Origin of the sequence: Streptomyces geranii, from assembly GCF_002954775.1 — a bacterium.
Classification (GTDB): Bacteria; Actinomycetota; Actinomycetes; order Streptomycetales; family Streptomycetaceae; genus Streptomyces; species Streptomyces geranii.
Genome location: NZ_PJME01000006.1, coordinates 114,160 through 171,081, shown reverse-complemented (window position 1 = coordinate 171,081; position 56,922 = coordinate 114,160). Strand labels below are relative to the sequence as shown.

General features: G+C 70.8%; 54 protein-coding genes (2 of these 54 cut by a window edge). 37 read left to right on the top strand and 17 right to left on the bottom strand.

Annotated elements, in window-relative coordinates:
• Both CW359_RS11460 and CW359_RS11455 read left to right on the top strand, forming a co-directional pair.
• Window positions 1-18, top strand: partial view of a GNAT family N-acetyltransferase gene (locus CW359_RS11460; RefSeq protein WP_105969755.1) — the end only. 327 nt of this gene lie to the left of the window's left edge; the window shows 18 of its 345 coding nt (coding positions 328-345); its start codon lies off the left edge, out of view; it ends in the stop codon at window positions 16-18.
• Between the two features lie 29 nt (window positions 19-47).
• Window positions 48-686, top strand: a complete 639-nt coding sequence (locus tag CW359_RS11455) for an aspartate/glutamate racemase family protein (RefSeq protein WP_105969754.1) — start codon at window positions 48-50, stop codon at window positions 684-686.
• 366 nt (window positions 687-1,052) lie between these two features.
• Here CW359_RS11455 and gndA read toward each other — a convergent pair whose 3' ends face one another.
• The gene (gndA, locus tag CW359_RS11450) at window positions 1,053-2,492 is read right to left on the bottom strand and encodes an NADP-dependent phosphogluconate dehydrogenase (protein WP_105969753.1); all 1,440 of its coding nucleotides are present in this window, start codon (window positions 2,490-2,492) and stop codon (window positions 1,053-1,055) included.
• A gap of 338 nt (window positions 2,493-2,830) precedes the next feature.
• On the opposite strand from gndA, the gene CW359_RS11445 reads away from it, so the two are divergent.
• Window positions 2,831-4,015, top strand: coding sequence for a transglycosylase family protein (locus CW359_RS11445; RefSeq protein WP_105969752.1), 1,185 nt, complete (start codon window positions 2,831-2,833; stop codon window positions 4,013-4,015).
• 18 nt (window positions 4,016-4,033) lie between these two features.
• Here the strand turns inward: CW359_RS11445 and CW359_RS11440 are convergent, their stop codons facing one another.
• Complete coding sequence (locus tag CW359_RS11440; protein WP_198655182.1) at window positions 4,034-5,197, bottom strand: DMT family transporter; 1,164 nt, start codon at window positions 5,195-5,197, stop codon at window positions 4,034-4,036.
• 227 nt (window positions 5,198-5,424) lie between these two features.
• Between CW359_RS11440 and CW359_RS11435 the strand changes: the two genes are divergently transcribed.
• The 6 genes from CW359_RS11435 (at window position 5,425) to CW359_RS11410 (ending at window position 14,337) form a co-directional block, all read left to right on the top strand.
• Complete coding sequence (locus CW359_RS11435; protein WP_105969750.1) at window positions 5,425-6,159, top strand: IucA/IucC family C-terminal-domain containing protein; 735 nt, start codon at window positions 5,425-5,427, stop codon at window positions 6,157-6,159.
• 37 nt (window positions 6,160-6,196) lie between these two features.
• Window positions 6,197-7,366 carry a glycogen synthase gene (gene glgA, locus CW359_RS11430; protein ID WP_105969749.1) on the top strand — a complete coding sequence of 390 codons (1,170 nt, stop codon included), beginning with the start codon at window positions 6,197-6,199 and terminating at the stop codon, window positions 7,364-7,366.
• Between the two features lie 53 nt (window positions 7,367-7,419).
• The gene (gene glgC, locus CW359_RS11425; protein WP_105969748.1) at window positions 7,420-8,640 is read left to right on the top strand and encodes a glucose-1-phosphate adenylyltransferase; all 1,221 of its coding nucleotides are present in this window, start codon (window positions 7,420-7,422) and stop codon (window positions 8,638-8,640) included.
• A gap of 160 nt (window positions 8,641-8,800) precedes the next feature.
• Entirely contained in the window at window positions 8,801-11,161 is a 2,361-nt protein-coding gene (locus tag CW359_RS11420; protein ID WP_232838357.1) for a GH92 family glycosyl hydrolase, read from the top strand.
• Window positions 11,162-11,350: 189 nt separating this feature from the next.
• The gene (locus CW359_RS11415; protein ID WP_105969747.1) at window positions 11,351-12,697 is read left to right on the top strand and encodes a wax ester/triacylglycerol synthase family O-acyltransferase; all 1,347 of its coding nucleotides are present in this window, start codon (window positions 11,351-11,353) and stop codon (window positions 12,695-12,697) included.
• 128 nt (window positions 12,698-12,825) lie between these two features.
• Window positions 12,826-14,337 (top strand): SDR family NAD(P)-dependent oxidoreductase, encoded by a 1,512-nt coding sequence (locus CW359_RS11410; protein ID WP_105969746.1) that lies wholly within the window; start codon window positions 12,826-12,828, stop codon window positions 14,335-14,337.
• 59 nt (window positions 14,338-14,396) lie between these two features.
• Here the strand turns inward: CW359_RS11410 and CW359_RS11405 are convergent, their stop codons facing one another.
• Both CW359_RS11405 and CW359_RS11400 read right to left on the bottom strand, forming a co-directional pair.
• Window positions 14,397-15,158, bottom strand: coding sequence for an SDR family oxidoreductase (locus tag CW359_RS11405; RefSeq protein WP_105969745.1), 762 nt, complete (start codon window positions 15,156-15,158; stop codon window positions 14,397-14,399).
• A gap of 75 nt (window positions 15,159-15,233) precedes the next feature.
• Window positions 15,234-15,683, bottom strand: coding sequence for a hypothetical protein (locus CW359_RS11400; protein ID WP_105969744.1), 450 nt, complete (start codon window positions 15,681-15,683; stop codon window positions 15,234-15,236).
• 440 nt (window positions 15,684-16,123) lie between these two features.
• Between CW359_RS11400 and CW359_RS45805 the strand changes: the two genes are divergently transcribed.
• Window positions 16,124-16,297 (top strand): hypothetical protein, encoded by a 174-nt coding sequence (locus CW359_RS45805; RefSeq protein ID WP_198655181.1) that lies wholly within the window; start codon window positions 16,124-16,126, stop codon window positions 16,295-16,297.
• Between the two features lie 60 nt (window positions 16,298-16,357).
• Entirely contained in the window at window positions 16,358-16,858 is a 501-nt protein-coding gene (locus tag CW359_RS11395) for a GNAT family N-acetyltransferase (protein WP_105969926.1), read from the top strand.
• A 28-nt stretch (window positions 16,859-16,886) separates the two neighbouring features.
• Here CW359_RS11395 and CW359_RS11390 read toward each other — a convergent pair whose 3' ends face one another.
• On the bottom strand, window positions 16,887-18,230 hold the full coding sequence (locus tag CW359_RS11390) for an amidase (protein ID WP_105969743.1): 1,344 nt from the start codon (window positions 18,228-18,230) through the stop codon (window positions 16,887-16,889).
• A 297-nt stretch (window positions 18,231-18,527) separates the two neighbouring features.
• Between CW359_RS11390 and CW359_RS11385 the strand changes: the two genes are divergently transcribed.
• Together CW359_RS11385 and CW359_RS11380 are read left to right on the top strand one after the other, a co-directional pair.
• Window positions 18,528-20,375 (top strand): family 20 glycosylhydrolase, encoded by a 1,848-nt coding sequence (locus CW359_RS11385; protein WP_105969742.1) that lies wholly within the window; start codon window positions 18,528-18,530, stop codon window positions 20,373-20,375.
• Window positions 20,376-20,428: 53 nt separating this feature from the next.
• Complete coding sequence (locus tag CW359_RS11380; RefSeq protein WP_105969741.1) at window positions 20,429-21,988, top strand: alpha-L-fucosidase; 1,560 nt, start codon at window positions 20,429-20,431, stop codon at window positions 21,986-21,988.
• A gap of 110 nt (window positions 21,989-22,098) precedes the next feature.
• Here CW359_RS11380 and CW359_RS11375 read toward each other — a convergent pair whose 3' ends face one another.
• Entirely contained in the window at window positions 22,099-22,830 is a 732-nt protein-coding gene (locus tag CW359_RS11375; RefSeq protein WP_198655180.1) for a FadR/GntR family transcriptional regulator, read from the bottom strand.
• Between the two features lie 164 nt (window positions 22,831-22,994).
• Here CW359_RS11375 and CW359_RS11370 point away from each other — a divergent pair, with 164 nt between their 5' ends.
• From CW359_RS11370 to CW359_RS11335, 8 genes are all read left to right on the top strand, one after another.
• The gene (locus CW359_RS11370) at window positions 22,995-24,077 is read left to right on the top strand and encodes a sugar ABC transporter substrate-binding protein (protein WP_105969740.1); all 1,083 of its coding nucleotides are present in this window, start codon (window positions 22,995-22,997) and stop codon (window positions 24,075-24,077) included.
• A complete protein-coding gene (locus CW359_RS11365) occupies window positions 24,074-25,600 on the top strand; it encodes a sugar ABC transporter ATP-binding protein (protein WP_105969739.1) in 1,527 nt (508 codons plus the stop codon). The genes CW359_RS11370 and CW359_RS11365 overlap by 4 nt, the downstream gene beginning before the upstream one ends.
• Complete coding sequence (locus CW359_RS11360) at window positions 25,593-26,618, top strand: ABC transporter permease (protein ID WP_105969738.1); 1,026 nt, start codon at window positions 25,593-25,595, stop codon at window positions 26,616-26,618. The genes CW359_RS11365 and CW359_RS11360 overlap by 8 nt, the downstream gene beginning before the upstream one ends.
• Before the next feature lie 90 nt (window positions 26,619-26,708).
• Complete coding sequence (locus CW359_RS11355) at window positions 26,709-28,049, top strand: L-fuconate dehydratase (protein ID WP_105969737.1); 1,341 nt, start codon at window positions 26,709-26,711, stop codon at window positions 28,047-28,049.
• Window positions 28,046-28,801: an SDR family NAD(P)-dependent oxidoreductase gene (locus CW359_RS11350; RefSeq protein WP_105969736.1), complete on the top strand. Its 756-nt coding sequence runs from the start codon at window positions 28,046-28,048 to the stop codon at window positions 28,799-28,801. Before CW359_RS11355 ends, CW359_RS11350 begins: the two co-directional genes overlap by 4 nt.
• Window positions 28,798-29,778, top strand: a complete 981-nt coding sequence (locus CW359_RS11345) for an aldo/keto reductase (protein ID WP_105969735.1) — start codon at window positions 28,798-28,800, stop codon at window positions 29,776-29,778. The genes CW359_RS11350 and CW359_RS11345 overlap by 4 nt, the downstream gene beginning before the upstream one ends.
• On the top strand, window positions 29,775-30,089 hold the full coding sequence (locus CW359_RS11340; protein ID WP_105969734.1) for an L-rhamnose mutarotase: 315 nt from the start codon (window positions 29,775-29,777) through the stop codon (window positions 30,087-30,089). Before CW359_RS11345 ends, CW359_RS11340 begins: the two co-directional genes overlap by 4 nt.
• A complete protein-coding gene (locus CW359_RS11335) occupies window positions 30,086-30,922 on the top strand; it encodes an amidohydrolase family protein (RefSeq protein WP_105969733.1) in 837 nt (278 codons plus the stop codon). The genes CW359_RS11340 and CW359_RS11335 overlap by 4 nt, the downstream gene beginning before the upstream one ends.
• On the opposite strand, the gene CW359_RS11330 is transcribed toward CW359_RS11335, so the two are convergent.
• Entirely contained in the window at window positions 30,910-32,337 is a 1,428-nt protein-coding gene (locus CW359_RS11330; protein ID WP_105969732.1) for a lipase maturation factor family protein, read from the bottom strand. The genes CW359_RS11335 and CW359_RS11330 overlap by 13 nt on opposite strands.
• 96 nt (window positions 32,338-32,433) lie before the next feature.
• Between CW359_RS11330 and CW359_RS11325 the strand changes: the two genes are divergently transcribed.
• The 3 genes from CW359_RS11325 (at window position 32,434) to CW359_RS11315 (ending at window position 35,744) form a co-directional block, all read left to right on the top strand.
• Window positions 32,434-32,697, top strand: coding sequence for a hypothetical protein (locus CW359_RS11325; RefSeq protein WP_105969731.1), 264 nt, complete (start codon window positions 32,434-32,436; stop codon window positions 32,695-32,697).
• Window positions 32,698-32,761: 64 nt separating this feature from the next.
• Window positions 32,762-34,849 carry a SpoIIE family protein phosphatase gene (locus tag CW359_RS11320; protein ID WP_105969730.1) on the top strand — a complete coding sequence of 696 codons (2,088 nt, stop codon included), beginning with the start codon at window positions 32,762-32,764 and terminating at the stop codon, window positions 34,847-34,849.
• A gap of 31 nt (window positions 34,850-34,880) precedes the next feature.
• Window positions 34,881-35,744, top strand: a complete 864-nt coding sequence (locus tag CW359_RS11315) for an Fpg/Nei family DNA glycosylase (protein ID WP_105969729.1) — start codon at window positions 34,881-34,883, stop codon at window positions 35,742-35,744.
• A 78-nt stretch (window positions 35,745-35,822) separates the two neighbouring features.
• On the opposite strand, the gene CW359_RS11310 is transcribed toward CW359_RS11315, so the two are convergent.
• From CW359_RS11310 to CW359_RS11295, 4 genes are all read right to left on the bottom strand, one after another.
• The gene (locus tag CW359_RS11310; protein WP_105969728.1) at window positions 35,823-36,476 is read right to left on the bottom strand and encodes a zf-HC2 domain-containing protein; all 654 of its coding nucleotides are present in this window, start codon (window positions 36,474-36,476) and stop codon (window positions 35,823-35,825) included.
• A gap of 139 nt (window positions 36,477-36,615) precedes the next feature.
• Entirely contained in the window at window positions 36,616-37,131 is a 516-nt protein-coding gene (locus tag CW359_RS11305) for a hypothetical protein (protein ID WP_105969727.1), read from the bottom strand.
• A gap of 146 nt (window positions 37,132-37,277) precedes the next feature.
• Window positions 37,278-37,826: a sigma-70 family RNA polymerase sigma factor gene (locus tag CW359_RS11300; protein WP_105969726.1), complete on the bottom strand. Its 549-nt coding sequence runs from the start codon at window positions 37,824-37,826 to the stop codon at window positions 37,278-37,280.
• Between the two features lie 151 nt (window positions 37,827-37,977).
• Window positions 37,978-38,454 (bottom strand): universal stress protein, encoded by a 477-nt coding sequence (locus CW359_RS11295; protein WP_105969725.1) that lies wholly within the window; start codon window positions 38,452-38,454, stop codon window positions 37,978-37,980.
• A gap of 143 nt (window positions 38,455-38,597) precedes the next feature.
• Here CW359_RS11295 and CW359_RS11290 point away from each other — a divergent pair, with 143 nt between their 5' ends.
• The gene (locus CW359_RS11290) at window positions 38,598-39,434 is read left to right on the top strand and encodes a polysaccharide deacetylase family protein (RefSeq protein WP_105969724.1); all 837 of its coding nucleotides are present in this window, start codon (window positions 38,598-38,600) and stop codon (window positions 39,432-39,434) included.
• A 53-nt stretch (window positions 39,435-39,487) separates the two neighbouring features.
• Here CW359_RS11290 and CW359_RS11285 read toward each other — a convergent pair whose 3' ends face one another.
• Window positions 39,488-40,150 (bottom strand): class F sortase, encoded by a 663-nt coding sequence (locus CW359_RS11285; protein ID WP_105969723.1) that lies wholly within the window; start codon window positions 40,148-40,150, stop codon window positions 39,488-39,490.
• Between the two features lie 342 nt (window positions 40,151-40,492).
• Here CW359_RS11285 and CW359_RS11280 point away from each other — a divergent pair, with 342 nt between their 5' ends.
• Window positions 40,493-40,981, top strand: a complete 489-nt coding sequence (locus tag CW359_RS11280) for a hypothetical protein (RefSeq protein ID WP_105969722.1) — start codon at window positions 40,493-40,495, stop codon at window positions 40,979-40,981.
• Between the two features lie 81 nt (window positions 40,982-41,062).
• On the opposite strand, the gene CW359_RS11275 is transcribed toward CW359_RS11280, so the two are convergent.
• The 3 genes from CW359_RS11275 to CW359_RS45190 all read right to left on the bottom strand — a co-directional run bounded on the left by CW359_RS11275 (window position 41,063) and on the right by CW359_RS45190 (window position 43,358).
• A complete protein-coding gene (locus CW359_RS11275) occupies window positions 41,063-41,584 on the bottom strand; it encodes a hypothetical protein (RefSeq protein ID WP_105969721.1) in 522 nt (173 codons plus the stop codon).
• Window positions 41,585-41,819: 235 nt separating this feature from the next.
• Window positions 41,820-42,584, bottom strand: a complete 765-nt coding sequence (locus tag CW359_RS11270; protein WP_198655179.1) for a bestrophin-like domain — start codon at window positions 42,582-42,584, stop codon at window positions 41,820-41,822.
• A gap of 18 nt (window positions 42,585-42,602) precedes the next feature.
• Complete coding sequence (locus tag CW359_RS45190; protein ID WP_157968521.1) at window positions 42,603-43,358, bottom strand: hypothetical protein; 756 nt, start codon at window positions 43,356-43,358, stop codon at window positions 42,603-42,605.
• Between the two features lie 275 nt (window positions 43,359-43,633).
• Here CW359_RS45190 and CW359_RS11260 point away from each other — a divergent pair, with 275 nt between their 5' ends.
• The 3 genes from CW359_RS11260 to CW359_RS11250 all read left to right on the top strand — a co-directional run bounded on the left by CW359_RS11260 (window position 43,634) and on the right by CW359_RS11250 (window position 47,953).
• Window positions 43,634-44,620 (top strand): SCO0930 family lipoprotein, encoded by a 987-nt coding sequence (locus tag CW359_RS11260; protein ID WP_105969719.1) that lies wholly within the window; start codon window positions 43,634-43,636, stop codon window positions 44,618-44,620.
• 379 nt (window positions 44,621-44,999) lie between these two features.
• Window positions 45,000-45,812, top strand: a complete 813-nt coding sequence (locus tag CW359_RS11255; protein ID WP_105969718.1) for an SAM-dependent methyltransferase — start codon at window positions 45,000-45,002, stop codon at window positions 45,810-45,812.
• The gene (locus tag CW359_RS11250; RefSeq protein WP_105969717.1) at window positions 45,809-47,953 is read left to right on the top strand and encodes a putative bifunctional diguanylate cyclase/phosphodiesterase; all 2,145 of its coding nucleotides are present in this window, start codon (window positions 45,809-45,811) and stop codon (window positions 47,951-47,953) included. The genes CW359_RS11255 and CW359_RS11250 overlap by 4 nt, the downstream gene beginning before the upstream one ends.
• A 103-nt stretch (window positions 47,954-48,056) precedes the next feature.
• On the opposite strand, the gene CW359_RS11245 is transcribed toward CW359_RS11250, so the two are convergent.
• The gene (locus tag CW359_RS11245) at window positions 48,057-48,941 is read right to left on the bottom strand and encodes a LysR family transcriptional regulator (RefSeq protein WP_105969923.1); all 885 of its coding nucleotides are present in this window, start codon (window positions 48,939-48,941) and stop codon (window positions 48,057-48,059) included.
• Between the two features lie 131 nt (window positions 48,942-49,072).
• Between CW359_RS11245 and CW359_RS11240 the strand changes: the two genes are divergently transcribed.
• From CW359_RS11240 to CW359_RS11220, 5 genes are all read left to right on the top strand, one after another.
• Window positions 49,073-49,744 carry a succinate dehydrogenase gene (locus CW359_RS11240; protein ID WP_105969716.1) on the top strand — a complete coding sequence of 224 codons (672 nt, stop codon included), beginning with the start codon at window positions 49,073-49,075 and terminating at the stop codon, window positions 49,742-49,744.
• A gap of 1 nt (window position 49,745) precedes the next feature.
• Window positions 49,746-51,692, top strand: coding sequence for a fumarate reductase/succinate dehydrogenase flavoprotein subunit (locus CW359_RS11235; protein WP_105969715.1), 1,947 nt, complete (start codon window positions 49,746-49,748; stop codon window positions 51,690-51,692).
• Window positions 51,689-52,438 carry a succinate dehydrogenase/fumarate reductase iron-sulfur subunit gene (locus CW359_RS11230; RefSeq protein ID WP_105969714.1) on the top strand — a complete coding sequence of 250 codons (750 nt, stop codon included), beginning with the start codon at window positions 51,689-51,691 and terminating at the stop codon, window positions 52,436-52,438. Before CW359_RS11235 ends, CW359_RS11230 begins: the two co-directional genes overlap by 4 nt.
• Before the next feature lie 219 nt (window positions 52,439-52,657).
• Window positions 52,658-53,431, top strand: coding sequence for a GNAT family N-acetyltransferase (locus CW359_RS11225; RefSeq protein ID WP_105969713.1), 774 nt, complete (start codon window positions 52,658-52,660; stop codon window positions 53,429-53,431).
• A complete protein-coding gene (locus CW359_RS11220; protein ID WP_105969712.1) occupies window positions 53,431-54,219 on the top strand; it encodes a lysophospholipid acyltransferase family protein in 789 nt (262 codons plus the stop codon). Before CW359_RS11225 ends, CW359_RS11220 begins: the two co-directional genes overlap by 1 nt.
• A gap of 129 nt (window positions 54,220-54,348) precedes the next feature.
• Here CW359_RS11220 and CW359_RS11215 read toward each other — a convergent pair whose 3' ends face one another.
• A complete protein-coding gene (locus CW359_RS11215) occupies window positions 54,349-55,374 on the bottom strand; it encodes an LLM class flavin-dependent oxidoreductase (protein WP_105969711.1) in 1,026 nt (341 codons plus the stop codon).
• Window positions 55,375-55,474: 100 nt separating this feature from the next.
• Here CW359_RS11215 and CW359_RS11210 point away from each other — a divergent pair, with 100 nt between their 5' ends.
• The 3 genes in view from CW359_RS11210 to CW359_RS11200 are tightly spaced (at most 57 nt apart) and all read left to right on the top strand, a layout consistent with a single transcriptional unit that may run on beyond the window.
• On the top strand, window positions 55,475-56,005 hold the full coding sequence (locus CW359_RS11210; RefSeq protein WP_105969922.1) for a DinB family protein: 531 nt from the start codon (window positions 55,475-55,477) through the stop codon (window positions 56,003-56,005).
• Window positions 56,006-56,062: 57 nt separating this feature from the next.
• Entirely contained in the window at window positions 56,063-56,548 is a 486-nt protein-coding gene (locus CW359_RS11205) for a cation:proton antiporter regulatory subunit (protein WP_105969710.1), read from the top strand.
• A 7-nt stretch (window positions 56,549-56,555) separates the two neighbouring features.
• Window positions 56,556-56,922, top strand: the start of a protein-coding gene (locus CW359_RS11200) for a cation:proton antiporter (RefSeq protein WP_105969709.1). The gene runs 866 nt beyond the window's last position; the window shows 367 of its 1,233 coding nt (coding positions 1-367); its start codon is at window positions 56,556-56,558; its stop codon lies off the right edge, out of view.

Genomic DNA, 56,922 nt, shown 5'->3' with positions numbered 1-56,922 from the left:
AACCCCGGCCGCTTCTGACCTCCAGCGCTCCGCGAAGGGGACGTACCGTGCTCGCCCTGCTCCACACCTCGCCCCTGCACATCCCGGTCTTCGACGCCCTGCGCGACGAGGACCACCAGGGTCTCGAACTCGCCCACCACGTCCACGAGGACCTGCTGACCAGGGCCCGCGCGGAGGGCCCCGATGCGGTGGTCGGCGACGTACGGGCCGCGCTGGTGGCCGCCGTCGCCCACGGCGCCGGTGCCGTGCTCTGCACCTGCTCCTCCGTCGGAGGGGTCGCGGAGGCCCTCGCCGAGGAGGTCGGGGTGCCCGTGCTGCGGGTCGACCGCCCGATGGCCGCCGCCGCGGTGGCGGCAGGGCCGAGGGTGGTCGTCGTGGCGACCTCGGAGAGCACGTTCGGGCCGACGGTCGCTCTCGTCGAGGAGGAGGCGAGCCGCGCCGGGCTCCCCGCCGACGTACGGACACTGCTCGTGCACGGCGCCTGGGCCCTCTTCGAGGCGGGCGACACGGAGGCCTACGTCCGTGCGGTGGCCGCCGCCGTCGACTCGATCCCCGACGACAGCGCCGACGCGATCGTCCTCGCCCAGGCCTCCATGACCCCGGCCCAGCGCCTGACGACGACCTCGGTACGGGTGCTGTCCAGCCCCCGCCCTGGCCTGACGGCAGCCGTGACCCACCTGGAGTGAGTGGGGGCGCGCCCGTCGGGTACGCGGGGAGTGAGTCCAGAACCGACGCATCGACTGGTTGGAGGACACCGTGACACACCCGAACCCGAACCCGAGCCCTCACCCCGTACCACCGCCCCCCACCCCCTTCCCGGACCCGGCCCCCATCCCACAGCCCCCGGGCCCCGAACCGACACCCACCCCTGAACCGGGCCCACCGCTGTCCTGACCCCGGAAACACCAGGTGGGCGGTCGGAAGATCCAGACCGCCCACCATCACGCGCCCCAAAGGGGCGCGGGGCTGTGTCGATCAGCGGCTCCGCCGCGGGGCGCGACCAGCCCCCGCTGCCCCGCAGCCAGAGAACTACCCAACCCGAGGAGCGACCCTCAGTCGGTGACCTCGGACCGGTCCCCACCCCACAGCGTGTGGAACGACCCCTCCCGGTCGGTACGCCGATACGTGTGCGCCCCGAAGAAGTCCCGCTGCCCCTGCGTGAGCGCCGCAGGCAACCGCTCCGCACGCAGCGCGTCGTAGTACGCCAGCGCCGCCGAGAAGCCCGGCGTCGGGACGCCCTGTCGCGTCGCCGCGACCAGCACCTCGCGCCAGTCGTCCTGCGCCCCCGCGATCTCCCGCGCGAACGTCTCGTCGGACAGCAGGCTCGGCAGGTCGGCCCGTGCGTCGTACGCGGCGCGGATGCGGTCGAGGAACGCCGCCCGGATGATGCAGCCGCCACGCCAGAGCGCGGACACCGCACCCAGGTCGATGTTCCAGTCGTACTCGGCGCCGCCCGCCGCGATCTCGTGGAAGCCCTGCGTGTACGACACGATCTTCGACGCGTACAGCGCCTGCTCGACACGGTCGGCGAAGGCCGCCGCCTCCGACTCGCCCAGCGGCGTCGCCGTCGGGCCCGCCAGACCGCGCGAGGCCTCGCGCAGCGCCGCGTGGCCGGACAGGGAGCGGGCGAAGACCGCCTCGGCGATGCCCGAGACCGGGACGCCCAGGTCGAGGGCGATCTGCACGGTCCAGCGGCCGGTGCCCTTCTGCTCGGCCTGGTCGACCACCACGTCGACGAAGGGCTTGCCCGTCGCCGCGTCCACGTGCGACAGCACCTCGGCGGTGATCTCGATCAGGTAGGAGTCGAGGCGGCCCGTGTTCCAGGTGCGGAAGATGTCCGCGATCTGGGCGGGGGAGTACCCGGCGACATCGCGCAGCAGCTGGTACGCCTCGCCGATCAGCTGCATGTCGGCGTACTCGATGCCGTTGTGCACCATCTTCACGAAGTGACCGGCGCCGTCCGGACCCACGTGGGACACGCAGGGGGTGCCGTCCTCCGCCTTCGCGGAGATCTTCTCCAGCATCGGGCCGAGGGAGTCGTACGACTCGGCCGGGCCGCCCGGCATGATGCTCGGGCCGAGCAGCGCGCCCTCCTCGCCGCCCGAGACGCCCATGCCGACGAAGTGGATGCCCTGCTCGCGCAGGTCGCGCTCGCGGCGCCGGGTGTCCGCGAAGTGGGCGTTGCCGCCGTCGATGATCATGTCGCCGGGCTCCAGGAGCGGGGCGAACTCCTGGATCACCGCGTCGGTGGGCTCACCGGCCTTCACCATGACGACCAGGCGGCGCGGGCGCTCCAGCGCCTCCACGAACTCCTTGGCGGTGTCGGCCGCGATGAAGTCGCCCTCGGTCCCGAACTCCTCGACCAGAGCGTGCGTACGCGCCGCCGTCCGGTTGTGCAGCGCGACCGTGTAGCCGTTGCGCGCGAAGTTGCGGGCGAGGTTGCGGCCCATCACCGCGAGTCCCGTGACGCCGATCTGGGCTGAGTTGCTCATGCGGATGGCTCCTAGTGGGTCCTGGAAAACGGTGGTGCCGGCAGGTCCTGGAAGCGGTGGTGCGGTTCGTACCCGCTCGCCAGTATTGCCCTTCGGGCCATCCTGACGTGCCGGTACGCCGACCGCACATCCGGGTCCGCCGTTCCTGCGTACGCCAATACGCACCAGAACCCCCAGCTGCCTCAGCGTTCGCGCAACAGACCCGTATTCCTGGCCGATCGGGTTTCGCCCCCGGCGAACTTCGGCCGCACAGAGGCTGATTTGCCGTCTTGTCATGGCCTGTTCCCAGCGCTTACTTTTGCGACTCCTGGCATAGGTGAGGGTGAGGGGGCTCTTCCATGGCCGTACGCGGCAAGCATCGCCGGTACCAGCCGAATCGGATCAACCGGGCCTCTCTGACCGTCACCGCGGGCAGCGCCGGTATCGCGCTGCCGCTCGTCGGCGCGGGAACCGCGGACGCCGCGGACGTGGCGACCTGGAACAAGGTCGCCGCCTGCGAGTCGACCAACGACTGGAACATCAACACCGGCAACGGCTATTACGGCGGGCTGCAGTTCAGCCAGTCCACCTGGGAGGCCTACGGCGGCACGGCCTACGCGGGGCGTGCGGATCTGGCCACCAAGGACCAGCAGATCGCCGTGGCCGAGAAGGTGCTCAAGGGGCAGGGCCCCGGCGCCTGGCCCGTCTGCTCGGTCCGCGCGGGCCTCACGCGCGGCGGCGACACCCCCGACATCAACCCGTCGGGCACCTCGGAACGCAAGTCCCAGCGGACCGTCCGTGACGTCAAGCCGCAGACCACGCCCCAGTCCCAGGCGGGCACCGCCGAGATGTACACCGTCGTACGCGGCGACACCCTCTCCGGCATCGCCGACGAACGCGAGGTCCGCGGCGGCTGGCAGCGCCTCTACGCCGCCAACCGCACGACGGTCGGGACCGATCCGGACCTGATCGTCCCCGGCCAGCGCCTGAACCTCCGTACGAAGGCCGCTCCCGCCGCTCCCGCCACCGCCGAGCCCGCGCGCAAGTCCACGGCCAAGCCCAAACCCAAGTCCGAGCCGCAGCAGGCCCCTTCGCGTGCCGTCGAGAAGGTCACCGCGACCAAGGCGCCCACGACCACCAGCACGCTCAGCGCGCCGGTCGGCGCCGCGACCGGGACGCCGTACCACAAGGCGGGTTCCTCCTGGTCGAAGGGCTACCACACCGGCGTCGACTTCCCGGTGCCCACCGGCACCTCCGTGAAGGCGGTCGGGGCGGGCGAGGTCGTCGAGGCGGGCTGGGGCGGGTCGTTCGGGTACCAGGTGGTGATCCGGCACGCCGACGGCCGCTACTCGCAGTACGCCCACCTCTCGGCGATCTCCGTGCGGTCGGGCCAGTCCGTGGCGGTCGGGCAGCGCATCGGGCGCTCCGGGTCCACGGGCAACAGCACGGGCCCGCATCTGCACTTCGAGGTGCGGACGGGGCCCGGCTTCGGTACCGACATCGACCCGGTGGCCTATCTCCGGGCCGGCGGCGTCAGGATCTGACGGGATCCGGTCCGGCGCTCAGGATTTGACCCTCGTACGGTGCCGGTCGAGCGCGCGTATCGGGATCGGCACGTACGGGACGCCGTAGAACGGCCCGAAGTGCAGGGGCGGGCCCTCGTCGGGCGCGTCCGGCGGCGGCGTCGTCAGCGCCGCCGCGTTGGCCGGCACCGGCACGGGGATCTCCTGGATCTCCTCGTTCACCCTCGCCGCTTCCTCGGCCCCGGCCCCGGTCGCCGCTGCCTGCTCCGGTCCTGCGACCGCCGCAGCAGCGGAAACAGCGGGTGATGCGGGGGAAACAGCGGCAGCAGGGGCAGGAAAGCCGGACGGCTGGGTCTGGGGGTGCGGGTGTGTGCTGTGCTGCAGCCGCTCCGTCGTCAGCAGGATCAGCCCGCCGGCCGCGACGACGCCGCAGCTCAGCGCGAGGATCGTGCCCGTCGTGCCGTAGCGGAAGGTTTCGCCGAACATCGTGATGCCGACCGCCGCGGCCACCACCGGGTTCACGACCGTCAGCGTCGCGAGCGGGGCCGCGAGGCCGCCGCCCCGGTAGGCCGCCTGGGAGAGCAGCAGACCGGAGACGCCGAGTACGGCGATCAGGGCCAGCGTGGGCAGGTCGGAGGCCGTGAGGCCGCCGTTCCAGTCCACGGCGACCACCTTCGTGAACACCGACGACATACCGAAGGCGATTCCGGACGCGACGGCCAGCAGCGTGCTGCGCACCGCCGGGTGCCGGTGTGCCGCGCGGCCCGCCACCATCAGCGCCACCACGGCGGAGCCGGTGACCACCGCCAGCAGCACCCGCTCGGTCGTGCCCAGGGACTGCGCGTCGGACGCGCCGACCAGCGACAGCAGGCCCGCGAGCCCGAGCGTCGCCATGATCGCGCCCCGCCAGGCGGCGGCCCCCGCCTTCCGGCGTACGAACACGGCCGCCATCGGCAGCGCGAACACGATCGTCAGGGCGCCCATCGGCTGGACGACGCTCAGCGGCCCGAAGGCCAGCGCCACCACGTGCAGCACGCCGCCGAAGCCGTTCAGCGCCACGGCGGCCCACCAGACCGGCCTGCGCATCGGCGCGTAGGACTCGCCGTGTTCGGAGTCCGCGACCCGCTCCTGAAGGATCGCTCCGCCCGCGTAGGCGACAGCGGAGACGAGCGACAGCAGGATGGACAACGCGAGGGCGCTCATGAGCAACTCCTCTGCGTGCGGCGCGGGCCGGCGGCCCGACGCGGCGAACGGTCGGCTTCCATAGTCACTACGATCCCCCCTCGCGCGCGCCACCGCGTCGTACCAGAGCATTCATTGGGTCCTACTGCCGATGGAGTACGCCGGGCCGGACGTCCTCCCCAGGGTGGGTGACGCGGGGGTGGAGCCGCTGCTCCGAGCTACGGCCCGACCTGGTACTACTGCCTTTCGTGGACCTCGACCCCGATCTCGCGGCGCTCCGACCGCTCGGCGGCTTCTTCGTACTACGAACGGCCGGAGCCCCCACCGACCTGCCCCCGACGCTCGCCCAGGCGTACACAGATCACGATGAGAACGTTTACGCGGATTCCATAACTTTTCGTGTCCGAACGGTCGCGGACCGTCTCCGCATCGCTGAGCTGCGGGTTTCCGCGTCGATCGCCCAACAGGCACTCGCGGCCCGCCTGTGGTCCATCGCCCTGGGCTGCGCGGTTCGCTACGGCCAGGTCCCCGACCTGGACCCCCGCCTCCTCCTCTGGGACGCCGCCGCGAGCGCCCCCGACGACCTGTGGCTGACGGAGGTACGCCCCCGGCCCGCCGACGCGGCGACGGTCGCGGACATCGTCGTACGACGGCACCTGGAGCCCCTCACCGCCCTCCTGCACGCCCGCTACGGCGTCGCCGAGGGCCTGCTCTGGGGCAACGCGGGCTCCGCCCTCGCCGGCGCGGCCCGCGAGCTGGACCGGTGGGCGCGCGGAGCGGACCCGGGCGCCGGCGCACGCGCCCGTGCCCTCGCCGCCGAACTCTTCACCCACCCCCGTCTCGCCCCGACCGGAACCCTCACCGGAACCGCCTTCCGGCGGCGCAGCTGCTGCCTCTACTACCGGGTGCCCGGCGGCGGGATCTGCGGAGACTGCTGCTTCACCAGGGCCCCACGCTCTTCCCCGGAGGGCACATCTGGGTGACCATGTGGGAACCAACCGCCGAGACAGGGAGTTTTGGGTGCGTGTGGGCCTGCTGACCCGGGAGTACCCGCCGGATGTGTACGGCGGCGCGGGCGTCCATGTCGAGTTCCTGGCCCGCGAGTTGGGCGCCCTCACCGACCTGGAGGTGCACTGCTGGGGCGAGGGACGCGGCGTCGGAGTGATCCGCCACCGCCCCTGGTCCGCGCTGGACGGCGCCAACGACGCCCTGCGGACCTTCTCCACGGACCTCTCCATCGCCGCCGCCCTCGAAGGCCGCGAGCTGGTCCACTCCCACACCTGGTACGCCAACCTGGCCGGCCACTTCGCCAAGCTCCTGTACGGCATCCCGCACGTGATGACCGCGCACTCCCTGGAGCCCCTGCGCCCCTGGAAGGCCGAGCAGCTCGGCGGCGGCTACGCCCTGTCGAGCTGGGCCGAACGCACGGCGATCGAGGCCGCCGACGCGGTGATCGCCGTGTCCGGGGCGATGCGCGAGGACATCCTCGCCTGCTACCCGGCCCTCGACCCGGCCACCGTGCATGTCGTGCACAACGGCATCGACACCGCCCTGTACCGCCCCGACCACGGCACCGACGCCCTCGCCCGGATCGGCGTCGACCCGGACCGGCCCTTCGTCCTGTTCGTCGGCCGCATCACCCGGCAGAAGGGCGTCCCGCACCTGCTGCGCGCGGTGCGGGACATCGACCCGGCCGCCCAGGTAGTGCTGTGCGCGGGCGCCCCGGACACCCCGGAGATCGACCGGGAGTTCCGCGAACTCTTCCAGGAGCTGAGCGCCGTACGCGAAGGCGTCTTCTGGATCCCGCAGATGCTGCCGCGCCCGGACGTCATCCAGCTCCTCACCCACGCCGCAGTCTTCGTCTGCCCCTCGGTGTACGAGCCACTGGGTATCGTCAACCTGGAGGCGATGGCCTGCGGGACTCCCGTGGTGGCCTCCCGGGTCGGCGGCATCCCCGAGGTGGTCGACGACGGCAAGACCGGTGTGCTCGTCTCCCTGGACGAGGACCCGCGGGTCTTCGAGGCGGACCTCGCGCGCGCCCTGGACTCCGTACTCGGTGATCCGGACGGCGCCCGGCGGATGGGGGAGGCCGGACGGGAACGCGCGGTGGGCGAGTTCGGATGGGACGCGGTGGCCCGGCGTACCGTGCGGCTCTACGAGGAGATCCTCAAAACGGGTCAACAGGCTTAGCGCGACCGGCGTGCGGGCAAGGATCGTGCACAACCACGGTGAGGGGAGCGGCGATGCGTCGTGGTGGACCTTCTGTGCTCGGGATCGTACTGGCGGGCGGAGAGGGCAAGCGGCTGATGCCCCTGACCGCCGACCGGGCGAAACCGGCGGTCACCTTTGGCGGAACGTATCGCCTGGTGGACTTCGTCCTGTCCAATCTCGTCAACGCGGACATCCTGCGCATCTGCGTGCTCACGCAGTACAAGTCGCACTCGCTGGACCGGCACATCACCACCACCTGGCGGATGTCCAGTCTGCTCGGTAACTACGTCACGCCGGTCCCGGCCCAGCAGCGCCTCGGGCCGCGCTGGTTCCTGGGCAGCGCGGACGCCATCCTGCAGTCCCTCAACCTCGTGCACGACGAACAGCCCGACTACGTCGCCGTGTTCGGTGCCGACCACGTGTACCGCATGGACCCCCGCCAGATGCTCAACCAGCACATCGAGGGCGGCGCCGGGGTCACGGTCGCGGGCATCCGGGTGCCGCGCACCGAGTCGTCGGCCTTCGGGGTGATCACTCCAGGCACGGACAACCAGACCGTGCAGGGCTTCCTGGAGAAGCCCGCCGACCCGCCAGGCCTCGCCGACGACCCGGAGGCCGTGTTCGCCTCGATGGGCAACTACATCTTCACCACCAAGGCCCTGATCGAGGCCCTCCAGCGGGACGCCGAGGACGGCGACTCCGTGCACGACATGGGCGGTTCGATCCTGCCCGCGCTCACCGAGCGGGGCGAGGCCCAGCTGTACGACTTCAGCGAGAACCACGTGCCCGGCGAGACGACACGCGACCAGGGCTACTGGCGGGACGTCGGGACGCTCGACGCGTACTACGACGCCCACATGGACCTGATCGCCGAGCGCCCGGCCTTCAACCTCTACAACCGCAGCTGGCCCGTCTACACCCACTCCGGCCAGCTGTCGCCCGCCCGCTTCAACGCCGGCGGCATCGCCAGCGAGTCGATCATCAGCGCGGGGTGCCTGATCCGGGGCCAGGTCACGCGCTCGGTGCTCTCGCCCGGGGTCCTGGTCGACCCGGGGGCCGTCGTGCAGGGGTCGATCCTGCACGACAACGTGCGCATCGGACGGGGCGCGATCGTGCGCGGGGCCGTCCTCGACAAGAACGTCGAGGTCCCGCCGGGCGCGACGATCGGCGTCAACCCGGAGCGCGACGCCGAGCTGTACACCGTTTCCAAGGGCGGGGTGATCGGCCTCGGCAAGGGCCAGCGCGTGACGTAGACCGGCGTGCCCACGCCCCCGACGGCCCCGGTGAGCCCGTGCTCACCGGGGCCGTCGGTGCGTCCGGGCTCCGGCGAGTGAGCCGAACGGGCTGTTGCCGTGCGGCCCCGAGGTGACCGTGCCGGTCGGGGCGCGGATCGGGACGTCCGGCGAGGAACGGATGCGGGGCACGACCGCCATCCGGCCCGAGCCCACGGAGGACCTCCCTGTGAGATGGACGCTGCGCACCGCCGGGGCGGTGACGGCCGCCGCCCTGTTCGCCGGCGCCCTCGCCGCCCCGGCCGCCCAAGCCCGCGCCGAGCGGCTCACCGACCTCGTCAACCCGTTCATCGGCACCGAGAACGAGGGCAACACCTTCCCCGGCGCGACCGTGCCCTTCGGCATGGTCCAGCTGTCACCCGACACCGGGCACAAGACCGGCTACCGCCACTCCCAGACCCGCATCAGGGGCTTCTCCCTCGTCCACCTCTCGGGCGTCGGCTGCCGGATCGGCGGCGACCTGCCGGTCCTCCCGACGACCGGCGACATCACGAGCACCGACTACGCGACCTACGCCGCCGAGTACGGCCACGACCAGGAGCGCGCCGCTCCCGGCTACTACCGGGTCGGCCTCGAATCGGGCATCGACGCCGAACTGACGGCGACCCACCGCACCGGCGTCCAGCGCTACACCTTCCCGGCGACCACCAAGGCCAACGTCCTCCTCAACGCGGGCCAGTCCCTGCACACCAAGGTGGCGAACCGCGTCGAGATCCTCGACGACCGCACCGTCCGTACGACCATCACCGGCTCCGGCTTCTGCCGGGGCACCAAGCCGTACACCGTCCACACGATCACCCGCTTCGACCGCCCCTTCACGGCGTACGGCACCTGGGACGGCTCCACGGTCACCGACGGCTCCCGCACCGGAGCGGACGGCGCCTACGTCCGCTTCGACACGACCGACGGGGACCGCAGTGTCGAGGCGACCACCGCGCTGTCGTACGTCGACGCGGAGGGCGCGGCGGGCAACCTGAGCGCCGAGGGCGGCCACTCCTTCGACGCCGTACGGGAGGCGGCCCGGGACCTCTGGGAGGCTCGCCTCGACGACGTCGCCGTGACCGGCGGCTCGGAGACCCTCCGGCGGACCTTCTACTCGTCTCTCTACCGCAGCTTCCTCGCCCCGAACATCGGCAGCGACGCCGACGGCCGCTACACCGGCTGGGACCTGAGGATCCACCGCGCACGGGACTTCACGTATTATCAGAACTGGTCCCTCTGGGACACCTACCGCACCCAGGCCCAACTCCTGTCGCTGCTCGCGCCCCGCGAGGCCCGGGACATGGCGCTCTCGGTGCTGAAGATCGACGAGGAGGGCGGCTGGCTCCCCAAGTGGGGCTACGGCACGGTCGAGACCAACATCATGACCGGCGACCCGGTCACTCCCTTCCTCACCCACGCCTACCAGCAGGGCCTCCTGCACGGCCACGAGGAGCGCGCCTACCGCGCCCTGAAGAAGAACGCCGACGGCGTGCCTCCCACCGCCCTGCCCATGCTCGGGCGCGAGGCGAACAAGGAGTACATCGCGAACGGCTTCGCGCCCTATGTGAAGGGCCGCCCGCGCACCAAGCTCGGCGACTCGGACTACCACTGGGGCGCCTCCGTCACCCTCGAATACGCCCTGTCCGACGCGATGCTGGCCCAGATGGCCCGCGACCTCGGCCACCGGGCTGACGCCGACCGCTACGCCCGCCGGGCACAGAGCTACCGAGCCGTCCTCGACCCCGCCACAGGGTTCTTCCGCCCCCGGGACGGCGCCGGAGCCTTCACCGGCGACCCCGATCCGGCCGTCGGCGAGGGCTTCCACGAGGGCACGGCCTGGCAGTACCAGTGGCTGGTCCCGCAGGACCTGCCCGGACTGGTGGACCTGCTCGGCGGCAGGGAGGCCGCCGACAAGCGGCTCGACGCCTTCTTCGCCTACGACCAGCTGAAGGCCGACCCGGCCCGGACGGCCCGCGAGGTGTGGGTGAACGGCCCGTACGCCTACTACAACGCGGACAAGTACAACCCCCAGAACGAGGTCGACCTCACCGCCCCCTACACCTATCTCTCCACGGGCCGGCCCTGGAAGACGACGGAGGTCGTGCACGCCGCCCTGACCCTCTACACGGACGGCCCGACCGGCATGACCGGCAACGACGACATGGGCACCATGTCCGCCTGGCACGTCCTGTCCGCGATCGGGATCTTCCCGGTACAGCCCGGCTACGACACCTGGGGCCTGTCCACCCCCGTCTTCGACCGGGTCGACCTCACCCTCGACCCCGACTACTACCCCCTCGGCGCCCTCACGGTGACGGCACCGGGTACGTCGGACAGCCGACGGTACGTCCAGTCGGTGGCCGTCGACGGGACTTCGTACAGCCGTACGTATGTGACGAGCGCGTTGCTACGGGGTGCGCGTGCGCTGGAGTTCACGGTCGGCCCGGAGCCGTCCGGGTGGGGTACGGAAGCGGAGGATGCGCCGCCCGCCCTGCGATAGCGGGCCGGTTGCGTCCCCGGAGCCTCCCGCGGGCAGTGACGTAACCTCATAAGTCACTTAAGTCCCGCTGCTCGCGGAGCAGCGGGACTTAATCCGTTGTTAACTGTGCGTAGCTTGATCGTACTTGACCGTAATCGGCCGCAGGCGATTGACTGCTGGCTCACCCGTAGTCGACGCGAGAGCGATCCCTTGACCTCTGAGACCTCGGACCTGCTCGCCCCCCTCGACCTGGCGTTCTGGAACATCGACTCCGACCTGCACCCCATGCACCTGGGCGCCCTCGGTGTCTTCTCCACCCACTCACCCGCCGCCGGAGCCCACGCGGCCGACCTCCTCGCCGCCCGCGCCGCCGCCGTACCCGGACTGCGCATGCGCATCCGCGACGTCTGGCAGCCGCTGCTCCCGCTGGCCTTCGGCGGCGCCACCCGCGAGACCGCCCCGGACTTCGACCCGCTCGACCACGTCCGGCTGCACGCCCCCACCGCCGACTTCCACGCCGAGGCCGGACGGCTCATGGAACGCTCGCTGCAGCGCGGCCGGCCGCCGTGGGAGGCACACGTCCTGCCCGGCGAGGACGGCACCTCCTTCGCCGTCCTCTTCAAGTTCCACCACGCCCTCGCCGACGGCCTGCGCGCCCTCACCCTTGCCGCCGGTGTCATGGACCCGCTCGACCTGCCGGCGCCGCGCCCGCGCCCCGAACCGCCGGCCACGGGCCTCTTCCCGGACGTGCGCAAGCTGCCCGGCCTGGTGCGCGGCGCCTTCTCCGACGTGGGCCGGGCCCTGGACATCGGCGCCTCCGTGGCCCGCTCCGGCCTGGGCACGCTGGGCGAGCGCTCCTCCGCCGCGCTCGTGGCCGAGCCGAGCGGCACCCGTCGTACCGCCGGAGTCCTCCTCGACCTCGACGACATCCACCGGGTGCGCAAGACGGCGGGCGGCACCGTCAACGACGTACTCATCGCCGTCGTCGCCGGAGCACTGCGGCGCTGGCTCGACGAGCGCGGCGACGGCAGCGAGGGGGTCGCGCCGCGTGCGCTCATCCCCGTCTCGAAACGGCGTCCGCGCACCGCGCACCCCCAGGGCAACCGGCTCTCCGGCTATCTGATGCGGCTGCCCGTCGACGATCCGGACCCGCTGCGGCGCCTCGACTCCGTACGCGGTGCCATGGACCGCAACAAGGACGCGGGCCCCGGGCGGGGTGCGGGCGCGGTGGCGCTGCTGGCCGACCATGTGCCGCCGCTCGGACACCGGCTCGGCGGACCGCTGGTCAAGCAGGCGGCCCGGCTGTGGTTCGACATCCTCGTCACCAGCGTGCCGCTGCCGAGCCTCGGGCTGCGGCTCGGTGGCAATCCGCTGGTCGAGGTCTACCCCTTCGCTCCCCTCGCCCAGGGACAGTCGCTGGCGGTCGCCATCTCGACGTATCGGGGGCACGTGCATTTCGGGCTTGTCGCGGACGCGGAAGCCGTGCCGGACCTCGACCGGTTCGCCGCCGCCGTCTCGGCGGAAGTGGCGGGGCTGGTCGCCGCCTGCGCCCTCTGAACGGCCCGCTGAGCAGGGGCATGATCGTCGCGGGTTTGGTGACTGGGGTCGGGCTTCCGTAAAATCGCCTGTTCGAGAGCGGGCGCGGTCAAGGCGCCGCGACGGCGACCCCAGGGAACGGCAGCGCGATGACGGTGACAGAGGACGGCCCGACGGCTGTGGACGGCCAGGAAGACGTGGACAACGTCTCCCACGGTCCCGGCATCGACCCCGAGCGCATGGCCGTCTGCCTCAGCGTGCTCGAAGAACTCGACAAACTGGACGTCGACCACCCCGACGCCATCGCCGTGCGCCGAGCCACCGCCGGTGTCTACCGCACGGTCAAGCAGCGCCGCAGGCAGGAGCGCCGGGCGTCCAAGACCGCCCACGACAAGGCGGTCACCGAGTCCACGGCGACCGGCTCCGCCCAGCGCATCGACGACGAGACCGAGGGCATCCTGCCGTCGTCGGTGACCGAGGCCGGGCAGATCGCGGGGATACTCCAGCGCCCCCGCTCCTGCTACACCTGCAAGACCCGGTACGTCGAGGTCGACTACTTCTACCACCAGCTCTGCCAGGACTGCGCCGCCCTCAACCGCTCCCGCCGCGACGCCCGCACCGACCTCACCGGCAAGCGCGCGCTGCTCACCGGCGGCCGGGCCAAGATCGGCATGTACATCGCGCTGCGGCTGCTGCGCGACGGCGCGCACACCACGATCACCACCCGGTTCCCCAAGGACGCCATCCGCCGCTTCAAGGCCATGGACGACTCGGCGGACTGGCTGCACCGCCTGGAGGTCGTCGGCACCGACCTGCGCGACCCGGCCCAGGTCGTCGCCCTCGCCGACCGGATCGCCGAGCAGGGCACCCTCGACATCCTGATCAACAACGCGACCCAGACGGTACGACGGCTGCCGTCCGCGTACGCCGCGCTCGTCGAGGCCGAGAGCGCTCCGCTGCCCGCCGGTGAGCTGCCCGCCCACCATGTCATCGGCGCGTTCAACTCCGGCGCGGTCGACGGACTTGCCGCGCTGCCCGTCGGCATCAGCGGCATCGACGCCCAGCAGGTCGCCGACCTCGCCCTGGTCGCGGGCAACGCCAGCGTCGCCCGGCACCTCGACGGGACCGCCATCGACGCGGGAGGTCTTGTCCCGGACGTCGTCGACACCAACACGTGGGTGCAGACGATCGAGCAGATCTCCCCGGTGGAGTTGCTGGAGACCCAGCTGTGCAACTACACGGCGCCGTTCATCCTGATCAGCAAGTTGCGTCCGGCGATGGCGGGGGCGGCGCGGGCGGCCGAGAGCGGGCGCGCGTATGTCGTCAACGTGTCGGCGATGGAGGGGGTGTTCGGGCGTGGGTACAAGGGTGCGGGGCATCCGAACACGAATGCGGCGAAGGCCGCGATGAACATGGTGACGCGGACCAGTGCGCAGGAGATGTTCCAGGCCGACGGGATTCTGATGACGTCGGTGGACACCGGGTGGATCACTGACGAGCGGCCTCATTACGACAAGCTGCGGCTGGCGGACGAGGGGTTCCATGCGCCGCTTGATCTTGTGGATGGGGCGGCTCGTGTATACGACCCGGTCGTGCGCGGGGAGGCGGGGGAGGACGTGTACGGGGTGTTTTTGAAGGACTATGCGCCAGGTAAGTGGTAGGTCGGGGTTGTGGGGCGGCTGCGGGCTCGTGGGGGCTTGTCGCGCAGTTCCCCGCGCCCCTAGGTAGGTGTCGGTCTCGCCGGTTTTACCCGTGTGCCGCCGTCTACCACCAGGTCTGTTCCTGTCACCCACTCTGCTGCGTCTGACGCCAGCCATAGGACTGCTTGGGCGATGTCATCGGGTTCGCCGATTCGGGCCAGGGGTAGGCCGGTTGCGATTTCCTGCTCTCCCGGTTCCCATACGAAACGGGCCATTTCCGTGCGGACCAGGCCGGGGGAGACCGAGTTGACGCGGACCTTCGGGGCCAGCTCGCCCGCCAGTTGTTGCGTGAGGTGGAGCAGGGCGGCCTTTGTCGTGCCGTAGGCGCCCACGTTGGGGCCCACGTGTGTGGCGCCCTCTGTGCAGATGTTGACGATCGTGCCGCCGTGTTCGCGCATCCAGGCTCGCCAGGCGTGTTGCGTCAGGCGTAGTGGTGCCTCGACGTTGACCGTGAACGCCTCGCGCCAGATGTCGGGGTCGGCGTCCATGAGCGGGCCGTAGGGCTGGTTCGTGGCCGCGTTGTTCACGACGATGTCTAGGCGGCCGAAGGTGTCGAGTGTGAACTCGGTCAACAGGGATAGGTGTGCGGGGTCGGCGACACTTCCCGCCAGGCCGATCCCGCCGAGTGTCTTGGCGGCCTGCGCAACCCCGGCCGGATCGCGGGCCGTTACGCACACCTGAGCCCCCGCCCGCACCAGCGCCTCCGCGACAGCCAGCCCGATGCCTCGCGTGCCCCCGGTGATCAGAGCGACCCGTCCGTCGAGTCCGTACGGTGACGTCATCCGCGTACCGTCTCATGACGGGTCGTCAGCCAACAGCCCTCGGGCGTACGGCGGTTCGCGGTGTCATTCGCGGGGTCAGTCGACGGCGCCCAGTCTGGAGTGCTGTTCCGCGAGCAGCTCAAGGAGCGTGCGCCAGTCCTCCAGTACGCCCGCGTCGACGCCGGGGGTGTGGGCCGCCTCGTCCGCCTGGCGCAGGGTGAGGGTGTCCGCGTCCGTGTGCGGGTCCCGGTCCGTGGCGTGCGGGCTGTCGTGTACGAGGCGGGCGACCCGTTCGCCGAGCAGGTGCCGTACCGCGTGTGCCGCCGTACGGGCGTGGCGGGTGGGGTCGCCGGGGGCGAGGAGTCGGCCTATGACGTGGACCAGGCCCGCGATCTGGAGTTCCTTGTCGGCGGGGCGACTTCGGCGCAGCAGGGCGGCCGTCTGGAGCGCGTGCTGGTGCAGGTCGACGGGGTCGGTGCCGTGCTCAGGGGTGCCCCGGCAGGCGTGCAGCAGATCCATCAGCTCCTCTATGCCGCGCAGCTCCATGCGTCAGTCCTCCCGAGTCCTACCGCGGGACCAGCCGTTGCCTTCTGGCAGCAGATCAGGGCCGGCTTGCGCGCGGGCCAACGGGAGCTGAACTGCCGGACGTGTTCCGGCAATGGCGTACACGGGTGCGTGGGTTGAGCCGTACGGGTGATGCTCAAACCGTGCTCCACGTCACAAACAACCCCAGATTATGGCCGAATGAACTCTGGGCGACGTGAGATCTTTACCCCTTGTTTTCACCCCATCGAGCGGGCTCGCGCTCATTTGGTTAATACTGGAGCGGACGGGCAGCACGACTGGGTTCCACCCACACCCACGGTCCGTCACCGGCGCCACCGCGTCCTGACTGCTCTTGACCCAGACCCGAGTGGATGTGGAGCGACCGGCGGCAGGCTGGTCCCGAATGTCCTGAGGGTGACCCGACACATAAGGAGTGCGCGGTGACACCGGAGAAGACGAATCTCGAACAAGGCCCAGAGGAACGCACGACGGCCCCCGTCGACCGGAGCGACCGGCTCGGCAGCCTCGACGTCTGGGCCAGGTCGGCCCCGATCCGTCTGGCGGGCTACGAGGACGACCTCGCCGAGCCGCACATCCTGCCCAGCGTCGACTGACGCCACGCAGGGACCCGTCGAGATCGACATCGGCATGGGCGTGCCAGACTCGCGCCCATGCTGATCATCAGGGAAGCCGCGGCCGGTGACTGGCCGCGGATCTGGCCGTTCTGGCACCGCATCGTCGCCGCCGCAGACACCTACACCTGGGACCCGGACACCTCCGAGGAAGCGGCCCGCGCCCTGTGGATGAGCCCGGCCAAGCGCGTGTACGTCGCAGAGGACCCCGCCGGAGCCGTGGTCGGCTCCGCCTTTCTCGCCCCCAACTACGGTGGTCCCGCCGCCCGGATCGCCAACGCCGGGTTCATGGTCGACCCCGACTGCGGAGGCCGTGGCATCGGCCGCGCCCTCGCCGAACACGTCCTGAGTGAGGCCGTGGTCCACGGCTATCGGGGCATGGTCTTCAACGCGGTCGTCGAGACCAACCCGGCGGTCAAGCTGTGGAGTTCGCTCGGCTTCACGATCCTCGGCACCGTCCCGGACGCCTTCGACCATCCCCGGGACGGCCGGGTGGGCCTGCACATCATGTACAAGGCCCTCGGCGACGAACCCGCTTCATGAGGACGTGAGGACATGAGGATCTGAGGAGCTAGTCGAGCGGAGCCGTCCGCTGCCAGGGGTGCAGCTCCTCCAACTGCTGGGCCACGTCAAGGAGTACGGCCTCCGAGCCCGGGCGGCCCACCAATTGGACGGCGCAGGGCGCACCCGAGGGCAGGCTGCCGAACGGTACGGCCATCGCCGGCCAGCCCGTCAGGTTCCACGGGGGCGTCATCGGCGAGTAGTTGGTGTTGGCGAGGACATTGCGCAGCCAGCCCCGCTCGTGCCAGGCCACGGCGGCGGGGGAGCGGCGGGCCAGCGCCGGAGTGAGCAGGACGTCGTGCTCGGCGAAGAACGGCTCCAGCCGGCGCCGCAGTTGCTCCTTGTGCTGACCGCGCTCGACGTAGCCGACGAACCGGCGTCCGACGGCCGCGTGCACCCGGGTGCGCCGGGTGAGCGCACTCCGGTCGAAGCCCTCGGAGTCCCGTGCCGTGCCCGCCGTCCAGTGGGTGAAGGAGGTGACGCCGATCGACAGCGGGTACGGCGGGTCGGCGGGCCGCACCTGGTGACCGGCGCCGTCGAGCAGGGCGGCGGCCTCGCGCGCCGCGGAGACGTACGGCCTGCTGATCGTGACGCCGGTGATGGGGCTGCGGACGGAGAGCGCGACCTTGCGGCCCGCGTGCGCGTCCGACCGTACGAACTCCGTGTCCGCGAGGACCGACAGCATCAGGCGGGCGTCCTCGACCGTCGTCGCCAGCGGGCCGTTCTCCGACATGCCGAACCAGTCGCCGTTGCCGATGCCCGCCGGGACCACCCCGAGGCCCGGCTTGATGGTGACGACACCGCAGTTGGCGGCGGGGATGCGCAGTGAGCCCATGCCGTCGTTGCCCAGCGCGATCGGCACCAGCCCCGCGCCGACGGCAGCCGCGCTGCCACCCGACGAACCGCCCGCCGTACGGGTGGTGTCCCACGGGTTGCGGGCCGTGCCGAGCGTGCCCTCGGTCGTCCCCCAGATGCACAGCTCGGGCACATTGGTGACCCCGACGACGATCGCGCCCGCCGCGCGGAGCCGGGCCACGGTGATGTGGTCGTGGTCGGCGGGGGTGTCCGGCGTCGCCGTGCTGCCGTGCCGGGTGGACTCGCCGCGTACGCCCAGGTTGTCCTTGACCGCGACGGGTACGCCCGCGAGCGGCAGGTCGGCCAGATCGGCGCGGGCGGCCACCTCGTCCGCCTCGGCCAGCGCCTCCTGGGCCCGCAGCCTGCGGAACGCTCCCACGCGGGCGTCCAGCAGTTCGATACGGGCAAGATGTTCGGCCACGACTTCACGGGGCGTCACGCGCTTCTCGCGTACGGCGGCGGCGATCTCGGTGGCGGTACGGCCGACCCAGCTGGTCACGGGGGCTCCTCGGGGTGGATGCAACACATGGTGCTACGCGTGAGGCGATGAGGCTACTCGTGAGTACAGGTGGCGTCGAGATCCGGTGCCGGGAGCCGGTGCCGGGGCCGGTGAGGTGTCGTGGACCTTGGACATTCGGCCTGGCTCTCTTGGACTTTTCGCGCGCCGGGGCATCCGGCTCCCGCCGCAGAGTCGCTGGTCATCCGATCACTGGCCGAACTCGCCTGGCTCCGGACCCCATTGACAGTGCCTGAGGTGCGCTCAATCATCACACCTCCGATGAATGGGAGCTTCCAGATGAGTACGTATCCAAGACGTCGGCTCCTGGGCGCGCTGGTCGCCCTTCTGCTGCTGGCCGCCCCGGTACCGGCCGTCGCGGGCACGGTGGCGGCGAGCATCCCGATCACCGTCCCCGCCCTCACCAACTGGACCCCGGAGCAGGGGAGTTATCAGTACGGCGGCTCCGCCCGGCTGGTCGCCGACAGCGCGCCCGAGCGCAGGGTCGCGGACACCCTCGCCGACGACCTGCGCGACGCGGGCCACGGCAACGTACCCGTGGTCAGTGCCGGCGCGCGTACCGGTGACATCGTTATCGACGTCCAGCCGGGCCGGGCCGCGCTGGGTGCCGAGGGGTACGAACTCCGGGCGGGCGCACGGCTGTCGGTGACCGGCGCGACCGAGCGCGGCGCCTTCTACGGCACCCGCACCCTCCTCCAACTCCTCGCCCAGGGCGACCGGATCCCCGCCGGTCGCACGGTCGACGTACCCCGGTACGCGGAGCGGGGCGTCGGCGTGTGCGCCTGCTACATCCACATCTCGACCGAGTGGCTGGAGAACCTCGTACGCGACATGGCGTACCACAAGCTCAACCAGCTGCTCCTGGAACTCAAGGTGAAGAGCGACGCCCATCCCGAGGCCAACACCTGGGGCTACTACACCAAGGACGAGATCCGGCGGCTCGTCGCCCTCGGCGACAAGTACCACGTCGAGATCATCCCGGAGATCAACTCCCCGGGCCACATGGACCCCTGGATCGAGAACCGCCCCGACCTCCAGCTCACCGACTCCGACGGCAACAAGCAGCCCAGCAGGCTCGACATCACCCAGCCCGCCGCCTTCGACTACTACACGAGCCTGATCGACGAGTACGCCCAGGTCTTCACCGGCGGCTCCTGGCACATGGGCGCCGACGAGTACATGCTCGGCTCCGACTTCGCCAAGTACCCCCAAGTCCTGCGCTACGCACGGGAGAAGTACGGGGCGAACGCCACCCCGCAGGACGCCTTCATCGACTTCGTCAACCGCGTCCAGACCTATGTGACGGCCAAGGGCAAGAAGCTGCGCATCTGGAACGACGGCCTCACCGGCGCCAACACCGTCCGGGTGACGGCGGGCACGACGGTCGAGCACTGGCTGAACGTGGCCGTGAAGCCGAGCCAAATCCTGGCCCAGGGCTACCCGTTGATGAACGCGGCCTACGCTCTGTACCTCGTCCGGGGCGGCTTCCACACCGACACCAAGGGCCTGTACGACCAGAGTTGGGACCCGCGCAGCTTCGAGGGCGAGAAGGTCACCTCCAGCCGGGGCATCACCGGCGCGAAGATCAGCCTCTGGCCCGACAACGGACGCGGCGAGACCGAGAACGAGGTCGCCGTCGACACCGACCCCGCACTACGGCACGTCGCCCAGGCCACCTGGGGCGACCCCCGTCCCGACGCCACCTACGCCCAGTTCACGGCGCGCGCGACCGCTGTCGGCCACGCACCCGGCTGGCGGGACCTGACCCGGGTACCGGTCGCGGACGGGACGTACACCTTCAGGTCGGGCGCCACCACCCTCACCGCCGACGTCAAGCGCACCCCCGACGGCTACGTCACCCTGCGGACCGGCGGCGGCTGCCTGGAGGTGCGCGGCGGAAAGCTCACGCTCAACACCCCGCTCCAGCCCGGCGTAGAGATCACGGCACAGACCTGCGATGCCGGAAACACCTTGCAGCGCTGGGAGTTGGCGCAGGCGTCCGGGGGCTTCACGCTCGTCAACGCGATCACGCGGATGGCGGTGCACGTGACCGGGGACGGACGGCTCGTGCAGTACCCGCCGGACCAACAGCCGCCCGCTGTCTGGCACTTGCCCGCCCTCCACTGAAAGTCCCCTGATACCTCGAACCCCTGACCACTGACCCGAGGAGCCCGTTCCCCATGACAGTCTCCAGACGTCTGTTCGTCACAGCCGCCGCCGCGCTGGTCGCCTCGCGCGGTACCTCCCTCGCTCTGGCCGCCCCGGCCCCGGCGGGGGCCCGGCTCGCGGAGGAGCCGAACTTCCGTATCCCCGTCAGCCCTACCGACTCCGCCGACGTCCTGGTCGCCAAGGCCTCCCAAGTCCGGCCCACCGCACGGCAGATCGCCTGGCAGCGGCTGGAGCGGACCGCGTTCCTGCACTTCGGGGTCAACACCTTCACCGGCCTCGAATGGGGCACCGGCGACGAGGACCCGAACGTCTTCCAGCCGACCGGCCTGGACACCGACCAGTGGGCACGGGCCCTGCGGGACGGCGGCTTCAAGCTCGCCATCCTCACCGTCAAGCACCACGACGGCTTCGTCCTCTATCCCTCCCGCTACACCGACCACTCGGTGGCGTCGAGCAGTTGGCGTGCCGGTCAGGGCGATGTGCTGCGCTCCTTCGCCGACTCCATGCGGCGGTACGGGCTGAAGGTCGGCGTGTACATCTCCCCGGCCGACGAGAACCAGTACCTCCACGGCGTCTACGCCAACGGCAGCCCGCGCGTCGAGCACACCATCCCGACTTCGGTCGAGGGCGACGAACGCCCCGACGGGCCGACGTTCACCCTCCCCGCCACCGACTACGGCGCCCACATGCTCGACCAACTCTACGAGGTCCTCACCGAGTACGGGCCGGTCGACGAGGTCTGGTTCGACGGTGCCCAGGGGCGCATCCCGCCGGACAAGGTCGAGAAGTACGACTGGGACAGCTGGTACACCCTGGTCCGCACGCTCGCCCCGGACGCCACGATCGCCGTGTCCGGCCCCGATGTCCGCTGGGTCGGCAACGAGGGCGGGCTGGCGCGCGAGAACGAGTGGAGCGTCGTGCCGGTCGCCGAGAAGGACTACGGCAGGACCGACTTCGCCCTCTCCTACGACGCGGCGGACATGGGCGGCCGGGACGCGCTGGTGGCAGCCCGTTCCGTCGCGGACTACGTGCAGTGGTGGCCGGCCGAGTGCGACGTGTCCATCAGGGACGGCTGGTTCTACCACGCGGACCAACAGCCCAAGTCGGTCGACCAGTTGACCGAGATCTACTTCGGCTCGGTCGGCCGCAACGCCGTACTGCTCCTGAACGTCCCACCGGACACCGACGGCCTCCTCGCCGCCTCCGATGTCACCCGCCTACGGGAGTTCCGCGAGCGGGTCGACCGCGAACTCCCGACCGACCTGACGACCGGCGCGACGGTCACCCGCACTCCGGGTGTCGTCACCGTCGACCTGGGCCGGGAACGCGAGGCGAACCGGATCCGCCTCGCGGAGGACATCCAGCACGGCCAGCAGGTCGAGGCCTTCGTCGTCGAGGCGTTCACCGGGGGCACCTGGACCCGGGTGACAACAGCGGGCACGATCGGCGCCAGCCGCATCCTGCGCCTGACGACCCCGGTCAGGGCAAGACGCTGGCGGGTGCGGGTGACCCGGACGAGGGCGGAGGCGAGGATCGCGGAGTTCGGCTTGTACAGGTCGACGGTGGCGTGACGACCTGACGGCGGGGCGCTGGGGGGGCGGGCGCGCAGCGCCCCCCTAGGGGCGCGGGGAACTGCGCGACCAGCCCCCACCGGGCCCGCAGACAACCACGACCCCTACAACTACAACGGCGGAGCATCCAGCTGCGCCCGCAACCACTGCTCGACTTCCCCCACATGCGCCGCAGCAGCGGCCCTCGCCGCCTCCGGATCATGCGCCACGAGCGCGCGGTGGATCGCCGCGTGCTCGCGGCGCGTCCGCGCGAACGCCCCCTCCTCCTGATACCCCCGCCACACCCGGGCCCGGAACGTCCGTGAGGAGAGCCCCTCCAGGATCGCCGCCATGGTGTCGTTCCCCGCCGCGGCGGCGATCTCGCGATGGAACGCGAGGTCGTGGGCCAGGATCTCCTCCGGATCATCGGTCGCGTTCATCGCCGTGAGGTGTTTCTCCACCTCCGCCAGCTGATCCGGCGTGATCCGTGCGGCGGCCAGTGCGGTCGCCGTCGACTCCAGGATGCGCCGGACCTCCAGCAGCTCCACCAGTCGCGGTCCCCGCGAGAGGTCCGCGACCACACCGAAGGTCTCCAGCAGGTCACCCGCCTCCAGCTGGGTGACGTAGATGCCCGAACCGTGCCGGGCCTCCAGTACGCCCATCACGGTGAGCGCCCGGATCGCCTCCCGCATCGAGCTGCGCGAGATGCCCAGCCGGGCGGCCAGATCGCGCTCGGTGGGCAGCCGCTGGCCGGGCTCCAGCCGGCCCTCGCCGATCATCGCCTTGATCTGCTCGATGGCCCGCTGCGTCACGGTGCCCTTCTGGGGGGCGGCCTCCCCGTTCCTGGCCGGGATCTCGTCCACGCCGTGTCCTCCTGTCGCAGGGTGCGCCGCAGTCTAACCAGCAGGTTGGTCGGACCACTACGGTCGGAATCGAGGAAAACTTGGCCTCAAAGGGTGTTCCAACCCGGAAGTGGTCTGATAAATATGCGGCATCCGCTCGATCACGCTCAATGAGGAGCCTCAAGATGCTCGACCGAACCGTGGGGAACCCGAAGAGACGGCGCAGGGCTCGGAGCCTCGGCGCGGTGGCTCTGGCCGCCTGTACCGGCCTGGTCCTCAGCGCCTGCGGCAGCACCAAGGACTCCGTCGCCTCGGGTGGCGGCGACGGCGACGGGACGGGCAAGGTCGGGGTGATCCTGCCGCTGCTGACCTCGCCGTTCTGGCAGTCGTACAACGACTACGTGCCGAAGATGGCCAAGAGCGAGGGAGTCGACGCGCTGAAGACCGTCAACTCCAACAGTGACCCCTCGCAGCAGATCACCGACATCAACAACCAGCTCAACCAGGGAGTGAAGGGGCTCGTCGTCGCGCCCCTCGACAGCGCCGCCATCGAGGCCGGCCTCGACCAGGCCGAACGCAAGGGCGTGCCGGTCGTCGCCGTCGACGTGGCGCCCGAGGCGGGCAAGGTCGCCATGGTCGTACGCGCCAACAACGTCGCGTACGGCGAGAAGGCCTGCGAGTACCTCGGGGAGCACATCACCTCGGGCAAGGTCGTGCAGATCATGGGCGACCTGGCGTCCGTGAACGGGCGGGACCGGTCGGAGGCGTTCCGGGCCTGTGTGAAGGAGAAGTTCCCCAAGCTCAAGGTGCTGGAGATACCGGCCAAGTGGGAGTCGGACACCGCCGCCTCCAAGCTGGACACCCTCCTGAACGCCAACCCGGACATCAAGGGCATCTACATGCAGGCCGGCGGCGTCTACCTCGCGCCCACCCTGCAGACCCTCAAGTCCAAGGGCATGCTGAAGAAGACCGGCGAGGCCGGGCACATCACGATCGTCTCGAACGACGGCATCCCGCAGGAGTTCGACGCCATCCGCAAGGGCGAGATCGACGCGACCGTCTCCCAGCCCGCCGACCTGTACGCCAAGTACGGCATGTACTACATCAAGGCGGCGATGGCGGGGAAGACCTTCGAGCCCGGCCCGACCGACCACGACTCCACGATCGTCAAGCTGCCCAGCGGCATCCTGGAGGACCAGCTGCCCGCTCCTCTGGTCACAAAGGAGAACGTCGACGACGCCGCGCTCTGGGGCAACACGGTCGGATGAGCAGCCAGCCACGGGAGAACCCGGACACCCCCCTCGTCCCGCTCGTCGAGGCGCGCGGCATCACCAAGCGGTACGGTCCCACCACCGCGCTCCAGGACGGTCGACTGACCGTCCTGGCAGGTGAGTCGCACGCCCTCGTCGGGCGCAACGGCGCCGGAAAGTCCACCCTGGTCACCATCCTCACCGGCCTCCAGGCGCCGGACGAGGGCACGGTCCGTTTCGACGGGCAGCCCGCGCCCCCGCTCGCCGACCGGGACGCCTGGCGCTCCAAGGTGGCCTGCGTCTATCAAAAGCCCACTGTCGTACCCGAGTTGACGGTCGCCGAGAACCTCTTCATCAACCGGCAGCCCACCGGCCGGGGCGGAGTCATCAGCTGGCGCCGACTGCGCACCGAGGCCGCCGAACTCCTCGACACCTGGGACGTCCACGTCGACCCTGAGGCCCGCACCGCCGACCTCAAGGTCGAGGACCGCCAAATGGTCGAGATCGCGCGGGCGTTGAGCTTCGGCGCCCGGTTCATCGTCCTCGACGAACCGACCGCCCAGCTCGACAGCCGGGAGATCGACCGCCTCTTCACCCGGATGCGCGCGCTCCAGGACTCGGGCGTCACCTTCCTGTTCATCTCGCACCACCTCCAGGAGGTGTACGAGGTCTGCCAGACGGTGACCGTCCTGCGGGACGCCCGCTGGATCACCACCGCCCCCGTCGCCGACCTCCCGCGCACGGCCCTGGTGGAGGCCATGGCGGGGGAGACCATCGCCGAACAGGCCTTCACCCCCAAGGGGGTTGAGCCCGGAGCGCCGGTGCTGCTGGCCGCCGAAGGGCTCACCTCACCGGCGTACGAGAACATCGACCTGACCGTCCGCCGCGGTGAGGTCGTCGGGCTCGCCGGGTCCAGTGGCAGCGGCAAGATCGAGCTGGCCGAGTCCTTCGCCGGGCTGCACACGCCCACCGGCGGAAGTGCTCAACTCGACGGCGGGCGGCTGCCGTTCGGGGACGTGCAGGCGGCGCTGACGGCGGGCGTCGCCTGTGTGCCGCGCGACCGGCACGAGCAGGGGCTGGTCTCCGGGATGACCGTCGGCGACAACGCCACCATGAGCGTCCTGCGCCGCCTCGGCCGGTACGGGTTCGTCTCCGGCGACCGCAAACGCGGCTTCGCCACCGCCCTCATCGAGCGTCTCGACATCCACACCGAGGGCCCCGACCAGCCCGTCTCCGACCTGTCCGGCGGCAACGCGCAGAAGGTCGTCATGGCCCGCGCCCTCGCCTCCGACCCCAAACTGCTCGTCCTCATCAACCCCACCGCGGGCGTCGACGTGAAGTCCAAGGAGTCCCTCCTCGCCCGTATGGACAGCGCCCGCGAGGACGGCACCGCGGTCCTGGTCGTCTCCGACGAACTCGACGACCTGCGGCGCTGCGACCGCGTACTCGTCCTCTTCCACGGCCGCGTCGTCGCCGAGCACCCGGCGGGCTGGCGCGACCACGAGCTGATCGCCTCCATAGAAGGAGTGGACCATGGCTGACACCAAGGCTCCGCCGCTCGCCCCCCTACGGGCCCCGGACCCGCGCTCGGCCAAGACCGTACTGCTCCGCCGGGCCCGCGAACTCGCCCTCGTACCAGCCCTGTTGCTGCTCATGGTGCTCGGTACGGTGGTCAACGACTCGTTCCTCACCGAGCGCAACCTGATCTCCATCCTCGGCGCGTCCGCCGCCCTCGCGATGGTCGTGCTCGCCGAGTCGCTCGTCCTCATCACCGGCAAGTTCGACCTCTCCCTGGAGTCGGTCGTCGGTATCGCCCCCGCAGTCGGCGCGTTGCTGGTGCTGCCGGTCGCGGCCTCCGGGTGGGGGACCGAATTCCCGGCCGTGGTCGCCCTGTTGGCGATCCTCGTCGCCGGTGGTCTGGTCGGCGCCTTCAACGGCATCCTCGTCGTCAAGTTCAAGCTCAACGCGTTCATCGTGACGCTCGCGATGCTGATCGTGCTGCGCGGACTGCTTGTCGGCGCGACCAAGGGCAAGACCCTCTTCGGCATGCCCGACTCCTTCTACTCGCTTGCCACCACCACCTTCCTGAGCGTGCCGATGTCGGTGTGGGTGGCGGGCGCCTGTTTCGCCGTCGCCGGGCTCGTGCTCAGGTACCACCGGGTCGGCCGTGCCCTGTACGCGATCGGCGGCAACGCGGACGCGGCGCGCGCCGCCGGTATCCGGGTCGAGCGGGTGATGCTCGGGGTGTTCGTCGTCGCCGGAGTGCTCGCCTCCGTCGGCGGGATCATGCAGACGGGGTACGTCGGGGCGATCAGCGCCAACCAGGGCAACAACATGATCTTCACCGTGTTCGCGGCGGCCGTCATCGGCGGCATCAGCCTCGACGGCGGCAAGGGCACGATGTTCGGCGCCCTGACCGGCGTACTCCTGCTGGGTGTCGTACAGAACCTGCTGACCCTCGCCCAGGTGCCGTCGTTCTGGATCCAGGCGATATATGGCGGAATCATCCTGGTCGCCCTCATGATCGCCCGCGTGACGACAGGACGTGCACAGGACTGATGCCCGAACCACCGACACCACCAGCCGCACTTCCGGCTTACCCCTGAGGTTCCCCCTGCGGAACCCCTGCCCCTGAACGAAAGGCATTCCGTGTCACCCACCCCCGGCCCCCCCGCCCGCGTCACCGCGGTCGACACCTACGACATCCGCTTCCCCACCTCGCGCGAGCTGGACGGCTCCGACGCGATGAATCCCGACCCCGACTACTCGGCGGCCTACGTCGTGCTGCGTACCGACGCGGTCGACGGGCACGGGTTCACCTTCACCATCGGGCGGGGCAACGAGGTCCAGGTCGCCGCGATCGACGCGCTGCGCGGGCATGTGGTCGGCCGGTCCGTCGACGAGCTGTGCGCGGACCCGGGCACCCTCAACCGCGACCTGATCGGCGACAGCCAGCTCCGCTGGCTCGGACCCGAGAAGGGCGTGATGCACATGGCGATCGGCGCCGTCGTCAACGCCGTGTGGGATCTTGCCGCCAAACGGGCAGGTCAGCCGCTGTGGCAGTTGCTCGCCGAGGCCGAGCCCGAGTGGCTCGTCCGGCAGGTCGACTTCCGGTACCTCACCGACGCGCTCACACCCGAGGAGGCCCTCGACCTGCTACGCCGGGGCCGGGTCGGCGCAGCCGAACGTACCGCCGACCTGCTGGCGAAGGGCTTCCCCGCCTACACCACCTCCGCCGGCTGGCTCGGCTACGACGACGAGAAGCTCACCCGGCTCGCCGCCCAGGCCGTCGCCGACGGGTTCACCCAGATCAAGCTCAAGGTCGGGGCGGACCTCGACGACGACGTACGCCGCTGCCGGGTCGCCCGGTCCGTCGTCGGGCCGGACATCCGGATGGCGATCGACGCCAACCAGCGCTGGGACGTCGACGAGGCGATCCGCTGGACCAAGGCGCTCGCCGAGTTCGACCCCTACTGGATCGAGGAGCCCACCAGCCCCGACGACATCCTCGGCCACGCGGCGATCCGCCGGGCCGTCGCCCCCGTCAAGGTCGCCACCGGCGAACACGTCCAGAACCGGGTCGTCTTCAAGCAGCTCCTCCAGGCCGACGCCCTCGACATCGTGCAGATCGACGCGGCCCGCGTCGGCGGCGTCAACGAGAACCTCGCCATCCTGCTGCTCGCCGCCAAGTTCGGCGTCCCCGTCTGCCCGCACGCGGGCGGCGTCGGCCTGTGCGAACTCGTCCAGCACCTGTCGATGTTCGACTACGTCGCCCTGGCCGGCACGACCGAGGACCGGGTCATCGAATACGTCGATCATCTGCACGGCCACTTCCTCGACCCCGTGGTGATCGGGCAAGGTCACTACCGGGCACCGACCGCGCCCGGCTTCTCCGCGACCATGCGGCCGGAGTCCATCGCGGAGTTCACGTTCCCCGGCGGCACCTTCTGGGCCGCCGACCTGGCGAAGGAGAAGGGGCAGGCCGCATGACCGACTTCGAGGGTCTCAAGGCGCTGGTCACGGGCGGCGCGTCCGGCATCGGCCGGGCCGCGGCAGAGCTGCTGGCGGCGCGCGGCGCAGAGGTCGCCGTCCTCGACCTGGACCCGTCGTCGGTCGAGAAGCCACTCGTCGGGTATCGGGCCGACGTCACCGACGACACCTCCGTACGGGAGGCCGTGGCCGCCGCCGTCGCCGAACTCGGCGGTCTCGACATCCTTGTCAACAACGCCGGGATCGGCGCCCAGGGCACCGTCGAGGACAACGACGACGACCAGTGGCACCGCGTCTTCGACGTCAACGTGGTCGGCATGGTGCGGGTGGCCCGTGCCGCGCTGCCGCATCTGCGGAACTCGGCGCACGCCGCCATCGTGAACACCTGCTCCATCGCCGCCACGGCCGGCCTGCCGCAGCGCGCCCTGTACAGCGCCACCAAGGGCGCCGTGTACTCGCTCACCCTCGCCATGGCCGCCGACCACCTCCGCGAGGGCGTCCGCGTGAACTGCGTCAACCCGGGCACCGCCGACACCCCGTGGGTCGGCCGCCTGCTCGACGCGGCCCCCGACCCCGCCGCCGAACGCGCCGCCCTGGAGGCCCGCCAGCCCTCCGGCCGCCTGGTCTCCGCCGCCGAAGTCGCGGGCGCCATCGCCTACTTGGCGAGCCCTCTGTCCGGCGCCACCACCGGCACCTCACTCGCCGTCGACGGCGGCATGCAGGGCCTGCGGCTGCGGCCGGTGGGCCAGTGAAGACGCTCGGCGGCAGCGGAGTCCCGGTCAGCGGCCTCGGCTTCGGCGGCGCAGTCATCGGCAACCTCTTCACCGAGGTGACCGACGAACAGGCGCACGCGGCAGTCACCGCCGCCTGGGAGAGCGGCATCCGCTACTTCGACACCGCCCCGCACTACGGCCTCGGCCTCGCCGAACGCCGACTGGGCCAGGCCCTGAGCACCCGCCCCCGCGCCGAGTTCACGGTCTCCACGAAGGTCGGACGCCGACTGGAACCCGCCCAGGACGGCGGCGACGACCTCGCCAACGGCTTCGCGGTCCCCGCCACCCTGCGCCGCGTCTGGGACTTCAGCGCCGACGGCGTACGCCGCTCCCTGGAGGCCAGCCTCGAACGCCTCGGCCTCGACCGGGTGGACGTCGTCTACCTCCACGACCCCGACGACCACGCCGAACAGGCCTTCCACGAGGGCTACCCGGCCCTGGAGAAGCTCCGCTCGGAGGGCGTGATCGGCGCGATCGGCGCCGGGATGAACCAGACGGAGATGCTCACCCGCTTCGTCCGCGACACGGACGTCGACGTGGTCCTGTGCGCGGGCCGCTACACCCTGCTCGACCAGAGCGCCCTCACCGACCTCCTGCCCGCCGCAGTCGAACGAGGCGTCTCCGTGGTGATCGGCGGCGCCTACAACTCCGGCCTCCTGGCGGACCCGAGGCCGGGAGCCACCTACAACTACGCCGACGCGCCGGACGACTTGCTGCAACGGGCCCTGCGCATACGGGAGACCGCCGAGCGGCACGGCATCACCCTCCGGGCCGCCGCCCTCGCCTTCTGCGCGGCCCACCCGGCAGTCGCCAGCGTGCTCGTGGGCGCCCGCTCGGTGGCCGAAGTCCAGGACGCAGCCGCCCAGTTCGCGACCCCGATACCTGACGCCTTCTGGCAGGAACTGCGCGACACCGGCCTCCTGAGCACCGAGGAACCGCCGGAGGTCCCGTCATGAGGGTCGCCCTGCACACCAAGGTCCGCGCCGACCGCGTCACCGAGTACGACGCCGCCCACCGCGAGGTCCCCGTCGAACTGACCGACGCGATCCGCGCCGCCGGAGCCACCTCCTGGACGATCTGGCGCAGCGGCACCGACCTCTTCCACGTCCTGGAGTGCGCGGACTACGCCCTCCTCCTTGCCGAGTTGGAGAAACTGCCGGTCAACGTCGCCTGGCAGGCCCGGATGGCCGAACTCCTCGACGTGGTGCACGACTACTCCACCGAGGGCGCGGAGTCGGGCCTGCCGGTCGTCTGGGAGCTGCCGTGACGATCGTGGACGCCCACCACCACCTCTGGGACCTCTCCGTCCGGGACCAGGACTGGATCGCCCAAGGCAGCCCACTGCGACGGGACTTCACCGTCGCGGACCTGGCACCCGAGGCCCGCGCGGCCGGCGTCGACCGCACGATCCTCGTCCAGACGATCACCGTCCCCGAGGAGACCCCGGAGTTCCTGGCCCTCGCGGCCGAGCACGAGCTGATCGCGGGCGTCGTCGGCTGGACCGACCTGACCCGCCCTGACATCGCCGACGAGCTGGCCCGACTCCGTGAACTCCCCGGCGGCGCCCACCTGAAGGGCATCCGCCACCAGGTCCAGGGCGAGCCCGACCCGGAGTGGCTGCTGCGCCCCGACGTACGCCGTGGCCTCGCCGCAGTCGCCGAGGCGGGCCTGGTGTACGACCTGGTCGTCCTCCCGCACCAGCTCCCCGCCTGCGTCAAGGCGGCCGAGTCGCTGCCCCGACTCACCTTCGTCCTGGACCACTTGGGCAAGCCGCCGATCGCCTCGGGCGCCCTGGAACCCTGGTCCTCGGACCTCCGCGCCCTGGCCGCACTCCCGAACACGGTCGCCAAACTCTCCGGCCTGGTCACCGAGGCCGACCACGCCACCTGGACGACCGCCGCCCTGCGCCCGTACGCCGACACTGCCCTGGACGCCTTCGGCCCCGCCCGCCTGATGTTCGGCTCGGACTGGCCGGTCTGCACACTCGCCGCCTCGTACGGCCAAGTCCTGTCCCTGGCAGCGGAGTTGACAGCCTCCCTCGACCCGGGCGAACGCGAGGAGGTCTTCGCGGGCACCGCGACCCGCGTCTACGGCCTCTGATCCGACCGGGCGGCCAGTCGCGTCGGCGGCATGAACTCCCGTACGTACACCCGCTCCCAGTACGCGCCCGTCGCCCGCAGCTCACGCCGGCTCGTGTACCGGTAGCGGAAGAGCCGGGCGCGGACGAAGCGCGGGGGCGCGTCCGGCGGGAACGGGGAGCTGCGGAGCAGCCGGAGCGTGTCGGGGTCGTTCTCCAGGAGCCGTTCCACCATCGCGCCGAACCACGAACCGGCGTACGCGGGCGACAGCGCGGCGAACCACATCATCCAGTCGAGCCGGAGATGGTACGGCGCGAACTGCCGTGGCCGGCGCCCTGGTTGACCCGGCTTGCCCTTGAACTCGTACTCCCGCCAGTCGGAGTCCGGACGCGGTACGACGTTGGCCGTGCCTTCGACGATCACCTCGTACCGGACCCGGCTGACGCTGCCGAACGCGCCGTAGGTGTTGACCAGATGGAGCGGGTCGTAGGAGCGGTTCATGACCTGGTGGCGCGAGAGCAGGTTGCGGACGGGACGGTAGCTGAGGGCCACCAGCGCCGACGCCACGGCCAGGACGACGATCTCGTACCAGAGCGGTGTGTCCGGGAGAGTCGCCGGTGCCGTGTCCGGGAGGCGTACCGCCGACAGGGCCAGCACGATCGTGAGCCAGTTCAGCCAGGCGAAGTTGCCCGACAGGACCAGCCACAGCTGGGTGACGATCATCAGGGACGCCGCCGCTGTCGCCACCGGCTGCGGGGTGAACAGGAGGACGGGGACGGCGAGTTGGGTGAGGTGGTTCGCCGCTGTCTCGATGCGGTGGACCGGCCTCGGGAGGTGGTGGAAGCAGCGGCTCAGCGGACCCGGCATCGGCTGGGTCTCGTGGTGGAAGTCGAGGCAGGTCAGGTTCCGCCAGCACGCGTCGCCGCGCAGTTTGATCAGACCGGCGCCGAACTCCACCCGGAACAGCACCCAGCGCAGCAGGAACAGCACCACGACCGGCGGCGCGACCTCGTCGTTGCCCAGGAACACGGCGAGGAAGCCGACTTCGAGGAGCAGCGACTCCCAGCCGAAGCCGTACCAGGTCTGGCCGACGTTGACGATCGACAGATACATCGCCCACGGCAGCAGCCACAGCAGCATGCCTGCCCAGAGGGGGAGTTGTGAGTCCAGCCCGGCGAGCAGGGCCACCGAGACCGCGCAGCCCGTCCAGGCCCAGACGGCGAAGAAGCGGTCGGAGTAGTGGAGTTGGAACACGCTCGGTGCCCGCCGGAACGGCACGTGGGCGACCAGTCGGGGGACCGGCAGCATGCCCCGTTCGCCGATGAGCGCCCGGAACTGGAGGGCCGCGCCCAGGAACGCGACCAGATAGACGCAGGCCAGGCCGCGCTGGAAGAGCAGTCGGCTCAGCCAGTACTCGGGTGCGGTGAACCACTCCACGCGACTCGCTCTCCTCTCCCCGCTCTTCCCTCCAGTGTGACGCTGGGTGACCTTCTCGGCTTGCGTGCGCCGAGCGGGTGACGCAGACAATGGGGAATGCACCGAACCCTTGTCACCGCCTGCGCCCTCTCGGCCGCCCTGCTCGTCGGCGGCTGGGAAGGCGACCCGCCGGGCGAGGAGGCCGTGTCCCCGGACGACCTCGGCTTCGGCACGAGCCAGGACGTCTGCGACGAGATCGGCCCCGACACCGTCCCCGAGATCCCCGACCTCCCCGACGGCGGTGGCCTGATTCCGGACGAGAACATCACCCCGTATGGTGCCTATGCCCCGTACGACCCCTGTGAGGACGTAGGGGAGTGAACGATGTCCGGCGAAAGGTGTCGGACAAGTCGAAGAATCAGCCAAATACTGGCAGGGTGGCCCCATGGCTGATCGGGGAGCGAGCGCCCTGTCACTCCCGGACGACTGGCCCGCCCACCCGGAACCGATTCTGGCGCTCAACCGCATGGGAACGTTCGACTGGGACCTCGACGCGGGTCTGTTCCACATGGACGCGCTGGCGCACGAGATCTTCGATCTGCGCCCCGACGAATACGACGGCCACCCCGAGAGCCTGGCCGTGCGCGTGCCCCGGGTGGAGGGCCTGCGGATCGACTCCGTCGTCTCCGAGGCGATGAAGAACGGCAGCGAGAACTACGGCGTCTACTTCCGCCTCCGCCGCCGTGACGGCTCCCTCCAGTGGACCCACACCCAGGGCTACATCCGCCGCGACGAGACCGGCCGCCCGCGCCGGGTCATCGGCATCGTCCGCGACGCCACGCAGGAGCTGCGGGACAGTCAGGCCCGTACCGAGCAGGCCGCCAAGGACGAGGTCCGGCGCCGTCAGACCAACGTCGTCCAGGTCGTCACGGCCGCTCTCGCGCACGCCCGCACGGTCGAGGACGTCATCGACGTGCTCACCAACTCGCCCGGCGTGCCCCACCTCGGCGCCGCGAGCCTCGTGATGGGCCTGGTCGAGGCCGGCCGGATCCGCCTGGTCGCCGAGGGCCCGGCTGGCGCCTCCGTGCCCGGCACCCGTATCACCCGGATCGACGAGCCCTACCCGATGGGCGACGTCGTACGGACCCTCAGTCCCCGTTTCATCGAGTCGCCCGAGGAGTTCGAGGCCGGGTACCCGATCCTGTGGCCGCATCTCGTCGACCTCAAGGTCACCTCGGCCGCCTACCTGCCCCTCATCGCGCAGGCCAGGCCGATCGGCGCCATGGGGCTGCTCTACAACGACCGGTACGGCTTCTCCGCCGAGGACCGGGCCGTGCTCGTCGCGCTCGGCACCAGCATCGCGCAGAGCCTCCAGCGGGCCATGCTCTACGAGCAGGAGAAGGACCTCGCCCAGGGCCTCCAGCAGGCCATGCTGCCGCGCTCCATCCCCAGCGTGCCCGGCGCCGACATCGCCGTCCGCTACCGCGCCGCCTCCTCCGGCGGCCAGCTCGGCCGGGACATCGGCGGCGACTGGTACGACGTGATCCCGCTGCCCGGCGGCCGGGTCGGCGCGGTCATCGGGGACGTCCAGGGGCACGACACGCACGCCGCCGCCGTCATGGGCCAGCTGCGGATCGTCCTGAAGGCCTACGCGACCGAGGGGCACCCGCCCGCCACGGTGATGGCCCGCGCCTCCGTCTTCCTCCACGAACTCGACACCGACCGCTTCGCGACCTGCCTCTACGCCGAGGCCGACCTGTCCACCGGAGTCGTCCAGGCGGTCCGGGCCGGCCACCTCGACCCGCTGGTCCGGCGCGTCGACGGCACCTGCCGCCGCGTCCCGGTCGACGGCGGGCTGCCGCTCGGCCTCTCCGCCGAGTTCGGACGCCTCGCCTACCCGGTCGCCACCCTCGAACTGGAGCCCGGCGAAACCCTCGTGCTCTGCACCGACGGCCTCATCGAGGAACCCGGCGCCGACCTCGACGACGGCCTGCGGACCCTCAGGGCGCTCATCGCCGCCGGCCCCGAGAGCGCCTGGGAACTGGCCGACCGGCTCATCGAGGTCGCCGACGAGCGGGGCGGGGACGACGACGTGGCCCTGCTGCTCCTGCGCCGCCGGGGCCTGGCCGCCGTACAGTCCGGCGGCCGGCTCCAGCAGCACGTCGCGCCCGCCGACCCCGACGCGCTGACCGGGGCCCGGCACATGATCGGCGCCGCCGTCCGGGCCTGGGGCGCCCGGGAGCGCGCCGACGAGGTCGAACTGGTGGCCGACGAACTGATCACCAATGCCCTGATGCACACCGAGGGCGCTGCCGTCGTCACCCTGCGGGTGCTGAGCGGCCCCGAACGCAGACTGCGCGTCGAGGTCGAGGACTCCTCCAGCGCCCTGCCGCGCCGCCGGGAGGCGGGGGAGTCCGGCGTCTCCGGACGCGGCCTGCTCCTGGTCGACCTCCTCTCCGACGAGTGGGGCGTGGAGGCGCGGGGCGGCGGCAAGGTCGTGTGGTGCGAGTTCACGGTGCCGCCCACGAGCTGAGCACTTCCGCCCCGGGTGGCACTCTGGACGTATGCCGGAACTTCCCGAGGTCGAAGCGCTCAGGGACTTCCTGACCGAACGGCTCGTGGGCCACGAGGTGGTCCGGGTGCTGCCCGTCGCGATCAGTGTCCTGAAGACGTACGACCCGCCGCTCACCGCCCTGGAGGGCCGCGAGGTCACCGCCGTGCACCGGCACGGCAAGTTCCTCGACCTGGTCACGGACGGCGGCCCGCACTTCGTGACCCACCTGGCCCGCGCGGGCTGGCTGCACTGGCGCGACCGCCTGCCGGACGGCCCGCCGAAACCCGGAAAGGGCCCGCTCGCGCTGCGGGTCGCCCTGGAGACGGGCGAGGGCTTCGACCTCACCGAGGCCGGCACCCAGAAACGCCTCGCGGTGTACGTCGTCCACGATCCGCAGGAGGTACCGGGCGTGGCCCGCCTCGGCCCCGACCCGCTCGCCGACGACTTCGACGAGGCACGGTTCGCGGAACTGCTGGCGGGGGAGCGGCGCCAACTGAAGGGCGCGCTGCGCGACCAGAGCTTGATCGCGGGGGTGGGGAACGCCTACAGCGACGAGATCCTGCACGCCGCGCGAATGTCCCCGTTCAAACTCGCCGCCTCACTCACACCCGAGGAGACCGGACGCCTGTACGAGGCCCTGCGCACGACCCTCACCGAGGCGATCGAACGCTCCCGGGGCCTGGCCGCCGGACGCCTCAAGGCGGAGAAGAAGAGCGGCCTCAAGGTCCACGGCCGAACCGGCCAACCCTGCCCGGTCTGCGGCGACACAGTCCGAGAGGTCTCGTTCAGCGACTCGTCACTCCAGTACTGCCCGACGTGTCAGACAGCGGGCAAACCCCTGGCGGACCGCCGCATGTCGCGCCTATTGAAGTAGCGTCCCGCAGGGACGCACTTCAGGGGCGCGGGGAACTGCGCGACCAGCCACAACGGCGCAGCACCCGAAATCACACACTCACGGCGCATCGAGAGTAACGAGATGCAGCCCCTTGTTGGTCCGCAGCTCATACCGATCGATCTCGTCAGGGTGCAGCGTCGACGCCCCCATCATCGTGCTAGCGCGAGCGTCATGCTCAGGCACGTTCCAGTTCGTCAGCGTCTCTTCCGTACCGTCGTCCGCGATGGCGACAAGGTGACACGCCCGGGGCCCGGCCCCGTCCTTCACCTTCAGCTCGATCTGGCTGCCCCAGACCGTGTTCTCACTGGTGACCTGCGCCCAGACGCCCGACCGCTCGTCGGTCGCGGCGACCTGCTGCGTCCGGTCCGCGTCGCCGCCCGCCATGATCGCGATGCCGGGTCCGGCGACCGCGAAGACCACCGCGGCGGCCACGGCGTACAGCAGACGACGCCGTCCGGCCCGGTGCCGGCTGGCGACCTCGCCGAGCAGCCGGTCAAGCAGCCTGGGGCCGGGTTGTGCCATGGGGTGCACAGAGCGCGGCGTAGCCCGCCGGTACAGCAGCAACTGCCGTGTGGCGGGACCGAATTCGGTCACATGGGCCGCGCACTGGGGGCACTCCATGAGGTGGTCCTCGAAGCGGAAGGCCTCCGCCTCGTCGAGCACGCCGAGCGCGTATGCGCCGACGTCGCGATGCCGTTCCAGGGACCTCATGCCGAATCCTCGTGCCGATGGTACGGGTGGGGTTGTGTTGCTCCCACCGATACGCAGCGCAACGCGGAATCACTCAAGGCCCATACCGAATCGAGACCTTAGGTGTTCGGAGCGGTGGTGCCCGCGGATTGGTGTGAATCTAAAAAAGATGGATCGCCAGATGACCGAGGGGCAGTCCGAGCCGCCAGGCCGGGGTCCACACCTTCGGTCCGTCGTCCTCACCGAGCACGGGCCCGCCACCCGGAACGGCGTCCAGATCAGGCGCGAGCAGCTCGGTCTCCTCCAGCCAGCGCCATGCGGCGGCGGCCAGGTCCAAGTCCGGTGCCGGAGCGCCCGAGTCGAGTGCGTCGGCCGCCAACCTGGACATACGTTCGCGGACCCAGTCCTGCCAGGGCTGGTCGTACGCCGTGAGCGAAAGCCACTTCTCCAGTTGCGTGATGACCCGGATGCCGGAAAGTTCCCCGCTGGTGTCGGAGAGGAAGATGGTGAGTGCCAGCGCGTCCCGACCCGCGCGGAACTCGAAGGACGTGGGCGGCATCAGGTCGCCCGTCCGCAGCAGCTCGTCGGCGATGTACTCGGCGTACAACCAGGCCATGGGGACGGTGAGTTCGTCCCCGCCGGCGCCGTCCGTGCTCTCGTGACCTCTGTGCAGCATCCCTTCCTGCCTTCCTCCGGTGCGTGCGCGTCGCCCGAGCCCGGGCCCCGAACCGGAGCCGGTCCGAAACACGGATGAAGACAGCTGATTGCCCAACCATGGTCCTCAGCAAGGCGCTTTACCGAGGTTTGACTCGACCATTGGTTTCACCGCAGGTCGGCCGCATACCCCGGAAGCACTCGGCGCAGGGCGCGCAGCGCGTAATACGCGCGAGATTTCACCGTACCGGGCGGGATACCGAGGGCCGTGGCGGCCTCCGCCACACTCGCCCCCTGGAAGTACACGAGCACCAGGACTTCACGATGCTCGGGAGTGAGTGTCTTCACAGCCTCCCGCACATCGAGGGTCGCCGCCGACCGTTCGGCGTGATCGGCGCAGACCCGCGCGTTCTCCAGGACCGCGTCCCCGACCTCGGCCGGCCGCGCCTGCCGGGCCCGCCGCGCGTCGATGGCCAGCCGCCTGCCCACGGTCAGCAGCCACGGCCGTACGGAGTCGAAGTCGTCGGCGCGCAGCGCCTCGGGGTGCTGCCAGGCGCGTACGAGGGTCTCCTGCACCAGGTCCTCGGCGCGCTGCCGGTCGCCGTCGCACAGGCGCAGCAGCAGGGCGAAGAGCGGTCGGCCGTGCTCGCGCTGCAGCGCGGCCAGCTCGTGCTCGGCGGTCGTCGTCCCGTGGGTGATGGTGGTTCCGGCCGTCATGGCCGTATGGCATCGCAAGGTCCCGATTCGGGACAGAGCGCGGACCGGAGTGTGCGGCGGACGGTCGGACGCGTCGACGAACGGTGCGACGAACGGTGTGAACGGCGGGTTCCTCATCCGGACGGCCCCGCCGTCGCGCCCCCGCGTGCGGCTACGGCACGACCGTGACCGGCCAGCGGCCCGCCTTCACCAGGCGGATGGCCACCGAGCCGATGATCCGGTGCCCCGCCTGCTCGGACGCCCCGACGACCACCGCGTCCGCCTTGAGGTCGTCGGCGGCCTTCACCATCCCCGCGTACGGGTCCCCGCGGAAGGTGTGGAACTCCCACCGGACGTCGAATATCCCCTTGACCTGCTCGGTCGCCTCCCGGATCTGCGCGACCAGATCCTCGGCGATCCGGTCCGTCGTCTCCGCCACCGGCGCCCCGAACGCGGCGCCCGTCGCCAGCAACGGCTGGACGTACACCAGGGCGAGCAGCGCGTGCTGACGCCGGGCCAGCCCCGCGGCGTAGGCGGCGGCGCGGAACGAGGAGTCGGAGCCGTCGACGCCGACCACGATGACCTTCGGACCGTCCGTGCCCCGCTCGAACCGGTGTCCGGAGGGCGGTGAGTGATGCTGTTCCGTCACACCGCGAGGCTATCCGCAGCCGGGGCCCCACCGGGCACGCGGGCAGGGCGCGACCGGCGCGCACTGGTCCAGGCGGGTGCTTTCGCGCCGCCGCACCGGTGGCGATGCGGGGCGGCGGGACCGTACCGGGCGACTGATGACTCATGACGAAGGATCAGTTGCTCACCCGGCGCCGGGTGTTGACGGCCGGCGCGGTCGCCGCCGTGGGAGCGGCCGGTACGGCCGCGCTGCTCACCACGGGACAGGAACCGGCCCCCGCAGCACCGCCCGCCGCGGGCCCCCCGGCGCACCGCGCGCTCAAGCCCTCCGCGTACCGGCTGGAACCCCTCACCGGCTACGGCCCGCCCCGCACTGCCGCCCACGGCCGCACCCTGGTCCGCCACGAACCGCTGCTGCGGGTGAACGGACGTGGCCGCACCATGGTGCTGACCTTCGACGACGGCCCCGACCCCCGCTACACCCCGGACATCCTCAAAACCCTGCGCGAGCACGACGTCCGCGCGATGTTCTTCGTGTGCGGGGAGATGGCCGTCCACAACAAGGACCTGCTCGCCGAGATGACCGAGGACGGGCACGTCGTCGGCAACCACACCTGGTCCCACCCGCTGCTCACCCGGCTCGGCCGCGCCGAGATCCGCTCCCAGATGGAGCGCACCAGCGAGGTCGTCGAGGACGCCTGCGGCGAGGCACCCGTCTGGTTCCGCGCCCCCTACGGCGCCTGGAACCGGGCCGCCTTCCAGATCGGCGCCGACCTCGGCATGGAACCCCTCGCCTGGACGGTCGACACCCTCGACTGGATGACCCCGGGCACCCGCAGCATCGTCGACCGGGTCGAGCGCGGCGCCGCCCCGGGCGTCGTGGTGCTCTCGCACGACGCGGGCGGCGACCGCTCGCAGAGCGTCCGGGCGCTGCGCGACTATCTGCCGGAACTGCTGGACTCCGGCTACCACGTCACCGTACCGACCCGGCATTACACGTAGCGGAATTCACCGGTCCACCGGAACCGGGCTTCCGCCCGCCGGTCGGGGAACGCTCAGCGAACCTCGACCAGGCGGGCGAAAACGACGACATTTCCGTTGTAGCCGTTCTGCTTCGAGAAACCGCCGCCGCAGGTGATGACCCGCAATTCGGGGGTGTTCCGGCTGCCGTAGACCCGGTCGCCGGGGAAGTTGTCCTTCTCGAAGACCTCGATGCCGTAGATCTCGAAAACGGCCGTTTTCCCGTCCTGGCGGTGGACCTCGACGCGATGCCCCTTCTTCAGGGCCCCGAGGCCGTAGAACACGGCGGGGCCCTGTTTGTTGTCGACATGGCCGACGACCACCGCGGTGCCCTTCTCGCCGGGCGACACGGCGCCCGTGAACCAGCCGGCCAGATTCGGGTCCTCCGGCGGTGGGGCGTCCACCCACCCGGCCGCGTCCAGGCCCACCGGCAGCACCGGCGCGTCGACCGAGATCGCGGGGATCCGCACCCGGTCGACCACCGAGTACGGCAGCGCGGCCGGGGCGCCCGAGAAGGTGCCGCCCGGGAGCCGGGCGTCCGCCGCCGCGGCCGAGGCGGGCTGCGGCGGGCCCACGTCGAATTCCCCGGAACCGTTCCGAATGAGAGCGAGGCCGGTCAGCAGAACAAGCGCTATCACGCCCCACGGAGCGCGCTTCTTCCGCCGCTCCTCCTCTTCCGCCAGCTCGGACGCAGACATTCGTCATCCCCTCTCGACCCGGCCGTCGCCGCGTCAATCGCGCATACGAGAACGCTAAGTGCCCGGCGGGAAACCGGCGACGGGGCAGCAGCGAACGGGTGGCGCACATGTCGGTCACGACTCGTCATGAGCCATCCGGGTCGCCGCGGAAAGTATTTTTCTGACGGTCCGTGACCTGCGGCAATATCTGATTGCGCGGTCATTGCCCGGCGTGTCCGCTCACCAGGACGGACCATTCCCGAAATGCGGCTGCGCGCAAGGCATCTGAGGGTTCGTCTGGGAGGCGTTTTCTCGCCGATCGACCGGGGACGGGTCCCGGGGCGCCTTCCGCGGAGGTTCAACATGCGTATTACTCGTGCCCTGGTGGTTTCCGCCGCCACGGCTGCCGCGGTGGGGCTCGCCGCCCCGGCGGCCTCGGCCTGGGACCAGCCGTCCAGCGTCACCGCCGCCCCGAGTGTCATCGCTCCGGGCGGTCAGCTGGTGCTCACGGCCAACGGCTCCGCCTGCGCCGTGAGCGGCAGCAGCATCAGCTCCAACGCCTTCCCGGCGACCAAGTTCAAGTCAGTGAACGGCAGCACGGCCACGGCGACGGTGACCGTCAACTCGAACGCCACCGCAGGTTCGTACAGCGTCACCACCAACTGCGAGGGCCACTCGAAGACCTTCACCAGTGTCTTCACGGTCATCGGTGGTGTCCGGGGCGGTCTCGGCGGCAGCAGCTCCACCGGGGCCACGCCGACCGACATGGCGATCGGCGGCGGTCTGGTGGCCGCCGCGCTCGTCGGCGGTGGCGTGTTCTGGATGCGCCGCCGGTCCGAGAGCCGCATCTGACGTTCGACCCCGCACAGCCCTTCGCCCCGGAACCCGTCAGGGTCCGGGGCGAAGGGCTGTACGGATGCCGGTGCCCGCGGGTCAGGCGTTGTCCTCGCCCGTGCTCCGGCGCGAGAAGTGGTACGCCACCGCCAGCGACCCGGCGATGAGCGCCGCGCCGAGGCCGATCTCCTTGAGGTCGAAGCCGGCGACGCTGCCGCCCTCGCCCGCGTGCACGCCCCGCTGGACGGGCACGGGGTAGTGCGTCGGGTTGCCGGAGCCGCCCGCGATGGCGAGGTCGGTGTGGCCGCTCTCGCCGCCGCAGGTGAACGTGACCCGGTAGGAGGCCCCCGGCTTGGCGTCCCAGTCGACCTTCGCCGTCGTCGACGAGTGCCCCTTGGGGATGGTGACCGGATCGAACACGCCGGAGGACACCCGGGTGTCGTCGTTGCAGCCGTCCACGCGCAGGGTGACCTGGCCGCCCGCCGCGATGACCGAGGGCACGACACCGAAACCGAACGACGTGACGCTGTTCTCCGTGACGGCCGCGTGCGCGGCGGGCGAGGCGAGGGTGAGGGCGCTGACGCCCAGCAGTGCGGCCGAGGCGACGCGTATCGCGCGCATATGAGTCCTCCGGGTCCCCGAGGAGCAGCTGCGGACCTTTTCCGCTCGCGCCATACCGGTCGCGCCAGAAATGCACCTCGATGACCGAAACGCTAGGAACACGTGTGCGTACGCGCGATCGGTGTCGTGCGAATGGGGCACGGTTGTGGGCCGGTCAGGGGACTCCGCCCGGCGAGTCGGGGGACACCCGCGCGCGTGGCGGGTGTCCCCCGGAGGTGCGACCGGTGAGGAACCGTCAGCCGCCCGCGCCCGGAAAGAGCGTCAGGAACGGATCCGCCGTGGCGGTGATGCCCCGGCTGTAGGGAGCGTCGAAGTCCCAGATGAGGAAGAGCAGGAAGGCGATCAGCGTGGAGAACAGCCCGGCGAGGATCAGCTCGCGGGCCGTGCGGCGGATCTGCAGGGCGAAGATCATCCCGACGGTGATCATGGCTCCCGCGATCAGACCGAACCACACGACGCCGGGCATGGTCGGCCCGGTCGAGTCGGCGCGGGCCGTGCGTGACTGGTCCGCGGCGGTCACCTGGTCCAGGAGCGGCTGGTAGGCCTGGGCCTGGAAGTCCGTCTTCGGCTCGTAGTCGGTGACATCGGCGCGGACGCGCTGCAGCAACTGGTCACCACGCTCGGTGACCTGGCCCTTGTCCGACATCACCTTCCACTCCGTTTTGACGACGTGTCCGACATACGCGTTGACGTCGGCCCGAATGCGGTCGCGGACGTCGGGCGGATAGACCCGGACCCGTTCGGAGATCTCGTGCAGCGCGTGGGCCTCGTTCGAGACGTGGTCCTGGGCGACACCGCGTGCCTCCCAGACACCGGCGATGGCCAGGCCCAGCACGATGGCGTAGACCACACCGATCCACATCGTCATGTACTCGATCACGTCCGGGGTGTCGGACGGATCCTCGTCCTCGTGGGCCCTGCGGTCCCGTACGAAGGTGATGATGACGACGACCGCGATCGCGGCAACGATCGCGACGGCGAGAACAAGCCATTCCGACAAGGGGATGCCTCCAAGAGGTCAGCGCGGACGCAGTGCGATCACGGCGATCACGGCGGGCAGGGTGACGAGCAGGGTGAACGAGACGAGCGAGGTGCCACCGCGGACGGTCCGTTTGCTGGCGGACACGTGGTACGGCGGATAGGTCACCGGTGCCGGTGACACGGTCGGGCTCGGGCTCGGCTTCGGGGTGCGCGTCGGCGTCGGCGTGGGGGTAGGGGTAGGAGTGGGTACGGGAGCAGGGGCGCGGGGTGGTGGCGGGGCCGGGGCGGGCGGCGGAGCCGGTGCCTCCGGGGCCGGGGTCGGTTTCCGCGGGGGCGTGGGCTTCGGCGTCGGGGTGGGTGTGGGCCTCGGTTTCGGTGGTGGCGGGGGTTCCGGGGTGGGCGTGGGCGTCGGTGGGGGAGTCGGCGTGGGCGTCGGGGTCGGTGACGGCGTGGGCGTCGGCGTGGGGCAGGGCGGCGGTGGGGTCGGGGTCGGGCACCAGGAACCGGTGCCGACGACGACCGTCGTGCCGTTCCCGGTGACGGCCGCCCCGCCGTTGCCCGCCGCGACCGACCAGCCGTCGCCGCCGGCGCCCGGGACGCCGGTGCCGACCGTGACCGCGGTGCCGTTCCCGGTGACCGACACCGAGGTGCCGCCGCCCTGGCCGGTGGTGACGGAGACGCAGGTCGTGGCGTCGGCCGTGCCGGTCGGCACGCCGACGAGCAGCCAGGTCAGGGCCAGCAGCGCCAACACCCGTATGGCGAGAGCGAATCGGGTCCGAATGGGTCCATACACGACGAGGATCATGTGGGCTGGGCACTCCCGCGCGCGCGGGAGCGCGAGCAGATTGCCCCGAACGAGTGACATATGTCGTGCCGCGGTTTGGATCACGCGTTCTAGGCGCGGCCCAAGATCCGTCTCCCTGTGCGAGGTGTGACGGGCGTGGCCACAGGGATCGGAAAGAAATTTGTGCAGAGGTTGAACACACCGACCGTCCCCGCCCGTACCTAGGACCGTGCGGCGGCCCAACAGGGCGTCGCAACACCCTAACGATTACGGGGAGTTTCATAATGAAGACCTCCTGGCGGAGCGCCTCACTCGTAGCGTCAGCTGCGGCCGTGCTGGCGCTTACGACGGCGTGCGGTCAGGACAAGGCCACCGACACGAGCAGCCAGAACGTCGGCGCGGCGGCTCCCGCCGCCGCCGGTGGCGTCGGCACCGTGGCCGGCACCGGAACCGGTACGAGTACCGGCACGGGTACGGATACGGGTACCGACACCACCGCCGGTGCCGATGGAGAGCAGGCCGCCGCGGGCAACTCGGCCGCGGCCGGTCAGCTGAACGTGGTCGCCAGCGCGGAGATCGGCAAGGTGCTGGCCAGCAGCGCCGGCCGCACGATCTACCGGTTCGACGCGGACACGGCCGAACCGCCGAAGTCCAACTGTGACGGCGACTGCGCCACCGCCTGGCCGCCGGTTCCGGCGGACGATGTCTCGGCCGGTGCCGGTATCGATGCCACGCTGCTCGGCGAGGTGACCCGTTCCGACGGCAGCAAGCAGCTGACCGTCGGCGGCTGGCCCGCCTACTACTTCGCCAAGGACACCGCGGCCGGTGACATCAAGGGCCAGGGCGTGGGCGGCAAGTGGTACGGCCTCGCCCCCGACGGCAAGAAGGCCACCCTGGCCTCGCTGCCCGGTCTGTCCACCCGCAAGGACGCCAAGCTCGGCACGATCGTCGTCGACAAGAACGGCATGACGGTCTACCGCTTCCTCAAGGACGAGGCGTGGCCGAAGCCGGTCTCCGCCTGCGTCGGCGCCTGCCTGGAGAAGTGGCCGGTCGTCGAGCCGGTCGCCTTCAACGACACGAAGGGCATCAAGGAGAAGGGCTACATGGACTTCACCCGCCCCGACGGTCTCAAGCAGCAGACGCTGAACTGCTCGCCCATCTACACCTTCATCAACGACAAGGCGCCGGGCGACACCAACGGCCAGGGCGTCGGCGGCACTTGGTACGCCGTGGCACCCGACGGCAAGCTCATCGGGGCGCCGAACCAGTAGTAACCGGCAGCAGGAGCAACGGACTTCTCCGGGCCTGCTCCCTTCACCCCGCGCGGTTCGCGCGGCGGGGAAGGGAGCAGGCCGCTTCGGCATGTCCGCAACTCGACGGTAAGTAGTGCGAGTTACCGGTGAAACGTCCCCGACTCGCCCTATGTAAACGGGAGTCGGCGGCGACCGTTCGTAACCCTTGGGAACTCTTTGGAATGCTCCGGATACATTTCGGAGAGAGTTCGCGCGACGCCAATTCGGCACGTGCCGCGGGCAGTGACCGGGAACGGATGGTCAATTTCCGTTTCCGCTCGCCCCTTTGGCAGGCGATCAGTAACCTCAGCTCGAACACTGGAGCGCCAACGCCTGCCAACGCCTTGGAGAGAGCTAGATGGAGCGTCCCGCCTGGGCCCCCCGGGGCATCGACATCTCGGTGCCGAGCGTTTCCCGGATCTATGACTTCTACCTGGGCGGTTCGCACAACTTCGAGGTCGACCGGGAAGCCGCCCGCCGGGCCATGGAGTTCATGCCGGGACTTCCGAAGATCATGCAGGCGAACCGCGCGTTCATGCGCCGGGCCGTTCGATTCGCCGCCGCCGAGGGCATCACCCAGTTCCTCGACATCGGCTCCGGCATTCCCACCTTCGGCAGCGTCCACGAAGTGGCCCGGGCGGTCAGCCCCGAGGCGCGGGTGATGTACGTCGACCACGACCCGGTTGCCGTCGCACACAGCGAGGTGGTCCTGGCCGGTGACGAGCGCGCGGACGTCCTCGCCGCCGATCTGCGCAAGCCCCGGGAGATCCTCGACAGCCCCCAGGTAAGGGGTCTGATCGACCAGAACCGGCCAGTGGCCCTGCTTCTCGTTGCCATACTGCATTTCGTGGAAGACATGGACGACCCGTACGCGGCGGTCGCCGAGCTGCGCGACTCGCTCGCGCCCGGCAGCCTGCTCGTCCTGTCGCATGCCTCGTACGAGGGAATCCCGTTGCCGCCGGAGCGGGCCGAGGGCGCGGTCGACGTATACAAGGACATTCGCAACCCGCTGGTCATGCGCTCGCGCGAGGCGATCGCGCGGTTCTTCGAGGGGTACGACATGGTGGAACCGGGACTGGTGCCGATGCCGCGGTGGCGGCCGGAGACGGCACCGGAGGACGAGGACGCGTACTCCTTCTCCGGATTCGCCGGCGTGGGACGCAAGGCGTGAGCGCCGAGCCGGACGGCCCCCAGGACAGACTGCGCCGGTTCGCGACGATCTGGAGCCGGTCGGTGTACCAGGTGACCTCGACGTCGCTCACCCGGCCGGAGTTCGAGGAGCAACTCCTGCCGCTCGCCGGGCGGTTGAGCGAGGCGCTGCGGGCGAGGACGTTCGACGCGGAGGAGGGCCGGGCGGTCGGCGCCGCGCTGGTCGCCGCGCACTGCACCGACCCCGAGGCGCTGAGCCGCTCGCTCGACTGCGTGGACGCCTATCTGGTGCTGTACTGCGGCGAGGACGGTCCGCAGGAGGATCTGCGCAACCGCGCGTCCAGGCTCCAGCACGCCATGGCCGCCGGGTACGCCAGCGCGCTGCGCGACCGGACCCTGGCCGAGCAGGAGGCCATCGCGCGGGCCGCGCAGAGCGCCCGCAGCACGGTCGCCGAGGCGCTGCACGACAGCGAGGCCCGCTTCCGAGCGGTGTTCGAGGGCGCGGCCATAGGCATCTACATCGCCGACCTCGACGGCAACATGCTCCAGTTCAACGGCGCGCTGCAGCGCATGTTCGGCGGCTCGGAGCAGACCGTACGGGGCCGCCGGGTCACGGAGTGGACGCATCCGGACGACGCCCCCCAGGTCTGGAAGCTGTACGAGGAGCTGGTCCGCGGCGAGCGCGAGCACTACCACGTCGAGAAGGCGTTCTACCGCCCCGACGGAACGGTCCTGTGGACCAACCTCACGGTCTCCCTCCTCCGCGACGCCGACGGCCGCCCGCAGTACCAGCTGGCCCTGATGGAGGACACCACCGAGCGCCGCCTCCTCAACCTCCGGCTCCGGTACGAGGCCACGCACGACGCGCTCACCGGTCTGCCCAACCGCACCCTGTTCTTCGAACGCCTGGAGAAGGCGGTCACGGCGGGCGAGGGCCAGCGCTTCGGCCTCTGCTATCTGGACCTGGACGGCTTCAAGACCATCAACGACAGCCTCGGCCACGCGGCCGGCGACCGGCTGCTCGTCGAGGTCGCCGACCGGCTGCAGTCCTGTGCGACGGCGCCGGGCGAGATGGTGGCCCGGCTCGGCGGCGACGAGTTCGTGGCGCTGACCACCGGCCCCGACACCGAGGCGGAGGTCGACGAACTGGCCTCCCGGATCATGCACGCGCTGATCGCCCCGGTGAGCGTCGACGGCCGCGAGCTGACCGTGCGCGGCAGCATCGGCATCGTCGAGGGCCCGGCGGGGGAGCGCGGCCCGGCGGAGGTGCTCCGCAGCGCCGACATCACGATGTACCGCGCGAAGTCGGCGGGCGGCAACCGCTTCGAACTGGCGGACCCCGAGGCCGACTTGAGAGCGATCACCCGCCACGGCCTCACCACCGCCCTCCCGGCGGCCCTGGACCGCAACGAGTTCTTCATCGAGTACCAGCCCCTGGTCAACCTCGGCGACGGCAGCGTCCGGGGCGCCGAGGCCCTGGTGCGCTGGCTGCACCCGCAGCACGGCGTCCTCGGCCCCGACCGCTTCATCCCGCTCGCCGAACACACCGGCCTGATCGTCCCGCTGGGCCGCTGGGTCCTGGAACAGTCGGTACGCCAGGCCAGGGACTGGCAGGAGCGCTACGGAGGCCACCCGGAAGGCGGCCCGCTGCGCATCAACGTCAACCTGTCCCCCTGCCAGCTCACCCACCCCGGCCTGGTCCAGGACACGGTGGACATCCTCGAACGCGCGGGCCTGGAACCGGAGGTGCTGTGCCTGGAGGTGACGGAGTCGGCCCTGATCGGCGCCGACGACGACCTCCTGAAGCCCCTGCGCCGCCTGGCGGAAATGGGCGTGGACATCGCCCTGGACGACTTCGGCACCGGCTACTCGAACCTCGCGAACCTGCGCCGCCTCCCGGTGAGCATCCTCAAACTGGACCGCTCCTTCACCCAGGGAATGCAGCAGTTCCCGGCGGACCCGGTCGACTTGAAGATCGTCGAGGGAATCGTCTCCCTGGCCCACAGCCTGAACCTCGCGGTGACGGTGGAGGGCGTGGAAACGGGCGCCCAGGCAGAACAACTCCGCATACTCGGCTGCGACACGGCCCAGGGCTGGTACTACGCCCGCCCGGGCCCACCGGAACGACTGCACGAGCTGGCCTTGGTGGACGCCACAGGGTGAGTTTTGAATCCGGCCCGAGGGGGAGCGCCCTGAAGGGGCGCGGGGAACTGCGCGACCAGCCACCTACCACCTGAGCTGTGTCCACAACCCCGCCCCCACCCCCTTACCGCTCAAGCAGCATCCGCTGCAGCTCCCGAGCCGCCCGAGGCGGAGCCACATCGCTCCGGTGGGCCAGCGCGATGGCCCGGAACAACCCGGGCCGGGCCAGGGGCGTGACCCGTAGCCCACGCCCCGCCCGGCTGGCCACCATCCGCGGGACCACGGCCACGCCCAGTCCCGCCCGCACGAACCCCAACACCGCGTCCATCTCCCCGCCCTCCACCGCGAACTCCGGCTCGAACCCGGCGGAGCGACACGCCGCGACCGTCAGTTCCCGCAGGTCGTAGCCGTGGCGGAACATCACCAACCGCTCGCCCTCCAGCTCGGCGATACGGACCGTCCGCCGACCCCCGCCGGGCGCGGGCGCGTCCGGGGACGACACCACCACCAAGTCCTCGCGCAGCACCTCCAGCGTCGTCAGTGCCGGGGACGGGGTCGGCAGCGGGAGGACGACCAGGGCCAGGTCGAGGGCGCCGCGCGCCAGCTCTCGTACGAGGTCGTGCGAGCCGCCCTCCTCGATCAGCAGCCGGATGCCGGGATAGCGGTCGTGGAAGGCGCGCAGCACCTCCGGCAGGAGCCCCGTGCACACGCTCGGGGTCGCGCCCAGGCGGATCCGGCCCGCCCGAAGGTGGACCAGTTCCTGCACCTCGTGCCGGGCCGTGTCCGCGTCGGCCAGGATGCGCCGGGCCAGTGGCAGGAGCGCCTCGCCGGCGTCCGTGAGGGTGATGTTGCCGCGTGCCCGGAGGAACAGTTCCGCGCCCAACTCCCGTTCCAGCGACTTGATCTGCTGCGACAGCGACGGCTGCGCGACATGGACGAGATCCGCCGCCCGGGTGAAGTGCCGCGTCTCGGCGACCGCCACGAAGTACTGGAGCTGTTGGAACTGCATGACCCCCAGGGTACGGGCCGCATAGGCTCTGGCTATCGAAACGAGCCGGATCATGTCTTGGACCGATCGTGCTCCCGCCGCCTACCGTCTGCCCCATGGCTCTGGCAACGCGGACGGACCGACGGCCGTCGATGGCGCGTACCGTGTGGGACTCGTCCGTCGGCAAGAAGACCGTGATGGCCGTGAGCGGCCTGATCATGCTGCTGTATCTCGTCGTCCACATGATCGGCAACCTGAAGATCTTCTTCGGACCCGGCGAGTTCAACCACTACGCCCACTGGCTGCGCACCGTCGGCGAGCCCTTCATGCACTACGAGTGGACGCTCTGGCTCATCCGCGTCGCCCTCGTGGTCGCCGTCTTCGCCCACGCCACCTCCGCCTACCAGCTCAGCCGCCGCGACATCCGGGCCCGGCCGAACAAGTACGTGCACAAGAAGGCGCGCGCCAGCTACGCGACCCGCACCATGCGCTGGGGCGGCATCATCCTCGCCCTCTTCATCGTCTGGCACATCCTCGACCTGACCACCGGCACCGTGCACTCCGGCGGCTTCCAGGAGGGCCACCCCTACCAGAACGTCGTCGACACCTTCTCCACCTGGTACGGCAACGTCATCTACATCGTCGCGATGCTCGCCCTCGGCCTGCACATCCGGCACGGCTTCTGGAGCGCCGCCCAGACCCTCGGCGTCGGCAGCCGCAACCGCGACCGCGCCCTCAAGACCGTCGCCAACGCCCTCGCGCTGCTGCTCACGGCCGGTTTCCTCGCCGTACCCGTGGGCGTCATGACCGGATTGGTGAGCTGACATGACCTACACCGAATACGTCACCGGCGAGCCCATCGCCGACACCAAAGCGCCCGCCGGGCCCGTCAACGAGCGCTGGGACACGCGCCGCTTCGAGGCCAAGCTGGTCAACCCCGCCAACCGGCGCAAGCACACCGTCATCGTCGTCGGGACCGGGCTCGCGGGCGGCTCCGCCGGGGCCACGCTCGCCGAACAGGGCTACCACGTCGTCCAGTTCTGCTTCCAGGACTCCCCGCGCCGCGCCCACTCGATCGCCGCCCAGGGCGGAATCAACGCCGCGAAGAACTACCGCAACGACGGCGACTCCGTGCACCGGCTGTTCTACGACACCGTCAAGGGCGGCGACTTCCGCGCCCGCGAGTCCAACGTCCACCGGCTCGCTCAGATCTCCGTCGAGATCATCGACCAGTGCGTCGCCCAGGGCGTGCCCTTCGCCCGAGAGTACGGCGGTCTGCTCGACACCCGTTCCTTCGGCGGCGTCCAGGTCTCGCGGACCTTCTACGCCCGTGGCCAGACGGGTCAGCAGCTGCTCCTCGGCGCCTACCAGGCCCTCAGTCGGCAGATCGCCGCCGGCAATATCGAGATGCACGCCCGTACCGAGATGCTCGACCTCATCGTCGTGGACGGACGGGCCCGGGGGATCGTCGCCCGTGACCTGATCACCGGCGAGATCACCAGCCACTTCGCGGACGCCGTCGTACTGGCGAGCGGCGGCTACGGCAACGTCTTCTACCTCTCCACGAACGCCATGAACTCCAACGCCACCGCCGTCTGGCGGGCCCACCGGCGAGGCGCGCACTTCGCCAACCCCTGCTTCACGCAGATCCATCCGACCTGCATCCCGCGCACCGGCGAGCACCAGTCCAAGCTCACCCTGATGAGCGAGTCCCTGCGCAACGACGGCCGGATCTGGGTGCCCAAGGCCAAGGGGGACCAGCGCCCGGCGAACCAGATCCCCGAGGACGAGCGCGACTACTACCTGGAGCGCATCTACCCGTCCTTCGGCAACCTGGTGCCGCGTGACATCGCCTCCCGCGCCGCCAAGAACGTCTGCGACGAGGGGCGCGGTGTCGGCCCCGGTGGACAGGGCGTCTACCTCGACTTCGCCGACGCCATCGCGCGGTTGGGCCGCAAGGCCGTCGAGGAGAAGTACGGCAACCTCTTCGACATGTACGCCCGGATCACCGCCGAGGACCCGTACACCGTCCCGATGCGGATCTATCCCGCCGTGCACTACACGATGGGCGGCCTGTGGGTCGACTACGACCTCCAGACCACCGTCCCGGGCCTGTTCGCGATCGGTGAGGCCAACTTCTCGGACCACGGCGCGAATCGGCTCGGCGCCTCCGCGCTGATGCAGGGCCTGGCCGACGGTTACTTCGTCCTCCCGGCCACCATCAACGACTACCTGGCCCGCCACCCCGGCCAGGATCGGCTGGACGCCCAACACCCCGTCGTACAGGAGGTGTTGGCGGAGACCGAGGACCGGCTCAACCTCCTCCTCTCCGTCGACGGCGACCGCACCCCCGACTCCTTCCACCGTGAACTCGGCGAACTGATGTGGGAGTTCTGCGGGATGGCGAGGAGTGAGAGCGGCCTGCGCAAGGCCCTCGAACGCATTCCGCAGATCCGTGAGGAGTTCTGGCGGCGGATCAAAGTCCCTGGCACCGGCGAGGAGTTCAATCAGTCCCTGGAGAAGGCGAACCGCATCGTCGACTACCTCGAACTGGCCGAGCTGATGTGCCTCGACGCCCTCAACCGCGCCGAGTCCTGCGGCGGTCACTTCCGAGAGGAGTCCCAGACCCCGGACGGCGAGGCCGAGCGCCGGGACGAGGAGTTCTCGTACGCCGCCGCCTGGGAGTTCACGGGGACGGGCGCGGCTCCCGTCCTGCACAAGGAAGACCTGGTCTTCGAGTACGTCCACCCCACCCAGCGGAGCTACGTATGAAGCTCACCCTGCGCGTCTGGCGGCAGCGCGCCGCCGACGCCGACGGCGCCATGTCCACGTACGAGGTGGACGGCATCTCGGCCGACATGTCCTTCCTGGAGATGCTCGACACCCTCAACGAGGAACTCATCCTCAAGGGCGAGGACCCCGTCGCCTTCGACCACGACTGCCGCGAGGGCATCTGCGGCGCCTGTTCGCTCGTCATCAACGGCGACGCGCACGGGCCCGAACGCACCACCACCTGCCAGCTCCACATGCGGTCCTTCGCGGACGGCGACACCATCGACGTCGAACCCTGGCGCGCGTCCGCCTTCCCGGTCGTCAAGGATCTCGTCGTGGACCGGTCCGCCTTCGACCGGATCATCCAGGCCGGCGGTTACGTCACCGCGCCGACCGGCGCCGCCCCCGAGGCCCACGCCACCGCCGTACCGAAACCGGACGCCGACTTCGCCTTCGAGCACGCCGAGTGCATCGGCTGCGGGGCCTGCGTGGCCGCCTGCCCGAACGGCGCGGCGATGCTCTTCACCTCCGCCAAGGTCAACCACCTCAACGTCCTGCCGCAGGGCGCCCCCGAGCGTGAGACCCGGGTCCTTGACATGGTCGCGCAGATGGACGAGGAGGGCTTCGGCGGCTGCACCCTCGCCGGGGAGTGCGCGACCGCGTGCCCGAAGGGAATTCCGCTCGTCTCCATCACCGGGATGAACAAGGAGTGGCTGCGGGCGACCCGTAAGGCGTCCAGGCGCTGACACCAGACGTTCGCCGACAAGGTGCGGACGGGCGGGACCGGCAGTGGTGCTCATTGCCGGTTCCGCCAGGCACCCCTGGCATTCAACAAGCTCACACCCACGCTCTCTTCTCGGGTCACGCGCAGGACAGCCGAGGTCGGAAGAACTGATGCGGCCGGACGTAACGGGACCGGCCAGCTCGCCGCCTCGCCGTCCCCGGCCCGTGACCAGGAGAGAGCCATGACCGGCGTTTCCACCATCGAACGTCCCCCGCTCCCCGCCGTACCCAGCCGCTACACCGTCACCCTCGCCCGCGACGAGGACGACGTACGAGCCGCACAGCGCCTCCGCCACGACGTCTTCGCCGGTGAACTCGGCGCCCTGCTGTCCTCCCCGCAGCCCGGCCTCGACATCGACCCCTTCGACGCCTACTGCGACCACCTGCTGGTCCGCGACACCGTCACCGGCCAGGTCGTCGGCACCTACCGGCTGCTGCCCCCGGAGCGCGCCGCCGTCGCCGGACGCCTGTACTCCGAGGGCGAGTTCGACCTCTCCCCGCTCGACGCGATCCGCCCCGGCCTCGTCGAGGTCGGCCGCTCCTGCGTCCACCCCGACCACCGCGACGGCACCGTCATCGGCCTCATCTGGGCCGGGATCGCCCGCTACATGGTCGACCGCGGCCACGACTGGCTGGCCGGCTGCTGCTCCATCCCGCTCGCCGACGGCGGCACCCTCGCCGCCGGTACGTGGGACCGCGTCCGCGACCGCCACCTCGCTCCGGAGGAGTTCCGGGTACGTCCGCTGCTGCCCTGGTCCGCCGAGGGCGTGACCCGTCCCACCGGCCGCACCGAACTGCCCCCGCTGCTGCGCGGTTACGTCCGCCTCGGCGCCTGGGTCTGCGGGGAGCCCGCGCACGACCCGGACTTCGGGGTCGCCGACCTGTACGTGCTGCTGTCGATGCGCCGGATCAACCAGCGCTATCTGCGGCACTTCCTCTCCCTCGTCCCGGCCTGATGAGCGTCTGGCTGCCCAGCGCGCCCTGCACCCCGAGGGCGTGCGTGGAGACGAAGGGTGCGACTACGGCCCCACCCGTGGCCGTACTGCGACTGATGGCCGTCCTGGTCGTCCTGCTCGCAGGCATCACGCTGTGCCCGCTCGGCAGGAGGATCCCTGCCGGGTGGGTGCGGTTGTGGGTCCGGGTCATCGTGCGGGCGGCGGGGGTTCGGTTGCGGATCACCGGGCCGACGGCTCCGGCCGGGGGGCTTCTGCTGGTCGCCAACCATATTTCGTGGCTGGACATACCGCTGTTGGCCGCCGTTCGGCCCGCCAGGATGCTGGCCAAGGCCGAGATACGGGGGTGGCCGGTGGCGGGTGCGTTGACCGCCAGCAGCGGGGCGTTGTTCATCGAGCGGGACCGGTTGCGGGCGTTGCCGCAGACGGTCGGGAAGATCGCGGAGGCGTTGCGTGCGGGGACGGCTGTTGTTGCCTTTCCCGAGGGCAGTACCTGGTGCGGGAAGGCTCAGGGGCACTTTCGGCGGGCCGTGTTCCAGGCGGCCCTTGATGCGGGGGTGCCTGTTCAGCCGGTGCATCTGCATTACCGGGTTGCTGGGGGAGCGGCGAGTACCGCGCCTGCGTTTGTGGGGGAGGACTCGTTGTTGACCTCGGTGTGGCGGGTGGTGTCGGCTCGGGGGTTGGTGGCGGAGGTGGAGGTACAGGGTGCGATAGCGCCGGGCCGTTATTTGGATCGGCGTGCTCTTGCGCTTGCGGCACAGCCGCCCATGGTGGGGGTGCATCGGCCTTAGTGGGCGGCTGACGGCCGGTGGGGGCTGGTCGCGCAGTTCCCCGCGCCCCTGAAGGATCGGCGGCTGCGCCGCCTGTCCTTCAGGCCCTCCGCAGCCCTTTCCCCTCAGAACCTCAGCAGGCCTCTTCCCTCATGCCCTCAGCAGGTCGGCCAGTCTGCCGTAGGAGTCCAGCAGCGCATCCCGGTCGTATGTGCTGGTCGTGACCAGGACCTCCTGGGCGCCTGTCTCCTTCACCACTCTCTCCAGTTCGTGGGCCACCTCGTCCTCCGTCCCCGCGATGTGGCCCGTCAGTCCCGACTCGTAGAAGTCGCGTTCCTTCGTGGTCATCGTCCTGGACTCGGCCGTCTCCGCAGGTGGCAGGGGTGGGAAGGTGCCGTGGGTGCGGGAGTACGCCATCGACCAGGCCTCCGGGATCAGGAGGCGTCGGGCCTCCTCGGGGGTGGCGGCCACCGCGATCGTCCCCGAGATCACCACGTACGGCTCGCTCGCCCACGCCGACGGGCGGAAAGCGGTGCGGTAGGTGTCTATGCCGCGCAGCATGCGTTCGCGGGAGCGGAGGTCGCCGATCACCATCGGCAGGCCCGCCTCGGCGGCGATCGTGGCGCCCTCGCCCATCGCCAGGACGAAGGGCGGGACCTTGAGGCCCTCGGCCGGGCGGGCCCGTACTCCCGTCGGGGAGGTGCCCGCGAACCAGCCGAGGAGTTCGTCGAGCTGGGCGGCGAAGTCCTCGGCCCTGTCCTTGTCGCGGCCCAGCGCTCTGCGTACCCCGTCGGTGAAGCCGACCGAGCGGCCCAGGCCCATGTCTATCCGGCCCGGGAACAGGGACTCCAGAACCCCGAACTGCTCGGCCACTACCAGGGGTTGGTGGTTCGGGAGCATTACGCCGCCCGTGCCGACCCGGATGGTGCGGGTCGCCGCCGCCACGGCCGCCGCCAGGACCGTGGGTGCCGAACCGGCGACGCCCGGTACCCCGTGGTGCTCCGAGACCCAGAAGCGGTGGAAGCCGAGGCGTTCCGCCTCCCGGGCCAGGGCTACCGTGTCCCGGAGGGCCTCGGCGTCCGTGTGGCCCTCTCGGGTGCGGGAGCGGTCCAGGACGGAGAAGCGGGTCGTCGACAGGGTCGAGCCCGTGGCGGGGGGTGGTGCTGGGTTCGGCATGGCTGCTGCTCCGGACATCCTCGGCTGTGCCCATCTCAGCGATCTTCCGGGCGCCGCTATTCCTCGCGGGTCACCGGGCACCTGTGGAAGGGTGCTGTACATGTCGACTACACCGGACGGCCGTCCGATACCTCCCGCGCACGCCGACGAACGCGTCATGCTGAGCGCGTGGCTCGACTTCCACCGCGCCACGCTCGCCCTGAAGTGCCAGGGACTCGACGACCGGCAGTTACGCCTGGCCTCGGCGGCGCCGTCCGAGCTGACTCTGCTCGGGCTCGTCCAGCACCTCGCCGAGGTCGAACGGAACTGGTTCCAGCGGGTGTTCGCCGGTCTGGACGTGCCCCTCGTGTACGCGGAGGGCAAGGGGGACGGGTACACCCTCGTCCCGGGGCGCGGGCTTGACGAGGCGCTCGGCATCTGGCGGGCAGAGATCTTGCGAAGTCGTCAACTGGTCGCCGACGCGGCCTCGTTGGACGAGTCCGGGCGGCTTTCCGAGGCCGAGGCCGCCCACGTCGGTGGCCAGGGCGTCTCGCTGCGCTGGATCATGGTCCACATGATCGAGGAGTACGCCCGGCACAACGGCCACGCCGACCTGCTGCGCGAACTCGTCGACGGGACCACGGGGGCCTGAGGCTCGACGAGGCCCGGCAAAATGGTTCGACATCATCAATCAGCAAGGGGATTCAACGTGTCTGCGCCACGCCTGCGGGCGACTCCGCTGCCGGGTATCGGGGTCCAGTACGACCTCGTCACACGCGAGCAACGGCACATGTCGGTGGTCGCGCACCGTGACGGCGGCCGTACCGTGAGCCTTTACCACGCCGACGACCCGGACTCCTGCGCCCAGTCGCTGCGGCTGACCGCGCCCGAGGCCGCCTCGCTCATCGACGCGCTGAGCCCCTCCCACCACAGCCCCAGCCTGCTGTCCACCACCCCGCTGGGCCTGGTGGCGGAGCGCGTGGAGGTGGCGTCCGGATCGCGCTGGAACGGGCGGGTGCTCGGGGAGACCCGGATGCGGACGGAGACCGGCGCGTCCGTGGTCGCCGTACTGCGGCGGGCCGAGGCGATCCCCTCGCCGACCCCCGACTTCCGGCTGGCCGGCGGCGATGTGATCATCGTGATCGGCACCCGCGAGGGCGTCGACGCCGCCGCGGCGATACTCGGACGGGAGTGACAGCGCCATGCACTCCCAGGTTCTGCTGATCGAGTTCGGTGCCATCATCCTCGCGCTCGGGCTGCTCGGCCGGATGGCCGCCCGGCTCAGTTTCTCCCCGATCCCGCTCTATCTGCTCGCCGGTCTCGCCTTCGGCGAGGGCGGGCTGCTGCCCCTCGGCGCGAGCGAGGAGTTCATCGCCACCGGCGCCGAAATCGGCGTCATACTCCTGCTGTTGATGCTCGGGCTCGAGTACACGGCCAGCGATCTCGTCTCCAACCTCAAGTCCCACTACCCGGCCGGGCTGGTCGACTTCACCTTCAACGCGCTGCCCGGCGCCGCCGCCGCGCTGCTGCTCGGCTGGGGCCCGGTCGCCGCCGTCGTCCTCGCCGGGG

Excerpts from the sequence above, each read along its gene's own strand:
- gndA (WP_105969753.1), bottom strand. The coding sequence starts at position 2,492 with ATGAGCAACTCAGCCCAGATCGGCGTCACGGGACTCGCGGTGATGGGC.
- CW359_RS11445 (WP_105969752.1), top strand. The coding sequence starts at position 2,831 with ATGGCCGTACGCGGCAAGCATCGCCGGTACCAGCCGAATCGGATCAAC.
- CW359_RS11440 (WP_198655182.1), bottom strand. The coding sequence starts at position 5,197 with ATGAGCGCCCTCGCGTTGTCCATCCTGCTGTCGCTCGTCTCCGCTGTC.
- glgC (WP_105969748.1), top strand. The coding sequence starts at position 7,420 with ATGCGTCGTGGTGGACCTTCTGTGCTCGGGATCGTACTGGCGGGCGGA.
- CW359_RS11420 (WP_232838357.1), top strand. The coding sequence starts at position 8,801 with ATGCGGGGCACGACCGCCATCCGGCCCGAGCCCACGGAGGACCTCCCT.
- CW359_RS11410 (WP_105969746.1), top strand. The coding sequence starts at position 12,826 with ATGACGGTGACAGAGGACGGCCCGACGGCTGTGGACGGCCAGGAAGAC.
- CW359_RS11405 (WP_105969745.1), bottom strand. The coding sequence starts at position 15,158 with ATGACGTCACCGTACGGACTCGACGGACGGGTCGCTCTGATCACCGGG.
- CW359_RS11400 (WP_105969744.1), bottom strand. The coding sequence starts at position 15,683 with ATGGAGCTGCGCGGCATAGAGGAGCTGATGGATCTGCTGCACGCCTGC.
- CW359_RS11385 (WP_105969742.1), top strand. The coding sequence starts at position 18,528 with ATGAGTACGTATCCAAGACGTCGGCTCCTGGGCGCGCTGGTCGCCCTT.
- CW359_RS11380 (WP_105969741.1), top strand. The coding sequence starts at position 20,429 with ATGACAGTCTCCAGACGTCTGTTCGTCACAGCCGCCGCCGCGCTGGTC.
- CW359_RS11370 (WP_105969740.1), top strand. The coding sequence starts at position 22,995 with ATGCTCGACCGAACCGTGGGGAACCCGAAGAGACGGCGCAGGGCTCGG.
- CW359_RS11365 (WP_105969739.1), top strand. The coding sequence starts at position 24,074 with ATGAGCAGCCAGCCACGGGAGAACCCGGACACCCCCCTCGTCCCGCTC.
- CW359_RS11360 (WP_105969738.1), top strand. The coding sequence starts at position 25,593 with ATGGCTGACACCAAGGCTCCGCCGCTCGCCCCCCTACGGGCCCCGGAC.
- CW359_RS11350 (WP_105969736.1), top strand. The coding sequence starts at position 28,046 with ATGACCGACTTCGAGGGTCTCAAGGCGCTGGTCACGGGCGGCGCGTCC.
- CW359_RS11340 (WP_105969734.1), top strand. The coding sequence starts at position 29,775 with ATGAGGGTCGCCCTGCACACCAAGGTCCGCGCCGACCGCGTCACCGAG.
- CW359_RS11325 (WP_105969731.1), top strand. The coding sequence starts at position 32,434 with ATGCACCGAACCCTTGTCACCGCCTGCGCCCTCTCGGCCGCCCTGCTC.
- CW359_RS11320 (WP_105969730.1), top strand. The coding sequence starts at position 32,762 with ATGGCTGATCGGGGAGCGAGCGCCCTGTCACTCCCGGACGACTGGCCC.
- CW359_RS11315 (WP_105969729.1), top strand. The coding sequence starts at position 34,881 with ATGCCGGAACTTCCCGAGGTCGAAGCGCTCAGGGACTTCCTGACCGAA.
- CW359_RS11310 (WP_105969728.1), bottom strand. The coding sequence starts at position 36,476 with ATGAGGTCCCTGGAACGGCATCGCGACGTCGGCGCATACGCGCTCGGC.
- CW359_RS11305 (WP_105969727.1), bottom strand. The coding sequence starts at position 37,131 with ATGCTGCACAGAGGTCACGAGAGCACGGACGGCGCCGGCGGGGACGAA.
- CW359_RS11300 (WP_105969726.1), bottom strand. The coding sequence starts at position 37,826 with ATGACGGCCGGAACCACCATCACCCACGGGACGACGACCGCCGAGCAC.
- CW359_RS11290 (WP_105969724.1), top strand. The coding sequence starts at position 38,598 with ATGACGAAGGATCAGTTGCTCACCCGGCGCCGGGTGTTGACGGCCGGC.
- CW359_RS11285 (WP_105969723.1), bottom strand. The coding sequence starts at position 40,150 with ATGTCTGCGTCCGAGCTGGCGGAAGAGGAGGAGCGGCGGAAGAAGCGC.
- CW359_RS11280 (WP_105969722.1), top strand. The coding sequence starts at position 40,493 with ATGCGTATTACTCGTGCCCTGGTGGTTTCCGCCGCCACGGCTGCCGCG.
- CW359_RS11275 (WP_105969721.1), bottom strand. The coding sequence starts at position 41,584 with ATGCGCGCGATACGCGTCGCCTCGGCCGCACTGCTGGGCGTCAGCGCC.
- CW359_RS11260 (WP_105969719.1), top strand. The coding sequence starts at position 43,634 with ATGAAGACCTCCTGGCGGAGCGCCTCACTCGTAGCGTCAGCTGCGGCC.
- CW359_RS11255 (WP_105969718.1), top strand. The coding sequence starts at position 45,000 with ATGGAGCGTCCCGCCTGGGCCCCCCGGGGCATCGACATCTCGGTGCCG.
- CW359_RS11245 (WP_105969923.1), bottom strand. The coding sequence starts at position 48,941 with ATGCAGTTCCAACAGCTCCAGTACTTCGTGGCGGTCGCCGAGACGCGG.
- CW359_RS11240 (WP_105969716.1), top strand. The coding sequence starts at position 49,073 with ATGGCGCGTACCGTGTGGGACTCGTCCGTCGGCAAGAAGACCGTGATG.
- CW359_RS11235 (WP_105969715.1), top strand. The coding sequence starts at position 49,746 with ATGACCTACACCGAATACGTCACCGGCGAGCCCATCGCCGACACCAAA.
- CW359_RS11230 (WP_105969714.1), top strand. The coding sequence starts at position 51,689 with ATGAAGCTCACCCTGCGCGTCTGGCGGCAGCGCGCCGCCGACGCCGAC.
- CW359_RS11225 (WP_105969713.1), top strand. The coding sequence starts at position 52,658 with ATGACCGGCGTTTCCACCATCGAACGTCCCCCGCTCCCCGCCGTACCC.
- CW359_RS11220 (WP_105969712.1), top strand. The coding sequence starts at position 53,431 with ATGAGCGTCTGGCTGCCCAGCGCGCCCTGCACCCCGAGGGCGTGCGTG.
- CW359_RS11215 (WP_105969711.1), bottom strand. The coding sequence starts at position 55,374 with ATGCCGAACCCAGCACCACCCCCCGCCACGGGCTCGACCCTGTCGACG.
- CW359_RS11210 (WP_105969922.1), top strand. The coding sequence starts at position 55,475 with ATGTCGACTACACCGGACGGCCGTCCGATACCTCCCGCGCACGCCGAC.